General features: G+C 47.4%; 54 protein-coding genes, 1 tRNA gene and 2 riboswitches (1 of these 57 running past the window's edge). Of the genes, 40 read left to right on the top strand and 15 right to left on the bottom strand.

What is annotated here, in order from left to right:
* The 6 genes from pcrA to clpB all read left to right on the top strand — a co-directional run.
* Positions 1-87 carry the 3' end of a DNA helicase PcrA gene (gene pcrA / locus KNO96_RS13390; RefSeq protein ID WP_214704298.1) on the top strand. Its footprint begins 2,130 nt before the window's first position, so only the last 87 of its 2,217 coding nucleotides appear in the window; its start codon lies beyond the left edge, outside the window; its stop codon occupies positions 85-87.
* Positions 88-96: 9 nt separating this feature from the next.
* Entirely contained in the window at positions 97-2,091 is a 1,995-nt protein-coding gene (ligA, locus tag KNO96_RS13385; RefSeq protein WP_214704300.1) for an NAD-dependent DNA ligase LigA, read from the top strand.
* A gap of 243 nt (positions 2,092-2,334) precedes the next feature.
* On the top strand, positions 2,335-3,795 hold the full coding sequence (locus KNO96_RS13380; RefSeq protein ID WP_214704302.1) for an LPXTG cell wall anchor domain-containing protein: 1,461 nt from the start codon (positions 2,335-2,337) through the stop codon (positions 3,793-3,795).
* A gap of 130 nt (positions 3,796-3,925) precedes the next feature.
* The gene (locus KNO96_RS13375; protein ID WP_214704309.1) at positions 3,926-5,098 is read left to right on the top strand and encodes a CamS family sex pheromone protein; all 1,173 of its coding nucleotides are present in this window, start codon (positions 3,926-3,928) and stop codon (positions 5,096-5,098) included.
* Positions 5,099-5,237: 139 nt separating this feature from the next.
* On the top strand, positions 5,238-6,107 hold the full coding sequence (locus KNO96_RS13370; protein WP_026826871.1) for a DnaJ C-terminal domain-containing protein: 870 nt from the start codon (positions 5,238-5,240) through the stop codon (positions 6,105-6,107).
* A gap of 19 nt (positions 6,108-6,126) precedes the next feature.
* Positions 6,127-8,718: an ATP-dependent chaperone ClpB gene (clpB, locus tag KNO96_RS13365; RefSeq protein WP_214701023.1), complete on the top strand. Its 2,592-nt coding sequence runs from the start codon at positions 6,127-6,129 to the stop codon at positions 8,716-8,718.
* A 32-nt stretch (positions 8,719-8,750) separates the two neighbouring features.
* On the opposite strand, the gene KNO96_RS13360 is transcribed toward clpB, so the two are convergent.
* The 3 genes from KNO96_RS13360 to hemG form a co-directional block, all read right to left on the bottom strand.
* Positions 8,751-9,053 carry a hypothetical protein gene (locus KNO96_RS13360; RefSeq protein WP_214704311.1) on the bottom strand — a complete coding sequence of 101 codons (303 nt, stop codon included), beginning with the start codon at positions 9,051-9,053 and terminating at the stop codon, positions 8,751-8,753.
* 72 nt (positions 9,054-9,125) lie between these two features.
* Entirely contained in the window at positions 9,126-10,208 is a 1,083-nt protein-coding gene (locus tag KNO96_RS13355) for a TIGR04053 family radical SAM/SPASM domain-containing protein (RefSeq protein WP_214704314.1), read from the bottom strand.
* The gene (gene hemG / locus KNO96_RS13350; protein ID WP_214704316.1) at positions 10,205-11,569 is read right to left on the bottom strand and encodes a protoporphyrinogen oxidase; all 1,365 of its coding nucleotides are present in this window, start codon (positions 11,567-11,569) and stop codon (positions 10,205-10,207) included. Before hemG ends, KNO96_RS13355 begins: the two co-directional genes overlap by 4 nt.
* 157 nt (positions 11,570-11,726) lie before the next feature.
* Between hemG and KNO96_RS14455 the strand changes: the two genes are divergently transcribed.
* A complete protein-coding gene (locus tag KNO96_RS14455; protein WP_268745955.1) occupies positions 11,727-11,849 on the top strand; it encodes a hypothetical protein in 123 nt (40 codons plus the stop codon).
* Between the two features lie 48 nt (positions 11,850-11,897).
* The gene (glsA, locus tag KNO96_RS13345; RefSeq protein ID WP_214704318.1) at positions 11,898-12,839 is read left to right on the top strand and encodes a glutaminase A; all 942 of its coding nucleotides are present in this window, start codon (positions 11,898-11,900) and stop codon (positions 12,837-12,839) included.
* On the opposite strand, the gene KNO96_RS13340 is transcribed toward glsA, so the two are convergent.
* Entirely contained in the window at positions 12,836-13,609 is a 774-nt protein-coding gene (locus KNO96_RS13340) for a CHAD domain-containing protein (RefSeq protein ID WP_214704320.1), read from the bottom strand. The genes glsA and KNO96_RS13340 overlap by 4 nt on opposite strands.
* 38 nt (positions 13,610-13,647) lie before the next feature.
* Between KNO96_RS13340 and KNO96_RS13335 the strand changes: the two genes are divergently transcribed.
* The 4 genes from KNO96_RS13335 (at position 13,648) to KNO96_RS13320 (ending at position 18,288) form a co-directional block, all read left to right on the top strand.
* Positions 13,648-15,006 (top strand): MATE family efflux transporter, encoded by a 1,359-nt coding sequence (locus KNO96_RS13335; protein ID WP_214704322.1) that lies wholly within the window; start codon positions 13,648-13,650, stop codon positions 15,004-15,006.
* 118 nt (positions 15,007-15,124) lie between these two features.
* Entirely contained in the window at positions 15,125-16,273 is a 1,149-nt protein-coding gene (gene nagA / locus KNO96_RS13330; protein WP_026826863.1) for an N-acetylglucosamine-6-phosphate deacetylase, read from the top strand.
* Entirely contained in the window at positions 16,270-17,034 is a 765-nt protein-coding gene (nagB, locus tag KNO96_RS13325; RefSeq protein WP_026826862.1) for a glucosamine-6-phosphate deaminase, read from the top strand. The genes nagA and nagB overlap by 4 nt, the downstream gene beginning before the upstream one ends.
* Before the next feature lie 150 nt (positions 17,035-17,184).
* The gene (locus tag KNO96_RS13320) at positions 17,185-18,288 is read left to right on the top strand and encodes an LCP family protein (protein WP_026826861.1); all 1,104 of its coding nucleotides are present in this window, start codon (positions 17,185-17,187) and stop codon (positions 18,286-18,288) included.
* Positions 18,289-18,316: 28 nt separating this feature from the next.
* Here KNO96_RS13320 and KNO96_RS13315 read toward each other — a convergent pair whose 3' ends face one another.
* Positions 18,317-19,045 (bottom strand): GntR family transcriptional regulator, encoded by a 729-nt coding sequence (locus KNO96_RS13315; protein WP_214704324.1) that lies wholly within the window; start codon positions 19,043-19,045, stop codon positions 18,317-18,319.
* Between the two features lie 98 nt (positions 19,046-19,143).
* Between KNO96_RS13315 and KNO96_RS13310 the strand changes: the two genes are divergently transcribed.
* The 11 genes from KNO96_RS13310 to KNO96_RS13255 all read left to right on the top strand — a co-directional run bounded on the left by KNO96_RS13310 (position 19,144) and on the right by KNO96_RS13255 (position 29,620).
* Complete coding sequence (locus KNO96_RS13310; protein ID WP_214704326.1) at positions 19,144-20,304, top strand: alanyl-tRNA editing protein; 1,161 nt, start codon at positions 19,144-19,146, stop codon at positions 20,302-20,304.
* Positions 20,298-20,738: a GNAT family N-acetyltransferase gene (locus KNO96_RS13305; protein WP_214704328.1), complete on the top strand. Its 441-nt coding sequence runs from the start codon at positions 20,298-20,300 to the stop codon at positions 20,736-20,738. The genes KNO96_RS13310 and KNO96_RS13305 overlap by 7 nt, the downstream gene beginning before the upstream one ends.
* A 66-nt stretch (positions 20,739-20,804) precedes the next feature.
* A riboswitch (Lysine riboswitch) is annotated at positions 20,805-20,984 on the top strand.
* A gap of 114 nt (positions 20,985-21,098) precedes the next feature.
* A complete protein-coding gene (locus tag KNO96_RS13295) occupies positions 21,099-22,298 on the top strand; it encodes an aspartate kinase (protein WP_034771246.1) in 1,200 nt (399 codons plus the stop codon).
* 12 nt (positions 22,299-22,310) lie between these two features.
* Entirely contained in the window at positions 22,311-23,306 is a 996-nt protein-coding gene (locus KNO96_RS13290) for an aspartate-semialdehyde dehydrogenase (protein ID WP_214704331.1), read from the top strand.
* A 12-nt stretch (positions 23,307-23,318) separates the two neighbouring features.
* Positions 23,319-24,200, top strand: a complete 882-nt coding sequence (dapA, locus tag KNO96_RS13285; protein WP_026826855.1) for a 4-hydroxy-tetrahydrodipicolinate synthase — start codon at positions 23,319-23,321, stop codon at positions 24,198-24,200.
* A complete protein-coding gene (gene dapB / locus KNO96_RS13280) occupies positions 24,197-24,946 on the top strand; it encodes a 4-hydroxy-tetrahydrodipicolinate reductase (RefSeq protein ID WP_214704332.1) in 750 nt (249 codons plus the stop codon). The genes dapA and dapB overlap by 4 nt, the downstream gene beginning before the upstream one ends.
* On the top strand, positions 24,924-25,631 hold the full coding sequence (gene dapD / locus KNO96_RS13275) for a 2,3,4,5-tetrahydropyridine-2,6-dicarboxylate N-acetyltransferase (RefSeq protein WP_214704333.1): 708 nt from the start codon (positions 24,924-24,926) through the stop codon (positions 25,629-25,631). Before dapB ends, dapD begins: the two co-directional genes overlap by 23 nt.
* Positions 25,632-25,680: 49 nt before the next feature.
* Complete coding sequence (locus KNO96_RS13270) at positions 25,681-26,607, top strand: branched-chain amino acid transaminase (protein ID WP_026826852.1); 927 nt, start codon at positions 25,681-25,683, stop codon at positions 26,605-26,607.
* A gap of 14 nt (positions 26,608-26,621) precedes the next feature.
* A complete protein-coding gene (alr, locus tag KNO96_RS13265; RefSeq protein WP_214704335.1) occupies positions 26,622-27,710 on the top strand; it encodes an alanine racemase in 1,089 nt (362 codons plus the stop codon).
* The gene (lysA, locus tag KNO96_RS13260) at positions 27,680-28,972 is read left to right on the top strand and encodes a diaminopimelate decarboxylase (RefSeq protein ID WP_214704337.1); all 1,293 of its coding nucleotides are present in this window, start codon (positions 27,680-27,682) and stop codon (positions 28,970-28,972) included. The genes alr and lysA overlap by 31 nt, the downstream gene beginning before the upstream one ends.
* A gap of 93 nt (positions 28,973-29,065) precedes the next feature.
* On the top strand, positions 29,066-29,620 hold the full coding sequence (locus KNO96_RS13255) for a nitroreductase family protein (RefSeq protein WP_251125208.1): 555 nt from the start codon (positions 29,066-29,068) through the stop codon (positions 29,618-29,620).
* A 102-nt stretch (positions 29,621-29,722) separates the two neighbouring features.
* Here the strand turns inward: KNO96_RS13255 and KNO96_RS13250 are convergent, their stop codons facing one another.
* Both KNO96_RS13250 and KNO96_RS13245 read right to left on the bottom strand, forming a co-directional pair.
* Positions 29,723-29,908, bottom strand: coding sequence for a hypothetical protein (locus KNO96_RS13250; RefSeq protein WP_026826848.1), 186 nt, complete (start codon positions 29,906-29,908; stop codon positions 29,723-29,725).
* A gap of 109 nt (positions 29,909-30,017) precedes the next feature.
* Positions 30,018-30,554 (bottom strand): gamma carbonic anhydrase family protein, encoded by a 537-nt coding sequence (locus KNO96_RS13245; protein ID WP_214704339.1) that lies wholly within the window; start codon positions 30,552-30,554, stop codon positions 30,018-30,020.
* Between the two features lie 119 nt (positions 30,555-30,673).
* Here KNO96_RS13245 and ade point away from each other — a divergent pair, with 119 nt between their 5' ends.
* The 3 genes from ade (at position 30,674) to KNO96_RS13230 (ending at position 34,724) form a co-directional block, all read left to right on the top strand.
* Complete coding sequence (ade, locus tag KNO96_RS13240) at positions 30,674-32,383, top strand: adenine deaminase (protein WP_214704340.1); 1,710 nt, start codon at positions 30,674-30,676, stop codon at positions 32,381-32,383.
* Between the two features lie 118 nt (positions 32,384-32,501).
* Positions 32,502-32,786, top strand: coding sequence for a hypothetical protein (locus tag KNO96_RS13235; protein ID WP_026826845.1), 285 nt, complete (start codon positions 32,502-32,504; stop codon positions 32,784-32,786).
* A gap of 57 nt (positions 32,787-32,843) precedes the next feature.
* Positions 32,844-33,019, top strand: a riboswitch (Lysine riboswitch).
* Positions 33,020-33,131: 112 nt separating this feature from the next.
* On the top strand, positions 33,132-34,724 hold the full coding sequence (locus tag KNO96_RS13230) for a Na+/H+ antiporter NhaC family protein (protein ID WP_026826844.1): 1,593 nt from the start codon (positions 33,132-33,134) through the stop codon (positions 34,722-34,724).
* Between the two features lie 279 nt (positions 34,725-35,003).
* Here KNO96_RS13230 and KNO96_RS13225 read toward each other — a convergent pair whose 3' ends face one another.
* Positions 35,004-36,629 (bottom strand): peptide ABC transporter substrate-binding protein, encoded by a 1,626-nt coding sequence (locus KNO96_RS13225; protein ID WP_026826843.1) that lies wholly within the window; start codon positions 36,627-36,629, stop codon positions 35,004-35,006.
* Between the two features lie 223 nt (positions 36,630-36,852).
* Between KNO96_RS13225 and KNO96_RS13220 the strand changes: the two genes are divergently transcribed.
* Positions 36,853-38,256, top strand: coding sequence for a basic amino acid/polyamine antiporter (locus tag KNO96_RS13220; protein ID WP_214704341.1), 1,404 nt, complete (start codon positions 36,853-36,855; stop codon positions 38,254-38,256).
* A 17-nt stretch (positions 38,257-38,273) separates the two neighbouring features.
* Here KNO96_RS13220 and KNO96_RS13215 read toward each other — a convergent pair whose 3' ends face one another.
* The gene (locus tag KNO96_RS13215; RefSeq protein ID WP_214704342.1) at positions 38,274-40,328 is read right to left on the bottom strand and encodes a sensor domain-containing protein; all 2,055 of its coding nucleotides are present in this window, start codon (positions 40,326-40,328) and stop codon (positions 38,274-38,276) included.
* Between the two features lie 155 nt (positions 40,329-40,483).
* Between KNO96_RS13215 and KNO96_RS13210 the strand changes: the two genes are divergently transcribed.
* From KNO96_RS13210 to KNO96_RS13200, 3 genes are all read left to right on the top strand, one after another.
* The gene (locus tag KNO96_RS13210) at positions 40,484-41,686 is read left to right on the top strand and encodes an ornithine--oxo-acid transaminase (protein ID WP_214704344.1); all 1,203 of its coding nucleotides are present in this window, start codon (positions 40,484-40,486) and stop codon (positions 41,684-41,686) included.
* A 79-nt stretch (positions 41,687-41,765) separates the two neighbouring features.
* Positions 41,766-42,158 carry a fluoride efflux transporter CrcB gene (gene crcB, locus KNO96_RS13205; protein WP_214704346.1) on the top strand — a complete coding sequence of 131 codons (393 nt, stop codon included), beginning with the start codon at positions 41,766-41,768 and terminating at the stop codon, positions 42,156-42,158.
* Complete coding sequence (locus KNO96_RS13200; protein ID WP_214704348.1) at positions 42,155-42,496, top strand: fluoride efflux transporter FluC; 342 nt, start codon at positions 42,155-42,157, stop codon at positions 42,494-42,496. The genes crcB and KNO96_RS13200 overlap by 4 nt, the downstream gene beginning before the upstream one ends.
* A gap of 34 nt (positions 42,497-42,530) precedes the next feature.
* Here KNO96_RS13200 and yhfH read toward each other — a convergent pair whose 3' ends face one another.
* Positions 42,531-42,689, bottom strand: coding sequence for a protein YhfH (gene yhfH / locus KNO96_RS13195; protein ID WP_074032998.1), 159 nt, complete (start codon positions 42,687-42,689; stop codon positions 42,531-42,533).
* A gap of 151 nt (positions 42,690-42,840) precedes the next feature.
* Here yhfH and KNO96_RS13190 point away from each other — a divergent pair, with 151 nt between their 5' ends.
* Together KNO96_RS13190 and KNO96_RS13185 are read left to right on the top strand one after the other, a co-directional pair.
* Positions 42,841-43,203 carry an ArsR/SmtB family transcription factor gene (locus tag KNO96_RS13190; protein ID WP_026826837.1) on the top strand — a complete coding sequence of 121 codons (363 nt, stop codon included), beginning with the start codon at positions 42,841-42,843 and terminating at the stop codon, positions 43,201-43,203.
* 111 nt (positions 43,204-43,314) lie between these two features.
* Positions 43,315-45,357, top strand: coding sequence for a heavy metal translocating P-type ATPase (locus KNO96_RS13185; protein ID WP_214704350.1), 2,043 nt, complete (start codon positions 43,315-43,317; stop codon positions 45,355-45,357).
* Positions 45,358-45,402: 45 nt separating this feature from the next.
* Here KNO96_RS13185 and KNO96_RS13180 read toward each other — a convergent pair whose 3' ends face one another.
* Positions 45,403-46,026 carry a hypothetical protein gene (locus KNO96_RS13180; protein ID WP_214704351.1) on the bottom strand — a complete coding sequence of 208 codons (624 nt, stop codon included), beginning with the start codon at positions 46,024-46,026 and terminating at the stop codon, positions 45,403-45,405.
* A gap of 159 nt (positions 46,027-46,185) precedes the next feature.
* On the opposite strand from KNO96_RS13180, the gene KNO96_RS13175 reads away from it, so the two are divergent.
* Positions 46,186-48,255 carry an alpha-amylase family protein gene (locus KNO96_RS13175; RefSeq protein WP_214704354.1) on the top strand — a complete coding sequence of 690 codons (2,070 nt, stop codon included), beginning with the start codon at positions 46,186-46,188 and terminating at the stop codon, positions 48,253-48,255.
* 87 nt (positions 48,256-48,342) lie between these two features.
* On the opposite strand, the gene KNO96_RS13170 is transcribed toward KNO96_RS13175, so the two are convergent.
* The 3 genes from KNO96_RS13170 to KNO96_RS13160 form a co-directional block, all read right to left on the bottom strand.
* Positions 48,343-50,958: a putative bifunctional diguanylate cyclase/phosphodiesterase gene (locus KNO96_RS13170; protein WP_353047601.1), complete on the bottom strand. Its 2,616-nt coding sequence runs from the start codon at positions 50,956-50,958 to the stop codon at positions 48,343-48,345.
* Positions 50,959-51,063: 105 nt separating this feature from the next.
* Positions 51,064-51,930 carry a YitT family protein gene (locus tag KNO96_RS13165; protein ID WP_214704360.1) on the bottom strand — a complete coding sequence of 289 codons (867 nt, stop codon included), beginning with the start codon at positions 51,928-51,930 and terminating at the stop codon, positions 51,064-51,066.
* A gap of 75 nt (positions 51,931-52,005) precedes the next feature.
* A complete protein-coding gene (locus KNO96_RS13160) occupies positions 52,006-52,413 on the bottom strand; it encodes a YkvA family protein (RefSeq protein ID WP_214701058.1) in 408 nt (135 codons plus the stop codon).
* 113 nt (positions 52,414-52,526) lie between these two features.
* Here KNO96_RS13160 and KNO96_RS13155 point away from each other — a divergent pair, with 113 nt between their 5' ends.
* Positions 52,527-53,765, top strand: a complete 1,239-nt coding sequence (locus KNO96_RS13155; RefSeq protein WP_214704361.1) for an aminopeptidase — start codon at positions 52,527-52,529, stop codon at positions 53,763-53,765.
* Between the two features lie 38 nt (positions 53,766-53,803).
* On the opposite strand, the gene KNO96_RS13150 is transcribed toward KNO96_RS13155, so the two are convergent.
* Positions 53,804-54,586, bottom strand: a complete 783-nt coding sequence (locus KNO96_RS13150; RefSeq protein WP_214704363.1) for an alpha/beta hydrolase — start codon at positions 54,584-54,586, stop codon at positions 53,804-53,806.
* A gap of 115 nt (positions 54,587-54,701) precedes the next feature.
* Between KNO96_RS13150 and KNO96_RS13145 the strand changes: the two genes are divergently transcribed.
* The 6 genes from KNO96_RS13145 to KNO96_RS13120 all read left to right on the top strand — a co-directional run bounded on the left by KNO96_RS13145 (position 54,702) and on the right by KNO96_RS13120 (position 57,562).
* The gene (locus KNO96_RS13145; RefSeq protein ID WP_214704365.1) at positions 54,702-55,283 is read left to right on the top strand and encodes a TetR/AcrR family transcriptional regulator; all 582 of its coding nucleotides are present in this window, start codon (positions 54,702-54,704) and stop codon (positions 55,281-55,283) included.
* Complete coding sequence (locus KNO96_RS13140) at positions 55,276-55,620, top strand: DMT family transporter (RefSeq protein WP_026826827.1); 345 nt, start codon at positions 55,276-55,278, stop codon at positions 55,618-55,620. Before KNO96_RS13145 ends, KNO96_RS13140 begins: the two co-directional genes overlap by 8 nt.
* Positions 55,617-55,931: a DMT family transporter gene (locus KNO96_RS13135; RefSeq protein ID WP_026826826.1), complete on the top strand. Its 315-nt coding sequence runs from the start codon at positions 55,617-55,619 to the stop codon at positions 55,929-55,931. The genes KNO96_RS13140 and KNO96_RS13135 overlap by 4 nt, the downstream gene beginning before the upstream one ends.
* 71 nt (positions 55,932-56,002) lie before the next feature.
* Positions 56,003-56,560 (top strand): GNAT family N-acetyltransferase, encoded by a 558-nt coding sequence (locus KNO96_RS13130; RefSeq protein ID WP_084483617.1) that lies wholly within the window; start codon positions 56,003-56,005, stop codon positions 56,558-56,560.
* A gap of 85 nt (positions 56,561-56,645) precedes the next feature.
* Positions 56,646-56,718 (top strand) — tRNA-Val (locus KNO96_RS13125).
* 148 nt (positions 56,719-56,866) lie between these two features.
* Positions 56,867-57,562 carry a DUF554 domain-containing protein gene (locus KNO96_RS13120; protein WP_026826824.1) on the top strand — a complete coding sequence of 232 codons (696 nt, stop codon included), beginning with the start codon at positions 56,867-56,869 and terminating at the stop codon, positions 57,560-57,562.
* Positions 57,563-57,671: the final 109 nt, after the last annotated feature.

Raw genomic sequence — 57,671 nt, 5'->3', positions numbered from 1 at the left:
GGCGATCAAGTCGAAGTCGACATCGCGTTTCCTGAAGTCGGGATTAAGCGTTTGTTGGCCAAATTTGCCCCGATTGAAAAAGCGTGAGGTGAGAATATGGAGATGGCAGAACGCGTAGAAGAATTGCGTAAAACGTTAAATCAATACGGATACGAGTATTACGTGCTCGACCGTCCGAGCGTCCCGGACTCGGAGTATGATCGTTTGATGAACGAACTGATTCAAATCGAGACAGACTACCCTGAACTACGGACACCGGATTCTCCGACACAACGCGTCGGAGGGGCGCCTCTTGATGCCTTCGTCAAAGTGACCCACGATACACCGATGCTCTCACTAGGCAATGTATTCTCGAAAGAGGAACTCGTGGAATGGGTGGAACGAATCGAGAAGGACCTCGGCTATACACCGACCTTCGTGGCGGAACTGAAGTTTGATGGACTCGCCGTCTCTTTAAAATATGAGAATGGTCGTCTCGTGCGAGGCGCGACGCGAGGGGACGGAACGACAGGTGAAGATATCACACAAAACTTGAAGACGATTCGTTCGATCCCACTTCGTTTGAAAGAGGACGCAACGTTTGAGGTCCGAGGTGAGGCGTATATGCCGAAGCGTTCGTTCGAACAGTTGAATGATGAACGAGAACGGGTCGGTGAGCCATTGTTCGCAAACCCGAGAAACGCAGCGGCCGGTTCACTCCGGCAACTCGATTCGAAAATAGCAGCATCTCGAAACTTGGCATTTTTTGCATACGGTTTGGTGTCGCAAGACGATCTCGTCGCGTCGCATGACGAGTCGCTCGATTATTTGAAACGACTCGGAGTCGCTGTGAGCGGAGACTACACGACGTGCAAAACGGCCGATGAACTATGGGATTATATTGAAACGTACGTGACGAAACGTGGCGAACTCCCTTATGAAATCGATGGGATTGTCATTAAAGTCGCAGGGTACGAAGAACAGGAACAACTCGGCTTCACAGCGAAAAGTCCACGTTGGGCCGTCGCCTATAAGTTCCCGGCAGAAGAAGTCGTGACGACAATCGAAGACGTCGATTTCAGTGTCGGTCGTACGGGGAAAGTCACACCGCGGGCACGTTTTTCTCCAGTATCTGTAGCAGGGTCGACGGTGACGTATGCGACACTTCACAATGAAGATTTTATAAAGGAAAAAGATCTTCATATCGGTGATCGGGTCGTCATTAAAAAAGCGGGAGATGTCATTCCGGCAGTTGTCTCAGCAATTGCGAGTGAACGGAGCGGAGATGAACGAGTGATTGAATTTCCGACCCATTGTCCAGCATGTGAATCCGAACTGATTCGCCTTGAAGGTGAGGCCGATCATCGCTGCGTCAACCCAGAGTGTCCGGCCCAATTGCTCGAAGGACTCATTCATTTCGTCTCACGGCAGGCGATGAATATCGACGGACTCGGTGAGAAAGTGATCACGCAACTCCATGAGGCGGACCTCGTCCATAACGTAGCGGACTTATATCGCCTCAATCGGGATGACCTGCTCAGACTCGAACGCATGGGAGAGACGTCGGTGACGAACCTACTCTCGGCGATTGACCAGTCGAAACAAAATTCGCTCGAACGGGTGCTCTTCGCCCTCGGAATTCGTCTCGTCGGTCAAAAGGCAGCCTCTTTGATTGCAGAACGATTTGAGACGATGGAGGCGATCATCAAGGCGACGGTCGAAGAACTGACGTCGATTGATGGCATCGGGACGAAGATGGCCGAGTCGATTGTCCTCTACTTTGAAAAACCAGAAGCGCGTGAACTCGTCAGTGAATTGGGTGAATCGGATGTGAACCTATCGTTCAAAGGGACGAAACGTCCGACGACCGAAGGTGCTCCTTTATCTGGTAAGACGGTCGTATTGACGGGGAAATTACATGAGATGACACGTGGCGAAGCTGGGAAGCAGCTTGAACTTTTCGGTGCGAGTGTGACAGGAAGTGTGAGCAAAAACACAGATTTACTCGTTGCCGGTGAAAAGGCAGGTTCGAAACTGGCGAAAGCCGAATCCCTCGGAATCGAAGTATGGGATGAGGCTAAGCTGCTCGACTTTATAAACGAACAGGCGTAAGACGTTCGCTTCGGCGAACGTTTTTTGTTTTTTCGGAAATAAATGGGATTGAGCAGGTTCGCACAAGCGTTCGAGGGGTATAGATTAACTAAATCAAAATGTTAATATATTTTTGCGAGAGAACCCTTAGACATCAGGACTTTCACACACATATCCCTCTCATTCCTCTACGTGATGAAAGTCTCCATTCAGGACGAAGTCGATTCGTGCGCCTGTTTTCACCTTAGAGGAGGGACTAACATCATGACACACAACATCCAGCGCTTCGTTGCCGTATTTACTATTCTCATGTTCCTTTCAACATTGATTACCGTCCATGTCGTACATGCTGATACAACAACGTTTCGTTATATTCAAGTGGATTTGACGGACGAGGAAATGGAAACATTATACGAATCAAGTTTAGTTTATGAAGGCATCACGTTTTATGGGGTACGTGAATCAGCTGACATTTGGCGATTCGTGATTGATGCGGAGTCGGTCGATGATTCGTTGATTGACGTCATCACGCTCTATGATGCGGAAGGTGTCCCTTATACGTTTTCTCCGAATATCATTTCAGACTTGTATCCTGTCGAAGTAGAAGAGCCATCTGTAGTCGAAGAACCGGAAGTGACCTCGACCATTGAACCGGAACCAGTAGCAGAAGAACCGGAGCCTGAACCGATGCTCCCGGTGCTTTCAATCGAGGCGGTGAACATTGCTGGGGTCGACCAAGCTGTTGTCGGGGGTGAACTTTCCTATACGTTTATCGTTGAAAATACAGGAGAAACACCGTTGACGGTGACAAATATGTCCCATGAGTATTTCAGTGGGAAATTATCAGTCGAATCGTTCAATCAACGTGTTTTTGACCGTTTGAATGAATTGATGGGGGATGACGGACTCCTTCCTGGTGAACAGGTGGAAGTGACAGAGCTCTTATCGATTCCCGCTGACTATTCGCTCAGTACCGGTCCTGAGATTGGTAGTCTATTTCGCGTGACAGGAGTGGATGAATTCGATCGAATCGTCACATCAGAAAGTCAGCAAATTATCCTCTTGCAACAACCTGATTTTACAGTGAATGCTACGAGTGAGAAGGCGACCGTACAACCGGGAGAACCTGTTCGATACACGTATACAATCACCAACACCTCGAAAATCACTTTGTTCTTATCTGACTCTATGCTTACATGGCCGAACGGTGCTTTGACAGAAGAAGAACGAAACATGGCAAATAGACGGTTCAGGGAGCAAGTCGAAGCGATTCCTACCTTCATAGACGGGTTCGGTCCGGAAGAAGAAGTGACGTTCTCCTTTGAACTCCCGCTCTTCCCATCCTATGATGTGAGAGCCGGGGCTGAGTTGATTCAACGTGCGACGTTCACCTTTCAAGTAAATGAAGATGTAGGAGTCACACGATCCGTCGACGTACCGGTGGGAGTGAAGCAAGCCGTCCCGTCAAAAGAAGAACCGAAACAAGAGTCTAAGAAACAGCAGCAAGAAGTGAAGACAGAGGATGTATCCGTCGTGAAAATCGTCGTTCAGGAGAACGGCGCGCCACCAGTCGAACACGTTGATGAGTCTGACACGTACGCGCAAGATTTACTACCGATGACAGGCGAAGCGGATGACGCGTGGCATGCCATGATCGGTACATTACTTTTTGCCTCCGGACTTCTCTTGTTGATTCGTCGCAAACATCCGTCAACCAAACCATAAATCGAAATCCCTTCTTGTATATGCGAGAAGGGATTTGTTCTGATTCCGCTTCGATACTTTTTTCATGGAACGATTTTGTTATAATGGACAAAGTGAAATAGGAAACGATGTTCAAAGGAGCTACACATAGATGAAATGGAAACAACTCGTCGTCCCGACAATCGCCTCTGCGCTGTTGTTAAGTGGATGTTCAATGAAAATACCGATGGGTGAGGAAGAGGCGACACCGACCGGGGAAGAAACGGCAGCTGAAGGTGTTACGCAAGCGATTGAAGCGCGTGATTCATACTATCAGATGGTGATTCCATTCAAGGCGGCAGCAGCGAGAGGACTTGCCCAGCGTCAAGTCAGTTCGTCATTAGAGCTTGAAGAAGTCGAACTTGGCCTCATGCGCCATTCGACGGATGCGTTCGCCCCAGACAAATTCGCCTATCAAGAAGGCCAACTTCTGAACGCAGAAGACGTTTCGCGTTTGCTTGGACGAAAAGGTGGTAGTAAAGACGGACTAACGCCTTTAAACCCGGCGTATGCAGATGGGAAGGCTGAAGTCGAGGATGACAAATTTGTCGAGGCAAATAAAAAATCACCACTTTATCTGGCTTCAATCGTGGAACAGAATTACATGACGAAAAAGGACAGCGGTTATCAATTAGGCGGTGTGTCGTTCGCACTCATTTTAAATCGTGAGTACGTCTTCCAGGCACCGAACTATGGACCGACATATACGGTCAAGCTCGATCAGAAGAAAGTGGTCACAGAAGGCGAACGGATGGCGAACGAACTCGTCAACCAGTTACGAAAACGGGAAGACTTTAAAGAAATAGACATCAACATTGCACTTTACATGAAGTCGACACAAGGCTCACCGACTCCGGGAAACTACATCAAATCCGCATACATCGGAACGAAAGATGAAGTCACATCAAGTGATTGGAAAGCCATCGATGAGAAATATTACTACTTCCCATCGGCTACAGCGACAAATGAGGTGCGTGAGGATGCCCAAAAGTTTACGCTCTTCAGTGACCGGATCGCCGATCTCTTCCCAGACTACAGTGGGATGATTGGGAAGGGTTTCTATCAGAATGGAGATTTATCACGACTTGAGGTCGATATCCCAATCCAGTTCTATAGCCGTGCCGAACTCGTCGGATTCACGCAACACGTTGTCGGCTTACTTGAGAATCGATGGGAATACAGCCGAAACGTACCGGTCCGAATCAACGTGACCTCACTCGGTGGAGCCCATGAAGTAACGATTGTGTTTGAGGATGGTATGGATAGTCCTAAAGTATACTTCTAAGTGAGAGAGGTTCGTTTTTTGAAACGAATCTCTCTTTTTTTTCGTATGAAAAGTGAAAGGATAACCTTTGACCTTATTTGACCAATTGAGTAGAATAGAGTTAACAGAAACGGGAAAGGGATAGGTGAGGTGAATCCATATGGCTAAAAACTATTATGATGAGCTCGGTGTCTCAAAAGGAGCGTCGGAGCAAGAGATTAAGCGTGCATATCGGAAGTTGGCAAAACAATACCATCCGGACGTCAATAAAGATTCTGGCGCACAAGATCGGTTCAAGTCGATTCAAGAAGCGTTTGACGTGTTGAGCGACCCGGAGAAAAAGGCAAATTATGATCGATATGGGAGTCCGGATGGGCCTTCGTTTGGACAAGGATTCGGCGGTGGCGGAGAAACTTACGGGGAAGGATCGGCCCAGTTCGAAGATTTATTCCGACAATTTGGCGGTGGGTCTCGAACGACTTCCCGCACATTCGGGTTTGAAGATATGTTCGGCAGTTTCTTTGACCAAGCAGTCGAGGAGGATCTAGATGAATCTGTTCGGATCAATATCCCGCTCAGCCAGCTTACAAAAGACTCGAAAATGAGTCTTCGTCTTCAGACAGGTACTGTGAACGTCAAGATTCCACAAGGTGCCTATGAAGGGCAGAAGTTACGGTTGAAAGGAAAAGGAAGTCGGGTAGGACAATCCGGTAACCGAGGAGACGTGTATGTCGAACTACATTTCACAGATGATGATACGTATCGTCGTGAAGGGGAGCATATCGTGACCGTGAAGCGGTTGCGGCCGCTCGAATTTTTAGACGGAGCGAGCGTCATTATTGCGACGCTCGACGGAGGGCGAGTGAAGCTGAAAGTGAAGCCGGGAAGTCGTCCGGGGCAACGGATGAGGATTCCGGGTCGCGGTGTTATGACCGGTTCGAAGGTACGGTCGGATTTGTACGTGCAACTCGAGGTCGATCTGCCGCTTGATGATGCTTACCGTTCTGTTTATGAACAAATTGAACGTTGATGGATAAGGAGGAGTCGTGATGGACTTTAATCGATTTACAGACAAAGCACATGAATGTATAGTCAGTTCACAAGCGTTGGCGAAACAATATCATCATAGTGAAATCAATGAATGGCACGTGTTGGCGTCCATGATTTCACAGACGGATGGGATTGCGCCATTATTGTTTCAAAAAATGGAGATCAATGTGTCTGAGATTGAAGGAGAAGTCGCGCTATCTTTGAAAAATGCGCCAAAACTTCAAAATCCAACGACACCGATGATTTCGGCTTCCTTATTAAATGTCTTGACGACGGCCGAACGGGAAGCGACCGGAATGAATGATGAGTACGTATCGGTCGAACATATTCTTCTTGGTATTTTATTGAACAACAGTCAAGCGCAGGCGATGCTCGAGCGACAAGGCATCACGGAAGAACATCTTCGTGAGGCGCTCGTCGCCGTGCGTGGGAACCGTCGTATCACATCGAAGTCGCCCGAAGCGACGTACGATGTGTTGACGAAATATGGACGCGACCTCATTCAGGAAGTGAAGACAGGAAAAATTGACCCGGTCATCGGACGTGATAGCGAGATTCGTCGTGTCATCCGGATTTTGAGTCGGAAGACGAAAAATAATCCAGTTCTCATCGGGGAACCGGGTGTCGGGAAGACGGCAATCGTCGAAGGACTCGCCCAACGAATCGTTCGAGGCGACGTACCGGAAAGTTTGAAAGATAAGACGATTTTCAGTCTCGATATGAGTTCACTTGTCGCCGGTGCGAAATACCGTGGCGAGTTTGAGGAACGTCTTCAGGCTGTCTTATCCGAAGTGAAGGAAGCAGAAGGTACGATTATTCTCTTCATTGATGAACTGCATACGATTGTCGGTGCAGGAAAGTCGGAAGGTTCGATGGATGCCGGTAACATGTTAAAACCGATGCTCGCTCGAGGTGAACTTCATTGTATCGGTGCGACGACACTAGACGAGTATCGCCAATATATCGAAAAGGACCCGGCGCTCGAGCGTCGCTTCCAACAAGTACTTGTTGCTGAACCGGACGTCGAGGATACGGTCTCCATCTTGCGTGGATTAAAAGAACGCTTTGAGATTCACCACGGTGTACGCATCCACGACAACGCGCTCGTCGCGGCAGCGGTTCTGTCAAACCGTTATATCACCGACCGCTTCATGCCGGACAAGGCCATCGATCTCGTCGACGAGTCATGTGCGATGATTCGGACAGAAATGGAATCGATGCCGGCGGAACTTGACGAGTTGGTTCGTCGTGTCATGCAACTTGAAATTGAAGAGGCTGCGCTCAAAAAAGAGAGCGACGCAGCTTCCATGAAACGACTCGAAGCACTCCAACAAGAGTTAGCTTCGCTTCGGGAACAATCAGATTCGTTACGTCTCCGTTGGGAAAATGAGAAAGAATCGACACACCGCGTGCAACAAATCCGTGGAGACCTTGAGAAGGTACGTCTCGAGTTACAGGAAGCAGAGAGTCGCTATGACTTAAACCGGGCCTCCGAGTTGAAGTATGGACGCATCCCAGAACTCGAGCGAGAACTTGAGGAAGCGGAACAGTTGGCGGGATCCGTGACGCGCGAACTCGTGCGAGAAGAAGTGACGGAAGAAGAAATCGCCGAAGTCGTCTCGAAATGGACCGGTATCCCGGTGACGAAACTAACAGAAGGAGAGCGGGATAAGCTTCTCAACTTAGAAACGGTCTTGCACAAACGTGTCTTCGGTCAAGACGATGCGATTCGACTAGTCAGTGATGCAGTCATTCGTGCCCGTGCAGGAATCAAAGATCCAAACCGTCCAATCGGTTCATTTCTCTTCCTCGGACCGACGGGCGTCGGGAAGACCGAGCTCGGGAAGGCGCTCGCGGAAGCGATGTTTGATTCAGAAGACCATATCGTTCGACTCGACATGAGTGAATATATGGAAAAACACGCCGTGTCTCGTCTTGTCGGTGCCCCTCCTGGATACGTCGGCTATGAGGAAGGCGGTCAGTTGACAGAAGCGGTTCGTCGTAACCCTTACTCGGTGCTCTTACTCGATGAGGTTGAGAAGGCACATCCAGATGTCTTTAACATCTTGCTACAACTGCTCGATGACGGGCGATTGACCGATTCGCACGGTCGAATCGTTGACTTCAAAAACACGATTGTCATCATGACGTCAAATATCGGGGCAGATATTTTGCTCGAGGCAGCGAAAGATGGGGTCATTGACGAGGACGAGGAGCGTCAAGTGATCGAGAAGCTCCGCCGTCACTTCCGTCCAGAGTTCTTGAATCGGGTGGATGAAACGATTCTGTTCCATCCACTAACGAAAGATCAAATCGGTCAAATTGTCGAGAAGGCGGTCGGGCGGATGAGTGAACGGCTTACAACACGCTCGATTCATATCGAGATCACAGATGCGGCGAAAACGTTTGTCGCTGACGAGGCGTATGAGCCTCAATTCGGTGCCCGTCCAATCAACCGTTATGTACAACGGACCATTGAAACGAAACTTGCCCGCAGCATCCTAGCAGGAGATGTCGAAGACGGTCAGACGGTCGTCATCGATGTCGAAAACGGAATGTTGACGTTACGTCCCTCGACGGTGAAGGCATAAGGAAAAGAGGAGTCCAATTTGGATTCCTCTTTTTATGTGTGTCGGCGTTGTCGTTTCAAAATGAGATAGCTGGTGCCTAAAAAGATAAGATAGAGCACAGTCCCGAAGAATAAGTTGAAGACCCACGGCATCGTTCCCATAAAGATGGAGCGTGTCGCTTCCTGGAACCAGAGCAATAACCAAAAAAATAGTCCGAGACTTGAAACGAGTAGAACCATAAACCGTATGAATCCATCTTTCGTCCACTGTTTCACCAAAAATCCAAGAAGAAACGTCGTACCAAAAATCGCTACTAACCCGATATAGAACAATCCGTCAATCGGTAAAGACTGCACGTACACATTCCCCTTCTCGTCGTCAGATTTGTATAATCCAATCTTACACAAAGAGGGGATAAATGGAAATCATTATTGTGACACGAGCGGGCGCTCTGGTTGATAGACGCAATATGGTTCTGCTTCTTTATAGTCGCCTGTGACCGCGTATGCTCGGGCCCGTGATCCCCCGCAAAGATAGCGATATTCACAATACCCGCATTTCCCATGATGGGTATCCGGGTCGCGTAACGCCTTGAACGTCGGATGGTGACGATAAATGTCCGCAAGAGGTGTCGTTCGGACGTTCCCGCAGGGGATTGGTAAAAATCCAGACGGCTGAACGTCTCCTGTGTGCGAGATGAAGACAAAACCGTTCCCGTCATTCGTTCCTTTAGGTGCTTTCGCTAAATCATCATGAGGGTGTCCGATTGGAGGAAGTCCTTTTCTTTTTCGCCGCTGATTTTCTTGACGCGCCACCCGGCGATAGAACTGGGCTTCCGTCGTTGAGATGATAAACGGTGCCGTTTCTTGAAGTGAGAACGCCCACTTCAATACTTCCTCATGCCGCTCGGGTGAAATGGGTTGTAGCAACGAACCTCGTCCTGTCGGTACGAGGAAGAAAAGTGTCCAAACCGACACACCGAGTGACTCTACGAGTTTCGCCATTTCCGGTAATCGATCGACGTTGTATTCGGTCACCGTTGTATTGATTTGAAAGGACATCCCTTCTTCCCGAAAATAGGAAATCCCACGAATGGTACGGTCAAAACTGCCTCTCGTTCCTCTAAAATAGTCGTGAGTCTCTGCATCCGGTCCGTCGAGGGAGAACGCCCAACGAGACAGACCGGCCGCTTTTGCCCGTTTCACGGCATCATGAGTGACGCGAGGTGTGGCAGAAGGCGTCATCGAGACACGCATTCCGAGAGAAGAGGCATACTCGGTCAACTCGAACAAGTCTTCACGCATGAGCGGATCCCCTCCTGTGAAGACGAGAATCGGGTTGTTCATCGCCTGAATCTCTCGAATGAGCGCTTTGCCTTCTTCTGTGTCGAGCTCATTTTCATATCGGTGAAACTGTGCCTCGGCTCGGCAATGAACACAGGAGAGCGCACAGGCACGTGTCACTTCCCAAATCACGATGAATGGGTTTTCGTCATAGTCGGTGTGCTTCATACCATCACCGCCTGCTTGAGATGTAGTTTTTCGACCGCCCGTTTGGCGGAATCAACGCAGTCCGGTAATCCGACGCCGTGGAGGATGGCGCCGCAAGCTTCGACACCGTCCCACTTCGTTAGCGCTTCTTCGAACGCACGGACGTCCTGTTTATGTCCGACCTCATATTGCGGCATCGTTTGAATATGCCGTTCAACTTTCGTAAAGAGAGGTGTCCCGACTTTTTGAATACGGCGAAGTTCGTTCAAAGCAAATGATGCAATGGTGTCATCGTCTTCATGTAATAAAGAAGGTACATGTTCAGAACCGATATACATGCGGAGCAACGCTTTATTCTTAGGTGCCAAGTGCGGCCACTTCTTATGCATCCAGCTGCATGCGGTCAAAGCGCTCCCTTCTGACTTAGCGATGACATAGCCAGTTCCGTCTAAAGCATCAACCTCTGACTCGTCGAAGGCGGCGAGTACGGTCATCGAGGATGTCCGTTTTAATTCAGATAACCGTTCGGCTTCAGGAAAACCGAGCAGCGGACCGAGTGCATGAGGAGATGTAGCGATGATGATGCCGTCAAATTGTTCGACCGTACCGTTAGACAATGTGACTTCATGGGGGCGGACGGACTGAACGACGGTATTTAATATGAGACGGTCAATCGAAGGGCGTAGTGCTTCGACGAGCGCACCAAGTCCTTGATCAATCGACAAAAATTTTCCGGTCTCGGCCGGTTTCACACCAGCCTGGACAGGAGGTGTGAGAGCTTTCATCCCGAGAATCAGACTGCGAGTTTTTTGTTCAATCGTGATAAACTGAGGGAAAGTAGACTCGATGCTCATATCTTCGAGTGTCCCGTTATAAATCCCGGACAGAAGCGGCTCAATCATCGTATCAACGACTTCTGAACCGAGTCTTGTTCGAAAGAAACGGTCGAGCGAGATATCCTCTTCTTTATATACACGTGGAATCACGAGATCGAATCCTGCGCGAAGCTTTCCTCTCCATGTAAAGAGATCTGTTTTGACCATTGGCCAAAATTTAGTTGGGATACCCATGACCGATCCGGCTGGCATCTGTCTCAGCTTTCCGCGCACATAAATATAGGAAGTACCGGTTTTGGAACGGACGAGCTGGTCCTCGAGACCAAGATCGGTGATGAGCGAAGTCAAGGTCGGTTTTCGTGCCATATAGCCATCCGGTCCGGTCTCTAATGTGAAGCCATCTTGATAAATGGTTTTAATTTTTCCACCGAGACGATCTTGCGCCTCGAACATTGTGACGTGGGCACCAGTTTCTTTGGCGTAATATGCCGCGGCGAGTCCGGTGATGCCGCCTCCGATAATTGCGATGTGATTCAATCGATTCACCCATTTCTGTAAAGTTGTTGTCGTATTAACGGTACCGAGAATGTTGACGGAGACATAGGATAAGTGTCACGGAGTTCTAGACAAATTTGTCACGAATTCGAAAGGGGACGATGAAATGGTTTCCTTTATAGTCATTTCGGCTTTTGTGGTGATAAGTGTGGCTGGCTTTATTGTGATGATGAATCGACATGGTGAAAAGCTGACGGGCGACGAGGAAGACCAACCGATGATTTGGGCGGACGAAGACTGGTATAAAGAAGATGGACCGCCTGATGGGTAATGTGATAAGATGACCCGGTTGAAATTTGATGGAACATGAGGTGATTGAATGAATGTACTCGAACAACAGTTGAACCACTTGATCGATGAATGTCGTCCGTACACGGCTCAAGGGAAAGTAGCTGACTACATCCCTGAACTGGCGCATGTGAAAAACGATTTACTAGGGGTGGCGATTTGTTTGCCGGACGGGACGTATATTCATGCGGGGGACGTTCATCACAAGTTTACGATTCAAAGTGTCTCGAAAGCATTGACACTCTGTTATGTTTTAATGGAATTTGGAGAAGACTATGTGTTTTCGAAAGTCGGGATGGAGCCGACGGGAGATGCATTTAATTCGATTGCCAAGCTCGAGGAGACAGTTCCGTCTAAACCGTTGAACCCAATGATTAATGCAGGGGCGCTAGCGGTGACGAGTATGATTTTAGGGGAAACGGCTGACCTGAAAATTTATCAGTTCCGTCAATTTTTAGGGAGGCTGTTAAATCGACCGGTAGAGGATATTACGTACGATGAAAAAGTCGCCCGCTCTGAATACGAGACGACCGATTTGAATCGTGCACTCCTTTATTTCATGCGCCACCATGGAATTGTAGATGGTGAGGTAGATGAGATTATTGATGTCTATACGAAACAATGTGCCATCGAGATTGACTGCTTTGACTTGGCACGAATCGGACGTATCTTTGCGGGGAACGGAGAAGACCCGAATACGGGCGAAGAATTAATTCCACGTCGGGTTGTTCGAATTGTCAAAGCGATTATGACAACATGTGGCATGTATGATGCATCGGGCGAGTTCGCTGTTCGAGTCGGTCTTCCCGGTAAGAGCGGAGTCTCGGGTGCGATTTTAGCAGTCGGTAACCATGAACTGGATTTGAGTAATGTCGGGTTTGGAATCTTTGGTCCGGCGCTTGATTCGAAAGGGAATTCAATCGCAGGTATGAAACTGTTAGAACTATTGATTGAACGGTATACCTCGCGCTAAATCGATAAATGTTCCACTGACGTGTCTAACTCTTCTTGTAACGTTTCGATTTTTGCATCATACACAGACTGCAAATCTTCAGGTGGCTTGAAAGTCCGCCAACGCTTTAACAGTTGGTCATGGTCGTTCATCTCACCGAGCTCAGTTTGCATCCTCTTTAACGTGCGGACGGTATCCATGGAGGCATCTGTTTCATAGTTCAACAAATACTCATGTAAATAACGTTCACGCTTGACGGCTAAACGAACTTTATGGAGTGCTTCAACTTGTTCATTTCTGTCCGGTTGCTCATGATAAATACGGATTCGTTGGTTACGTTCTTCTTTCGCCTTTTCTAACATTGGAGAGGCGTTCATTTTTTTAAACGCACGAAATAACGGCCCACCGATGAAACGGCGAATTTGTTGATCGAGTGAAGGCGTCATTTTTTCACTGACGCGTGTCGAGAGAATGGTTCGTTCGATGGCGCGTTGCTTCTCGACCACTTGAAGAAACAATGCATCGAGTTCATTCTGTGACTCAAAGTTTTCAATCAGTACATCGAGGTCTCGTACATGTCCGAGTACTTCCATCAACTGTTTGAGTTGCCGGAACGTCGCAGGTTTTGTCTCATAGATTTGCATGAACGTGATCAGCTTTCGTAAATGAACGCGGGCGCGATGAATGTCCTCCGAATTGGTGAAAGTGAGGGCCTCGGTCACGTAATGATTAAACGTATTCCACGTTTCTAACAGCTCAAATTTTAATTTTTCTGCATGCCGTTGATTCATGATATTATTTCCTTTCTGAAAAGAGATGAGGGTTGTCCATGTACCAAACACATTCATTAAACGAAAAAACAAAACTGTTCTTTACGATTTTCTTTCCAATCTTAGTCACGCAAGTGTCTTTTTATTTGATTAGCTTTTTTGATACCGTCATGTCTGGACGTGCCGGAGCGGTCGACTTGGCAGGTGTCGGTGTTGGTTCAAGTCTTTGGATGCCGGTCTACACCGGACTCAGTGGCATCCTATTGGCCGTGGCGCCAATCGTATCGCAAGCACTTGGTGCACGGGACCGACAACAGATTCAACGGACGCTGTTCCAAGGCATCTATCTAGCCGTCATACTAAGTGTCATCACGTTGACATTAGGCTCGTTCCTCGTGCCAATTGCAATCGAGGGAATGGGGCTCAGTACGGAAGGGAAGCGGATTGCAACTCAATACTTACTTGCTCTTGGTTTCGGTGTCTTGCCGATGTTTCTGTTCAACGTGCTTCGCACGCTCATGGATGCGCTCGGCAAGACGAGAGTTTCAATGATCCTCATACTATTAGGGTTACCCATTAATGTCGGATTAAATTACATCTTCATTTTCGGGAAACTTGGTGTTCCGGCATATGGCGGCGTCGGAGCGGGAATTGCCTCGAGCATCACCTACTGGTTGCTCTTTTTCATGGCCTTGTTCTTCGTGAGGAATGGAAAACCGTTCCGAGAATACAAATTTTTACGGACGACTGAGCGTATCGTCTGGCTCAGACAAAAAGAGTTATTGCAACTCGGGACACCAATCGGGCTAGCAATCTTCGCCGAGGTCAGCATCTTTGCAGCAGTCACGCTATTGCTCAGCTCATACGGTGACCAAATCGTCGCGGCACACCAAGCCGCCATTAACTTCGCTTCGTTCGTGTACATGCTCCCGTTGTCGGCATCGAGCGCGTTGACGATTGTCGTCGGATACGAACTCGGTGCGAAACGATTAAAGGACGCTGTTCGATATGCGAAAATCGGAATTTCGCTTTGTCTAGGTGTCTCCATCTTCTCTGGTGCCTTGTTGTTTTGGCAAAACGAGCGGGTCGCAGCCATTTATACGAATGATCCGATGGTCGTGGAACTCGCTGCCCACTTCATGATTTTCGCCGTGTTCTTCCAGTTATCAGATGCAGTCGCGGCACCGATTCAAGGGATTTTACGAGGATTCAAGGACGTCAATATCACGCTGCTTCTCTCGCTCGTTGCCTATTGGGTCATCGGCTTACCTCTTGGTTATGTCTTGACGGAACATGCTGGGTTTGGTCCGGATGGGTATTGGATTGGCTTGATTGCCGGGCTCGCAGCCGGAGCGGTCTTATTATTTCTCCGACTCGTATGGATTGTTCGACGCTACGGGACGCTCGAATCGACGTAATGATGCAAAGGTTGTTCGCAATTGTGAACAATCTTTTATTTATTATAAATTGGTCTATACAACTATACTTTTATTAGTTATGATAACATGGAGGAAAACAAAAAGGAGTGGTGAACCGATGGCGACATTGATCAATGCTCGTATCGTGTCAGCGGAGCAAACATGGGAACGTGGATATATCAGATGGAATGGTCAAACGATTGATGAGGTTGGATCGATGGAACAGTTTGAACAACAGGATGAGCACGTGATTGATGTCGCGGGGGCGCTCGTGACACCAGGTTTGATCGATGTTCATATCCACGGGGGGTATGAAGTCGATACGATGGACGCGGATGAATCACGACTTCGTCGATTGAGTGAACACATGCTACAAGAAGGTGTCACTTCTTTTTTCGCGACGACAATCACACAATCAAAAGAGGCGATTGAGCATGCATTGACGGCAGTCCGAAACGTAATTGAAGCGCAGGATACGACACTCATCGGGATTCACTTGGAAGGTCCTTTCGTCAATGTGGAGATGGCTGGGGCACAACCGGCGGAATATATTATCGATCCGGATGCCGAGCAGTTTCGGAAGTGGCAAGAGCTTGCGGGTGGGCATATTCGCCTTGTCACGTATGCACCGGAACGGCCGGGTGCCCGTGCATTTGAAGCGGCACTTCGCGAATCAAGTACAATCGGTTCAGCCGGTCATACGAGCGCGACATTTGAAGAGAACAAACAGGCGGGCATCAAACACGGGACACACCTGTATAACCAAATGCGTGGATTGCATCACCGTGAACCAGGTACGGTCGGATATTGTCTATTAGAGAAAGGTGTCATCGCGGAAATTATTCCGGACGGCATTCACAGCCGTCCAGAGATGGTTGACTTTGCGTTCCGTTTAAAAGGACCAGATGAACTCGTCGTCATCACGGATGCGATGCGAGCGAAGGGACTTCCGGACGGACAGTATGAACTCGGCGGTCAACCGGTCAAAGTCGAGGATGGGGCTGCGCGACTTCAAGCCGGGAATCTTGCGGGCAGTGTGTTGACGATGGATGCTGCATTCCGAAACATTCAGGCATATACGGGATGTACAGTGGAAGAGGCGGTCAAAATGACCGCGACGAATGCAGCTAAGGAATTTGGATTGACGACAAAAGGGGACATCAAATCGGGGTTTGATGCAGACCTAGTCGTATGGAATCGCGCGACACATGTTCAGATGACTTTTGTCAAAGGTAAGATCGTATATGAACGGGAGGAACAAGGATGAACGTACTAGTCGCAAAGACGGCGAACGATGCGGAACGAATCGCCTACACGCTAATTAAAGAACGGATTTCAGGGAAACATGACTTCGTACTCGGTCTCGCAACCGGTAGCACACCAGTCGGGATGTATCAGATGTTTAAGCAGGACGCGCTCGATTGTAGCCACGTGACGAGCGTCAATTTGGATGAATATATCGGACTATCACCCGAACATCCTCAAAGCTACAATCGCTTTATGAAAGATCGCCTCTTTGATGAAGTGCCATTCAAACAAAGTCATCTTCCAAAAGGTGATGCGTCGGACCCAGAAGCGGAGGCGGCGCGCTATGAAGGGCTCGTCCGAACGCTCGGTGTCGACTTACAACTTCTCGGGATTGGCGAGAATGGACACATCGCATTCAATGAACCGGGGACGGCACTCGATGCCAAAACACACGTGACCGAGCTCACGGAATCGACCCGTGAAGCCAATCGTCGCTTTTTTGACCGCCTTGAAGACGTACCGACTCATGCGATCACGATGGGACTCGACACGATTATGAATGCCCGTGAAATCGTCCTTGTGGCTATAGGTGAGCGGAAGGCGGAAGCGGTACAGCACATGATTGAAAGTGTTCCGACAGTCGACTGGCCGGCCACAATCCTTCAAGCGCATCCAGGTGTGACAGTCGTACTCGACGAAGCGGCGGCATCGCGCTGCGCAGATGCTCTTCAAGCCCGTGGACGAGAAGCAGCAACACGATTTTTCACCATTCGGGATTAACGAACCTGCGGAATCATCTCCGCGGGTTTTTCTGTGTTCAACTGTGGGAAAGTGTAAAGAAATGAATTTGTCATCAAAACGTTTTCGACAAATTTGACACTTTCCTCTATAATGAGTGAAGCTCATTATTTTGACTCGAAGGAGACCGCGATGAATTCTAGAACACATACTCGTAGACAGCGAAAAGGTCCGTCTGCGTTTTATAAGATATTTAGTGCCCTTGTGCTGATTGCGATTATTGCTGGATCTAGCATTTACGGTACAGCGTTTTATAAAGCTCACAATATGTTGTCCGGCACCCAAGTCACGCTAGAGGACGACCCGACAGTCGAACCGACTCGTTTTGACAAAGAAGATACGGAGTCGTTCTTGATTTTAGGGACAGACCTTTCGCCACAAAAGAAAGCACGTGGAGAATTCGGACGCTCGGACGTTATGATCGTTGTTATCTTGAACAAGAAAGAAAAACAGACGACGATGCTCAGCGTTCCGCGCGATTCGTATGTCAATATCGACTACACGGGCTACAACATCCCTTATGGAAAGACGGGACTTGACCAAGATAAGATTACACACGCTTATTACTTTGGTTCGATGGATGAAACGAATCCAAATAATGGGATGCGGATGGCGACGAATACGATTGAAGATTTGGTCGGCGTAGAAATCGATCATGTCGTTTCGTTAAACTTCCAAGGGTTTGTCGATTTCATTGATGCCGTAGGTGGCGTTGAAATTGATGTCCCGTTCTCTTCACAACAAAACAGCTATGATGCATCACGTGAAACGGTCCAAATCGAACAGGGACTTCAACAGCTTTCTGGCGAAGAGGCACTTGCCTATGTCCGAAACCGATATGACGATCCCCGTGGAGACATTGGACGTGGACAACGTCAAATGGAAGTAATCAATGCCGTGCTCGAACAATCACTCGGCACTTCACTCCTTAACAACTATGATAAGGTCCTGAAAGCCGTTGGGGACAATATGCAGACAACGCTTGGACCAAATGACTATATGCGTTTGATTGAAGATGTCGGGGCATTGCACGATACGGTACAATATCAACTGACAGGTGAAGGTGCCCGAGCAGATGACGGTCACTTCTACTATTTCTTGAATGAGCCGCTTCTTGAAGAAGTGCGTTATCGCGTGCAACAAGCGGATGCGGGTAACCGTGTCGAGCCGATGTCAGATACAGAACTGGAGTCTTACACGTTAGACCCGAACGGGGTAACGTACGAAGCTCAATAAAAAAAGTTTGCCTTCGGGCAAACTTTTTTTATATGCGATCCATGGCGACGGTCAAAGAGTACGAGTCTCCACGGAAAAGGGAACGACTATATTCAAACATGCCGCCATCATCGAGATACGTTCGCTGGTCAATCAACAGTACCGGAGCGTTCGGAGAGATAGTGAGGAGCTTGGCTTCTTCAGGACCGGCGCTTCGAGCTTCGAGTGTCTGTGTTGCATTTTTCAGGCGTAAGCCATGCTTTTCGGCATACGCATAGATCGATCCCGTCGCGTCATCTTGCGTCAGGTCCGGCAATAAATGGACTGGGATATAGGCTGTCTCGAGCGCAAGCGGATTGTCATCTGCGAGTCGTAGCCGCTTCATTTCATAAACAGGTGTCTGATTCGGGATGCTCAGTTGCTGGGCGATGAGATCCGTTGCCGGAATGACCTCGTACGATAAGAGACGACTGAGCGGTCGCATGCCTCGATGTTTGATTTCTTCAGAAAAACTCGTCAGTCCGGATAATGTCATCGCAATCTTTTGACTCGCGACAAAGGTGCCCCGTCCTTTTTGACGGCTCAAATAACCGGCGTTGACGAGATTCATAATCGCTTGACGAATTGTCATTCGACTGACATGAAATTGCTCGGAAAATTCACGCTCTGAAGGCAGGGTGTCTCCTGGTTTTAACAATCCGTCATCAATTTGTTGCTTTAAGTACGCTTCAATTTGATAATAAATAGGTAACGGAGATTGTTTATCAATTTCTAACATATCATTTCGCTCCTGACTGAGAAGGTGTATGTTTCATTATAGACGAAATTAAACTAGTTGTCTGAACAGATTTTTAAAGAGAAAAGGTGGAGGGGAAGATGAATCAATACACATTGGAGACAGTCGTAACTGCGGTCAAAATAGATCAATCAGGTTATTGGCATACACTTGAGAACAGTCCGTTTTATGCAGAAGGCGGTGGACAGCCAGCCGATCGGGGATGGATTGGATCACATGAAGTATTAGATATACAACTCATTGAAGGCGAGGTTCGGCACCTCTTGCACGAGTCCTTACCGATTGGTACAACGGTAGAGGCTCGAATCGATGAAGATGTGAGACGTGATCATTCGATTCAACATACTGCTCAACATCTTTTAACGGCAATCTTAGAGGACCGTCACGGCATTCGCACGCTCAGCTTTGGAATCGGGTCAGCCGACTCGTCCATTGAGATTGAAACGACAACGATGGACTGGTCACAAATTAACGCACTTGAGCATGAGGTGCAACAACTGGTCTACGAGAACCGTCCGATTCATGTGTATGAGATACCGGAGGAAGAAGTGGATCGAACGCGTTTACGGAAGGCGACCGATCGCATGGGGATGATTCGCATCGTAGAAATCGAAGGGATTGACTACAATGCATGCGGCGGCACCCACGTGGGGACAACCGGACAACTCGGTACGATTCACGTGACGGCAATGAAGAAAGTCAGAGGGAATATTCGCTTGACGTATGTGGCCGGAAATCGGGCGATCGAGGCGATCCAACAAGCGCGAGAAGCGTTACGTTCGATTCACCATACATTCTCGACAACGAATGAATCCGTGGCAGAGCGTGTGATTGAAGAACATACGATTCGTCTAGAACGTGAAAAAGAGATTAAGACGCTAGAAGAACGGATTGCGAAAGCGAAAGTAGAGGCAGTGTTGAAAGAAGATAACTATGTAGCGTTACATGTGGGGCGGACCGAAGCTGAAACGTTGACGACCGCCATCATCGAACGGATTGCCGCGACGGGACGAATTGCGGTTGGAGCCAACTATGGCACGCAGAAATTGTTTGTCATGCATGATGGGACGCATGATATCGCCGTCGGTAAATTCTTGAAAACCGCCCTTCAAGAGATGCAGATTGGTCGTGGCGGCGGAAACCATAAGCAGGCACAAGCACGATTCACATCCGTGTCTGAGCTGGAGCGAGGGATGGAAGAAATCGTGAAACGATTGCAGGAAGGGGTGCTTTCATGTTGACGATTCAAAGTGGGCAAGAAGCTCATTTGATTCAACAGGCGAGACAAGTGAGAGAAGTTGTATTCATTCAGGAACAAGGAATTGATGCGAGTTTAGAATATGACGACTTAGACGATGTGTGTACACATGTGGTCGGTCTCCTTGACTCGGAGCCTGTGACGACGGCACGCCTTCGTCCCATCGATTCGAACATCGGAAAAGTAGAACGGGTGGCGACGATCGAGTCGGCACGGGGACATGGATATGGGAAAGATGTCATGAACGAAGTCGAACGTGTGGCAAAACATCGAGGGTTGGGTGAATTACGATTAGGCGCACAACTGACGGCGCTTCCGTTTTATGAAAAACTCGGGTACGAGGCATTCGGAGACGAGTTTTTGGATGCGGATATTCCGCATCGTATGATGAAGAAAACGTGGCAACTCTTTTTTTGAAATATCCCATTTTTCTAAAAAAAGGTTGGCAAGAAGATTTCGTTTTGTTATAACTAATACTAACAACTGACAGATAGAGGTTGCGAATGACATGAGTAAGCTTGGTTGAAACGGACGCATTCCGGACCGGGCCGAAAGGGGAAATTCGCCGAAGTCGACGTTCACGTGCGTGTGAACGAAGGCTGGGGTAGTCGTGAACAACGCCTACACTGCCATGGTCAACTACCATGGAGCGCTATCTACGGAACGATTCTTTAATCGTTTTTCAACTGCGCGTACAAGCGGCAGACCGTAGGGAGAGTGCTTCCTATCGGTCTGCCGCTTTTTCTGTTGGTGCACATCTTGAAAGTGGGGAACTTGATGACAACCGTACTGAAATTTGGTGGTAGCTCTGTTGCCACAATCGAACAAATACAAGCCATTTCAGATTATTTACAGACACGTGTGGCGACCGGAGAGAAGTTGGTCGTCGTCGTGTCGGCGATGGGCAAGACGACGGACTCACTCCTGTCACTCGCCAAACAAATTACCGACCGTCCGATGATTCGAGAACTCGACCGTCTACTCGCCGTCGGTGAAGAACAGACAATCAGTTTACTCAGTATCGCCTTGAACTCGAGGGGCGTGCCGGCCATCTCTCTCACCGGGCAACAAGCCGGGATCGATACGATGGGTATTCATACGAAGAGCAAAATCAAAGCGATTCGAAAAGAAGTGTTGCACGAGAAGTTGCGTCAATACGATGTCTTGATCGTCGCTGGATTCCAAGGCGTGAATGAAGCGGGTGACGTCACGACGCTCGGACGCGGCGGTTCGGACACGACGGCAGTCGCACTCGCGGCCGTACTCAGTCAACGCTGTGAAATATATACGGACGTGGCTGGTGTATATACGACAGACCCACGGATTCATCCGGCGGCGAAACGTCTAGACACCGTTTCATACGACGAGATGATGGAGATGAGTGCACTCGGCTCCAAAGTGATGGAAATGCGAAGCGTCGAGCTCGCAAAAAAATATGATGTCAATATTTTTGTCGGAAAGACGCTGTCGAGCGAAGGAGGAACATGGATCATGGATACGACGCAAGCAATGGAACAGAAAGCGGTCACGAGTGTGAGTGTCGTTAAGAACGTACTCAGTGTCTCAATCAAACATATCCCCCATACAGCAGCCGGGGTCGCGGACATCTTTGAACGATTGTCAGAACGTCATGTCAATATCGATATGATTTCGCAGACAGCGTTTGACGGGGAAGTGTTCCTATCATTCACATGTCCGCTCGATGAGGAAGCGTTTTTAGAAGAGGCACTCGCAGAGTTGACGGCGACCTTGTCGCAAATCAAAATCGATCGTCACACGGAACATGCAAAAATTTCTGTCGTCGGAATCGGTATGCGAGACGCGACAGGCGTCGCATCAGAGCTCTTTGCGACATTCCGCGAGATGGGGATTCCATTCTATCAAGTCACGACATCTGAAATCAGTATTTCCTATACGATTCAAGATCAAGACGTTGAAGCGGCAGTCGCAGCCATTGCGGCCCGATTCAACTTATAAGGGGGTAGCACGATGTATAATGTAGCGGTCGTCGGTGCAACAGGTGCCGTCGGACAAAAAATGATTGACGTCTTAACAGAATATGAATTTCCAATCAGCGAACTGAGACTCTATGCTTCAGCCCGTTCAGCAGGGAAAACGGTCGAAGTGAACGGGCAACCGGTCGTGATTCGCGAATTGACCGATGCGATTTATGCAGATCCGATCGATATCGCACTCTTCTCTGCTGGTGGGAGCATCAGTGAGCAATATGCCCCGCGATTGAGTGAGCAAGGGGTCATCGTCATCGACAACTCAAGCGCATTTCGAATGCAAGAAGGAATTCCACTCATCGTACCGGAAGTGAATCGGGTCGAACTCAGTCCGGAGAAGACGCTCATTGCAAATCCGAATTGTTCAACGATTCAATCGGTCGTCGCGCTCGCGCCTCTATCGGAAGTATACGGACTGACACGGGTTGCGTACACATCCTATCAAGCGGTATCGGGATCGGGTCAAAAAGGAATCGATGACCTCGAACGCGGTGCGCGTGGAGAGGCGCCGACGAATTATCCGTATCCGATTTATGATAACGTCTTGCCGCACATCGATGTGTTCTTAGAGAATGGTTACACGAAAGAAGAACAAAAAATGATTGAGGAGACGCGCAAAATTTTGAACGCGCCGAACCTCGGCGTGACGGCCACTTGTGTCCGGGTGCCGGTACGAAATAGTCACGCGGTCTCGATCACGGTGTCGCTCGAGCGGGATGCGACAGTCGCAGAAGTAAAAGCCGTCCTCGCCGATGCGCCTGGTGTCGTGTTAATGGACAATCCATCCGAACTGGCCTATCCGACACCACTTGATGCGAATGGGACGGATGAGGTGTATGTCGGACGAATTCGCCGAGACGACTCGCAGTCGAATACGTTCCATCTGTGGTGCGTCGCGGATAACGTTCGAAAAGGGGCGGCGGCGAATGCCGTTCAAATCGCACAATGTATGATTGGTCAAACAGCGACGAAATAAGGAGGAGATGACATGTTCACAGGAGTGGCAACAGCGCTCGCGACCCCATTTCAAGAAAATGGGCAGTTGAATCTAGAGGCATGGGTAGCATTGATTGAAGAGCAAATTCAGGAAGGTGTGAGTGGTCTTGTCATCGGCGGGACGACCGGCGAAGGGATGACGCTCACAGACGCAGAGTTTGAGACGTTGCTCGTTCGAGCGGTCGAGGTCGCGAACGGTCGAGCGTTGATTATCGCAGGGACCGGGTCAAACAATACAGCTGTCAGTATCGAAAAAACAAAACGGGCAGCAGAACTTGGAGCGGAGATGGCGATGGTCGTCACACCGTACTACAACAAGTCGACACAGGCCGGGCTGATTGCACATTTCACCGCGATCGCGGATGCGTCACCCATTCCGCTCATGCTCTATAACGTTCCGTCACGGACTGGCGTCGCGTTGGCGCCTGAAACGGTCGGAGAACTCGCAGAACATCCACGCATCACGGCCTTAAAAGAAGCGAGCGGGGATATCTCGGTCATGGCGCAGATGATGGCTCACATTCCAGAAGGATTCACCGTTTACTGTGGAAATGACGATCAAATTTTGCCATATATGGCTTGGGGCGCACAAGGGGTCGTTTCGGTTTTATCAAACGTTTACCCAGGTGCGACGGTCGCACTAGCTGAAACTCTCTTGGCAGGTGATCTAGAGGCGGCCCGCGCATGGCAACTTCGCTTGCTCCCTGTCATCGATGAGCTGTTCGCAGAAGTGAATCCGATTCCGGTGAAGGCGGCTCTTCAAGCGAGAGGGTTCGCATTTGGTGCTCCACGCCTACCGCTCGTCCCGATGAGCGCGACGGCTGAAGCGAAGTTGCTGTCAGCAATGGAGCAATTCAATGAGGTGAGACAATGAATGTTCTCATCCACGGATTTGGTGCGATGGGGCGGATTGTCGAAGAGGTCGCTCATGCGCAAGGTGTAAACGTCTCGGCAATCGTCTCACCGGGAAGGGAAGAGCATCTGGCATCATTAGACGAGGTAGACGCCCCGGTCGATGTCGTGATCGATTTTTCGAATCCGGCACTTCTCCCTGACTTGCTCACGTTCGGGCGGGCACGCAATATTCCGCTCGTCATCGCGACGACCGGCTTCACACCGGAGGAACTGGCCGACATCGAGACGGCTTCACAAGATATCCCAATCTTTCAGTCGTATAACACGTCTTACGGGATTGCACTCTTGAAACAGTTACTCGACCAACTCGTCCCACTTACGCTCGGTTATGACATCGAAGTGATCGAGGCACACCACCGGAAAAAAGTCGATGCCCCAAGCGGTACGGCAGAATTATTGGCCCGTGCCATCGAAGCGAAGCGTGAGGTGACACCGATTTACGAGCGAACGTCACGGCGTGAAGCGCGTGGAACTGAGGAGTTGGGCATGCATTCCATCCGTGGTGGCACGATTTTCGGTGAGCATGCTGTGCTCTTCGCCGGAGATGATGAAATGATTGAATTGAAACATACCGCGTTATCCAAACGCGTCTTTGCAAACGGAGCCCTTGCCGCTGCGGCAACGATCATCGATCGCCCGGCAGGACTATATAATCTATCGAACTTATACGAGGAGGCTACTCATGTTACTCACAAACGCTTATGAAATCGCACAATATATTAAAGATGCTAAAAAGGAAACACCAGTAAAGCTTTACGTCAACGGTCAATTGGCGGGGCTTGAAATCGAGGAAGCAAAAGCATTTGGAACAGATGAATCGAAACTGTTCTTGACGACGGCAGAACGCGCGGCCACGTTCTTAGAAGCCAATGCGTCGGTCATCACGGATTCACATCTCGAATACGACCGTCGCAACAGTGCCGTACCGATGCTCGATACGACACAGCTCAATGCACGAATCGAACCAGGTTCGTTCATCCGAGACCACGTCCAAATCGGGAACAACGCGGTCGTCATGATGGGAGCTGTCGTCAATATTGGAGCTGTCATTGGAGATGGTTCGATGGTCGACATGAATGCTGTCATCGGGGCACGCGGAACGCTCGGGAAAAACGTTCACCTTGGCGCTGGTGCCGTGGTCGCTGGTGTCCTTGAGCCACCTTCAAAAGATCCGGTCATCATCGAAGATGGCGTCATGATCGGAGCGAACGCGGTCATCTTGGAAGGGGTTCGTGTTGGTGAAAATGCGGTTATCGCGGCAGGCAGTGTCGTCACACAAGACGTCCCTCCAGGTGTCGTCGTTGCGGGAACACCGGCACGAATCATCAAACAGAAAGATGAAAAAACTTCTGAAAAAACGCAACTTGTTGATGACTTACGCTCTCTCTAACGTATAATAGACAGAAAATATAAACAACGAGGAATGGGAGAGTTTTATTATGGAACAGTATGGACAATGGATGTGGAAAGACGGGGCTTGGATTGAGCCGACTGACGCAAACACGAGTATCATGACACACGCGATTCACTACGGAAGTGGGTTCTTTGAAGGGATTCGTGCCTACCATACGGAGGAAGGCCCCGCCATCTTCCGATTGCGTGAGCACTTGGAGCGACTCGTTCGCTCGTGTGCATACTACCACGTCACACTACCGTATACGGTGGATGAGCTCGAACAAGCGACGATGGAATTGATTGAACGAAACGGATTTGAAGCATGTTACATCCGTCCGTTCGTCTTCCTTGGAACACCATGGCAAGCACTTATGCCGACGACGGAGACGAAGGTACATGTTGCCATCTCGTGTTGGCCGCTCGGCGAATATTTCAGCAAGACAGTTGGGATTCGGGCAAAAGTGGCCTCGTATCGCCGTGTGTCTTCTACAATGATGCCGATGCAAGCGAAAGCGGCATCAAACTATATGAACTCACAACTATTAAAAGGAGAGGCGCTTCGTGATGGATTTGATGAAGCGATCGCCCTCGATATGAATGGGAACGTCAGTGAGGCGAGTGTCGCGAACATCTTCCTCGTCAAAGGGAAGACGATCACGACACCATCACTCGACTGTTCTGTATTAGATGGCATCACACGTCAAACGGTCATGCAACTTGCGCGAGAAGCAGGTTATGAAGTCGTGGAGCGCCATATCGGACGCGACGAGCTGTACGTGGTCGATGAAATCTTCTTGACAGGAACAGCGGCCGAGGTGACGAGCGTCATCGAAGTCGACCATATCTCGATCGGTAGCGGCGTCCAGACGGTCGCGACAGAAATGTTGTCACGCTATCGTGAGGCCGTGACAGGACAACTTCCAGAACACCGCGACTGGATTACGTTCGTTAAATCAGCAGTGAAAGAGTAAAGGGGTTTTACAGTATGGGAGTCACAATTGACTTGAGTGCGATTCGCAAAAACAAACGTCGGATTGAAACGCTAGGACGCCCTGTGTTTGCGGTCGTGAAAAACAATGCCTATAACCTAGGAATGGAGCCAGTTGTGACGACTTTGTACGATGAAGGGGTCCGTCATTTCATGGTGACCACGCTCGAAGAAGCGATTGAAGTACGAACGCATGCGGAAAAGGCTCGTGTCCTCGTCATGAACCCGGTATATACGTGGCAACACGTGCATGCCCATGACTTTGATGTTGCTATCGGGTCGTATGAATGGCTCGTCTCACAACGGGAGCATCTCCATGGTGTTCGCCTTCATCTAAAACTAGATGTCGGCATGAATCGATTCGGTGCCAAAACATTTGAAGAAGCGCTACAAATCGTCGCCTTCTGTCAGGATGAAGGGTTGAACCTCGTTGGGTTGTGTACACATTTCCCGCTTGCGGATGCAGACAATGCGGAAGTCGAGCATAGCGTTCAAGTCGAACGTTTTGCCGACTGGTCGACACGTTTGATGGAACGTCATACGTTTGAATTGATTCATGCGGCAAACAGTGCGGCCACGCTTCAAGATGATTCACGTCTGCATCATTGCACACATGTGCGTGTCGGGATCTTCTTATACGGCTATTCTTCGGTCGAGCCGGTCGAATGGTTAGTTCCTGCTTTTCACTGGGAGACGGAAGTGGTCGCGGTCCATGACATTGAAGCGGGGGCTCATGTCGGATATGGGACGGGATACACGGCCGAAACGAAGGAACGAATCGCCGTTCTTCCGGTCGGGTACGGGGATGGGTTGATGCGGGCGAGACGTCATTTACCCGTTCACATTGACGGGAAAGCTTATCCGTTCGTCAGTAACATTTTTATGAGCCATAGCTTCATCAAAGTCGGCGAGGATGTGCACATCGGCGACCAGGTCACGTTGTACGGTATAGAAACAAAAATCGATGATGTGACACGTATTGGCTACGCTAACAACTCAGAACAGCTCTGTGCCCGTTCGTGGCGCATTCCACATCGCTTTGAAGGAGGAATTGTATGTACACCACCAATCAATCAGAATGTTTGATCGAAGGTGTGTCCGTCCGTGAACTTCAAGCGACGTACGGGACACCTTTATACATCATGAGTGAAGGAGAACTAGAGCGTCGCCTCGGGATTGTTCAGGATACGTTTTTAGACAAGTATCCGAATACGTATGCGTTATACGCGTCAAAAGCGTTATCGATTGCGGCCGTGTATGAAAAAGTAATGGCGGCAGGAATGAGCATCGACGTCGTCTCAAGGGGTGAGATGTACGTGGCACTGCATGCCGGTGTACCGGCGGAACGCATTCACGTTCACGGGTCGAACAAAACGATTCTTGACATCACGTATGCTCTCGAACAGGGGATTACACACTTTACCATCGACAATATGCGGGAGATCAGTCTCTTGTCAGGACTTGCGGCTGAATATAATCGTGAAGTCGATGTGCTTCTCCGCATCGTGCCTCAAGTTGTAGGAGGTGCCCATGCGGCGATTCAAACGGGTGGGGTTGATACAAAATTTGGTTTCCCGACGCATGACGACACGTATTTGGACGCTGTTCGTGCGACGTTGGAAGCCGAACATTTACAGTTGAAGGGAATCCATTGTCACGTCGGCTCTCAAATTCAAGATCCGACTCTCTTTACCAACACGGTGAAGACGATGGTCCGGTTCATGGATAACATTCGTCAGGAAACCGGGTATACGACGGACGTCTTGAACATCGGTGGTGGATTCGGCGTCGCTTACTTAGATGAAGACGAATATCTCGATTTTGCCCAGACGATGGAGCAAGTTATGGAGACGTTGGTCGCGGAGGTAGAGGCACGTGAATTGCCACTTCCGAAAGTCGGAATTGAGCCAGGGCGTTGGCTCGTCGCCAATGCAGGTGCCACGCTTTATGAAGTGGGGACCGTCAAAGAAGTGAGCGGTGTTCGTACATTTGTGTCCGTCGATGGCGGGATGACGGATAATATCCGTCCGGCATTGTATGACGCGGAGTACGAAGTCGTGGCAGCGACACGAATGAATGAAGAGAAGACGCTCGAGGCAAAAATTGTCGGAGCGTGCTGCGAATCGGGAGATATCATCTCGAACCGCTCCTTGATTCCTTCTGTCACGCCGGGTGATTTGTTACTCGTCAAAGCAACGGGAGCGTACAATTTCTCGATGGCGAGTAACTATAACCAGATGCTTCGTCCGGCGGTCGTCTTCGTCAAGGATGGGAATCACCGCCTTGTCGTCCGTCGCCAAACGTTTGAAGACTTGGTGGCATGTGAAGTCATTGGTCAATCGACTTAAGGCTACAGAGCAATCTGTAGTCTTTTTTTGATTTTGAAATGAGAACGTTTTTCAATTATGATAGAGAAGAGAAAAAAAGGGGAAGTGACGGTCATGACAAAGACAGCAGCACAAAAGTTAATTGAAGAAAGACGTACAGTCCGTATGTTTAAAGAAGAACCAATCGATACGAAAGTGCTCTATGAAGTGTTGCAATCGGCACATCATGCACCATTTCACAATAAAGTCGAACCATGGAACGTGTATGTGTTCAATGGGGACGGGAAGCAAGTGTTACTCGATGCGCTCGAACCAGCCTTCTCGGAGGCGTCAGAGGGACAACGTGAAAAGGTGACCGGACGGATCTTGAATGCGGCAACCTGTATATATGTGACGGCAAAACATTTTGAGACGGACAAAGGAAATCGTGATGCGTTGCTCGCGACGGCGACGTTTATTCAAAATATCCAACTCTTGTTTAGTGAACGTGAAATCGGGATGGTGTGGCGGACAGGTGGACTATTTGACGATGCACGGTTGAAAGAGATGATTGGAGCGGAAGGGGAAACCTTTATCGGTTTACTTCAAATCGGTAAATATGATGTCGAGGATATCCCTTCACCAAAAGCGCGACAACCGATTGACTCACATCTCATCATGTTCGAATAAAAAAGCGAGCGAGGGGATGGCCCTTCGCTCGCTTGATCTATATATTGGTCATTTATCGCTTCAATTTAGTTGCGAGCCAATCTTGAATCACAGGTGTTGGAATCATCCAGTCGTTCCTCCGTTTTTAGAATCTTCTTCTCTACTATTATCCAAATGCATACGTTCCCAAACCTCACGATGCGTACCGTGAAGAGTGTCATCGAAAGAATCATCAATATGAAGGCCATAACTCGGATCGATGGATGAGGCGTACAGGTCTAGCATGAGTTGATCATGGTTCGGATACATAGAGTGGGCTCCTTTCAATACGTCAGCTTGGCTACAACTTCAGTATACAAAGGAACTATGTAGAAAATTCGAGAGAAACGTTAACATTTTATGAATCTTGTAAACGCTTTCATGAATTAGGTGTCTCACATAGTGGGATACACGACTGTTTATATTGTTCAGCGCGTTTCGCATACTTCTTTACCGTTCTTTCCATAATAGAACGGTCTTCATCGTTCAACGGACGGACGACTTTTGCGGGAACACCCATCACCATCACCCCTTCAGGAATTTGCATGTTCGGCGTGACGAGCGCACCGGCTGCAACAAACGATCCTTTTCCGACCTTCGCTCCGTCGAGTACGGTGGCATGCATACCGATTAGGCAATTTTCTTCGATCTCACAACCGTGAATCATCGCCATATGACCGATTGAGACACGGTCATGGATGATAGTCGGTGAGCCTTCATATTGATGGATCATCGAACCATCCTGGATGTTGACGTAAGAACCGATTTGAATAGGCCCTTCGTCTCCTCGAATGACGGTATTGAACCAGACTCCCGAGTGAGCCCCAATCGTCACGTCCCCAATCACATGTGCTCCCGGTGCAACATAAGCCGTCGGATCGACTTGAGGTATCAGTTTTTCTAATTTATATTGCATCTTTGTAACCCCTTTCAGATAAATATGTTATCATTGTCGCACAACTTGAAAAAGAAATTGCAACGAAAAGAATATTCTTGGTAAGATAGTTAAAATACGTGGAATAAGGAGAACGAGAGATGGAGAAACAACATTTGATTGACATCGCCGCAAAGAAAAAGAAAGCGGCCGTCGTCTTTAAAGACGTCGCTGTGATTGACGTGTACAGTCGTGAAACGATTCGTACAGACGTCGCCATCGATGCAGGGTATATCGTAGCAATTGGGGACGGATATGAGGGAGAAGTCGAATACCACGACCCGGCATGGACACTCGCACCATCCTTTATCGACTCACACGTCCATATCGAGTCATCGATGGTCCCGCCACATGAGTTTGCAAAAGCCGTCTTGCCACTAGGCGTCACGACAGTGATTGCCGACCCGCACGAAATTGCGAACGTGAACGGAGCGCTCGGAATTGAATATATGTTAGCAGATGCGAAAGGTCTTCCACTCGATGTCCGGATGATGCTACCGAGCTGTGTACCGGCGACACCGTTTGAACATGCGGGTGCAAAACTGTATGCTGAAGACTTGGCTCCATTTTTAGGGGACCCAGGGGTGCATGGCTTAGGTGAAGTCATGGACTATCCATCGGTTGAAGCGGGAAGTGAAGACATGCTTCAAAAGATTGCGCAGACGGAGCAAGCGGGTAAAGTGGTCGACGGACATGCTTCAGGTCTAAATCCTGACCAATTGAACGTCTATCGCTCTGCTGGAATCATGACAGACCATGAATGTACAACTGCTGAAGAGGCGATGGAACGGGTACGGCGCGGCTTTTACGTTCAGATTCGTGAGGGCTCAGTTGCTCGAAACGTGGAAAAGGTCAGTCTAGCCGTGACAGAAAGCAACGCCCATCGCTTCCTTTTCTGTACGGACGATAAGCACTTAGATGACTTAGTCGCGGAAGGTGGGATCGACTACAACATCCGTACCGCCATCAAGCAAGGCCTCAAGCCGGAAACGGCTTATGCTATCGCAAGTCTGCATGCTGCAGAGGCCTATGGATTGAAAGAGGTCGGGGCGATCGCACCTGGTAAGAAAGCAAACTTCGTTATCTTGTCAGACGTCGAATCGGTAAAAATTGAACAAGTCTATGTCAACGGTACGCTCGTCGCCGAACAAGGGAATGCAACATTTGATGCTGAAGGGATAGAAGTGCCGAAACCCATGAAAGGTGAACTTGCGTTACCTGAGCTGACAGTCGATTCATTCCGACTCGAGCCAAGTGAGGAAGCGGTCGATGTCATTCAAGTTCTGCCGAACAGCTTGTTGACGAAACGACAACGCCTTTCGTTCCAACCGGATTCTTCAGGAGCGGATTTATCGCAAGATATCGCAACGCTCGCTGTGATCGAACGCCATCACGGAACAGGGCACATGGCGCTTGCTCCGGTCACGGGATTCGGGTTAAAACGAGGAGCGCTTGCGGCTACTGTAGCCCATGACAGTCATAACTTGGTCATTGCTGGAGTCAGCCCGGAAGATATGTTGCTCGCAGCTCAAACGCTTGAAAAAGTAGGTGGTGGAGTCGTGGCTGTATCGGAAGGGAAAGTGCTCGCCGTGCTTCCACTTGAAATCGGAGGCCTCATGACGAAACGTCCATACCGAGAAGTGGCGGACATTTTGGAACAGTTGAATGATGCACTCGATATTGTTGGGGCACACCGCCATTTCAATCCGTATTTGACAATGTCATTCCTCGCTTTACCGGTCATACCTGATTTGAAATTGACCGATATGGGGTTGTTCGACGTGACCACTTTCTCATTTATCAAGTCTTGACTCGGTCTAACGTATGATTTTTGTTAAGAACGGTCGATAACGATTGAATGCCTGACAGGAAGTTGGTATAGTTACGTCAAGTTTCATCGGGTCAACATTGAAAGGGGGGATATTACAGATGGAACAAGTTGCCTATAATCGGTCGTATGATGAACATGAGGAATTGATCAATTCTGTATATCGTGCTTTCAAGGACCGATGTGAAGAATTACCGGAAGAAACGCAAACGAAACGTCGTTTGCGACGACTGATTTTTTCTACGATCAAGGAACAGACGAAGTCTCATCCTGACCGGTTCGTGTTGTATCACTTCTTCAACGACTTCTTTAAAGCAGTAGAGTCAAATGACCAAGAAGCGCTTGCGGTCTTAAAACGAATCATTCGTGATGAAAAAAACTATTGATATGTGACATCAACCTGTGATAATTTAGACGTAACTTTAAATGAATATTCGTGCTATCGATGAGGTAGAGGTGCGATGCTGATGAGTAAGTAGTCGGAGGATGACAACGATGAGGACTACAAAAAGGCAGGATCGCCGAAGTGCAACACCATGTCTGTGTGGTTGTGCTGGGCTGACGGGAAATACCCGTCGGACTGCCATACATATTATACGTATGGAGCGCTCCAAGTCGGCTAAGAAAGACGGAACATCCAGCGAGGGTGTCGGCTTTGTTGCCGATGCCCTCGCTTTGCGTTTTTTTAAGCATAGGGGGGCCTCATCCTAATCAAAAAGGAGGAATTTAGAATGGTAGATTATTCAACTTCGGTACTCTCGCTCGTACCGGCATTACTTGCAATTATTATGGCGATTACAACAAGAAAGGTCATCCCGTCGCTCGGTGCCGGGATTATCGCAGGGATATTACTACTGCACAATTTTAATCTGCTCGACTCGATTCAATACTTGTGGTCGAACATCATTGCTCTATTTTGGTCGGACGGAGCAATCAATGAATGGAACGTCTTGTTGATTGCGTTCTTGCTCCTTCTCGGTATTTTATCGTCGATTATTCAGACATCAGGTGGGGCACGTGCATTCGGTGAATGGGCTGCGGCGAACGTCAAGACAGCGCGCGGTGCACGTCTCGTGTCGTTCGGACTTGGTATTTTGATCTTTATCGATGACTACTTCAACAGCTTAGCGGTTGGTAACATCAGTCGTCCACTTACGGATCGAAAAAACATCTCACGTGCAAAACTGGCCTATACGATTGACTCAACGGCAGCACCTGTCTGTGTCATCAGTCCACTTTCGAGTTGGGGCGCATATATCATCGCCATCATCGCGGGGATTTTAACGAAATACTCGATTGACAGCTACTCATCTTTTTCAGCGTTCATTCAAATCATTCCAATGAACTTCTATGCAATCTTTGCACTTTTGTTGACAGCTTATGTAGCATTTACTGGACTTGCAATCGGACCGATGCGCACGCATGAACTTCGTGCCCTCCAAGGCGAATTGTACGATTCCGCAAAAGGGAAACCAATGGGAATGAGTGAAGACTTACATGAGCACGAAGGTGGAAAAGTACGTGATTTGATCGTTCCGATTATCACGCTCATCATTGCGACGGTATCAGCCATGCTGTACACAGGAGGCCAAGCACTCGCGGCAGACGGGCAAGACTTTTCGTTGATTGGCGCATTCGAATCGACAGACGTGACACGTTCGCTCGTAGCCGGTGTCGTCATTAGTTTAATTGTCGCACTTCTTCTTCTCGTCGGACGTAAAATTCCTGGACGTGACTATGGGAAGGCGGTACGAGAAGGTGTTCGCGCGATGTGGCCAGCTGTCCTTATTCTGTTATTCGCTTGGACAATCATTGCGGTCATCAGTGATATGCAGACAGGTGAATATTTGGCAAGTTTCGTGACGGATACGATTGCCGCTTCTTACTTGCCGCTCCTTCTCTTCTTGATTGCCGGTCTCATGGCGTTCTCGACAGGGACGAGCTGGGGAACGTTTGGTTTGATGCTTCCGATTGGAGCTGACTTGATCATGGCGGTTGAGCCAGAACTTCTCCTTGCGTCCCTTGCTGCTGTGTTGGCCGGTGCGGTGTTCGGCGACCACTGCTCACCAATCTCCGATACAACGATTCTCAGCTCAACAGGCGCTGGATCACACCATATTGATCACGTGTTGACGCAATTGCCATATGCAATTCTCGCAGCGACTGTGTCCGCAATCGGATACTTAGTGCTCGGGATTTCAGGGTCAATCTGGATTGGTTTCTTCGCTGCATTGATTTCGTTCATCGTATTGGTTGGAATCGCACAAGTGATTTCAAAACGCGGGAAAGTACCTGCTGAACTTCGCGCAAAGCGTGAAGCATAATAGCTTGAAAATGACTTCCATCTCACCGATGGAAGTCATTTTTTGTATTACCTTCAACATGCGAATAAGACTGTCGAGCAGTGTACGAACCAAAAAACAACTGTGATGAGGTAAAGAGATGGGTGTCGAAGTGAGGTCAGATAGAAAGAGAACCATGGTATTTCGAGTAACCGGAATGGGGATGTCAAAAAAATACGATGTTCTTATCATCGACTCCAAAAAATATTTAATACAGAAAAACCTCCCTAATCCACGTAGGAATCAGAGAGGTTACACTCATTATTTGACGTCAAGCCATTTGAAACTTGCATCGGCACCGAACGGGTGGCGGTACATGTTTTCGATGTTTGAGCGTTCTAAGTATGCCTCACCTTTTTGATAAATCGGAGCGATGGCATAGTCTTCTTCGAGAAGGATGCGTTCAGCTTCTTGCATTGATTCCCAACGCTTCATCTGATCAGCTTCTTTTTTCGCTGATTGAACCAACTGATCATACTCGTCGTTTGAGTACTCCATACGGTTAAATGGACCATCTGTGACCCACATGTCGAGGTATGTCATCGGATCCTGATAATCAGGGCCCCAACCAGCGGCAGAGACATCATATTCGCCTTTTCCTTCGAGATCAAGGAAGTTTTTAAACGGTTGTTGTTTAATATTGAGTGTCAAACCAGGCAAGTTTTTCTCGAGCTCACCTTTGATGAATTCGTTGACTTTCTTGAACGCTTCCTCATCACGTGAGAGGAATTCGAGTTCAATCGTTTCGACTCCAAGTTCCTGTAATCCTTTCTCCCAAGCCGCTTTTGCTTCATCCACGTTATAGCTGAGGAGATCTGGATGTTTCTCCCGGAAGTCAGCACCGTCTTCTGTGAACGTGAAGTCTTTCGCCACGATAAAGTTCGCTGGTTCTGAACCGTCCGTTAAGATAACATCCGTCACACTCTGCTTGTCGAACCCTTTCGCAAGTGCTTCACGAATGTTGACGTTTTGAAGATACTCATTTTTTTGATTGAAGCGAAGGAAGTTGATTCGAGCATCAGCACGTGTCTTGAATTCGTCGCTATCCTCAAATTGTGGAACGAACTCAGATGAAAGGAGCGTGTAGTCCGCTTCGCCTGACTCGAACAAGTTGACACCTGTTGACACGTCTTTTACGACCTTGACGTTGATGGTATCCATCTTCACATTTTCTGCATCCCAATACTCTGGGTTTTTCTTATAGACCCAACCGGCATTGTCTTGCCACTCACTCAAGACGTAAGGACCGTTATAAAGCGTTTGGTCGACTGTCATCGCGAATTTTTCGCCCTGCTCTTCGACGAACTCTTGTTTTTGCGGCATATACGTAGGGAAGCCGGTCAATCCTAAGAAATACGGAGCTGGCGCTTCCAATTGCACCTCAAGCGTCTTCTCGTCGACTGCTTTCGCACCGAGGTCGTCAAGTGATGCTTCGCCTGCAAGAATTTTGTTCGCATTTTTTAAGTCTTGAAGAATATATGCATACTCGGCACCTGTTTCAGGGTTGAGTGCACGCTTCCAAGAGTAGACAAAATCCTCAGCTGTAATGGGAGAACCGTCTGACCAGTTAGCGTCACGTAGTTTGAACGTGTATGTAAGACCATCCTCTGATACTTCCACATCTTCAGCAATCCCTGGTGTCGGTTGGTTGTTCTCATCTAGACGATACAATCCTTCGAACACGTTGTTTGTCACGATGATCGATGTCGAGTCTGTTGTGAGTGTCGGATCGAGCTGCGGCAAGTCCGTCGCCGATACCATTGTGATTTCTTTTTTCGAATCGCTCGAAGATGACCCTTCTGAACTTGATGAGTCATCTCCTGTGCTACAAGCTGCCGTCGCAAGTAATGCGACCCCCGATAACGCTAACCATTTTTTGTTACGCATTATACAACCTCCCGAAAATTCTGATAATTTAGAATATGTTGTAATTAAACTACATATGAGATAAATATGCAATGGAATTTTGCAAATTATTCGAAAATATAAACTTATTTAGAATGTCTATCCTTCAATCCTTTCAGGAAGTACAATAAACAAAACTCCGAATGATTATACAGTATATATGTATAGTTATTCGAAGGCTTAGAGTGATAGTGGAGGCGTTAACTTGAAACAAAATTCAGCCGGAATCGGCTTTTTCGGTCTCGCGGCAATGGTCGTCGGGACAATGATTGGAGGGGGTGCCTTCAATCTCCCTGGTGCTATGGCACAAGGGGCCGGGGTAGGTCCTGTTTTAATTGGATGGGGAATTACGGGTGTAGGCATGATTATGCTTGCATTTGTCTTTCAGTTTTTAGCGAACACACGACCTGAGTTGGAAGGCGGTATATACGCCTATGCCCGGGAAGGATTCGGAAAGTTTGTCGGATTCAATAGTGGATGGGGTTACTGGATGTCGGCCTGGATCGGGACAGTGGCAAACATCACGTTGATTTTCAGCACATTGGCTTATTTTTTTCCGGTTTTTTCAGCGGAACACCGACTGTTCCGATGGTTCATGAGTGTCGTCCTGATTTGGGGTTTGTTTTGGCTCATCTCACGTGGGATGCGTGAGGCAGCTCTTCTCAATATCGTCACAACGATTGCGAAACTCGTGCCGATTTTCTTGTTTATCGTATTTATTCTGTTCGCGTTTCAGGTTACTACGTTCCAAGTCGATTTTTGGGGAGAGTCGGGTTTTGTATGGACGGATGTCTTCCCTCAAGTAAAATCGACGATGCTCGTGACGCTTTGGGCATTTGTCGGCATTGAAGGTGCAGTCGTCTTATCATCTCGCGCACGTCACAAAAAAGATGTCGGTCGTGCGACGGTGATCGGTTTGATTGGAACGTTGTTGATTTATATGATGATTTCAATCTTCTCCTTTGGCGTCATGACACAAGAGCAACTTGCGGCATTACCAGAGCCTTCAATGGCATACGTGTTAGAGGCCGTTGTCGGACCGTTTGGCGCTACGCTAATCAACATCGGACTACTCGTTTCGTTGACAGGTGCGTTGCTCGGGTGGACGATTTTGGCGACTGAAATTTCTTATGTCGCGAGCAGAGATCGTGTTTTTCCGAAAGTGTTTAATCGATTGAATAAAAATGTTACACCGGTGAACGCATTGTTCATCACCCAAGTATTCACCCAAGTGGTCACAGTCATCGCGTTGTTCTCGGAACAGACGTACCTCGTCTTGTCGAGTATCGCCGGTATCGCGGCGCTTGTCCCATATTTATTTTCAGCACTTTTTGGGTGGATCGAGGCGAAGCGGACGACATCATTGCGGATGATGATGATTTCCGGTATCGCTTCGTTGTATGCGGCTTGGTTACTCTATGCATCAGGTTTGGAATATGTCTTGATTGCGATGATTCTTTATGCGCCTGGCATCTTCGTTTTTCTTTTAGCAGAGCGGGAACAAGGACGACCGTTCTTGACCCGTACCCAGTCGATGATTGCCTTGATTATTCTATTATGTGCGACCTATGGCATTTATGGGCTTTGGACAGCCACAATCGCTCTATAAGAAAACTCACCGACGCCTCAAGCGTTCGGTGAGTTTTTTGATGACCGGAGTAATTGTTCGATTGCACTTGGAGAAGCAGGTCTGGCGTATAGGTAGCCCTGGAAAGAATCACAATCCGTCGACTTTAAGTGCGCCAACATCTCTTTATCTTCGACCCCTTCCGCGACGACATGGAGATTTAAGCTTTTCCCGAGATGAACAATGACGTCGAGGAGATGAGATTTGGACGTCATCCAATCATCAAGAAAGACTTTATCGATTTTGAGTTCATCTACCGGGAAAGATTTCAAGTATTGTAAAGAAGAGAAACCGGTGCCGAAATCATCAATCGACAGTCGATAGTTCAAACGCTTGATTTGCTCCATACGTTCGATGATTTCATCAGTTTGTTGCATGACTAGACTTTCTGTAATTTCTAAGATGACATCTGCCGGGTCGAGTTGGAATTGTTGCTTGATATTTCGAAGCGTATTCAAGAAACTTTCGCTTCGGAACTGGTTTGGCGAAATATTAATCGCCATCGAGAGTGATTGATTGAACTCATCTTTCCACTCCTTCAATTGTTTCGTCGCCTCTAAGATGACCCAGTTGTTGATTGGGACGATGAGTGCCATCTCTTCAGCAAGTGGGATGAACTCAGAAGGTGGGATTTGTCCTAGTTCATCATGATGCCAACGAAGGAGTGCTTCGAACCCAATGAGTCGATCTGTGGCTAATTCGTATTTTGGCTGATATTCGAGATAAAAATGCTTTTCGTCAAGTGCCCGATACATCGCCTTTTCAATATGGATTTGTCGCGAGAATGCGGCATCCATATCCTTTGTCACAAATTGAATCGTACCGACCCCGATTTGTTTTCCTTTGAAAAGGGCACTCTCAGCACGTGTATACAGTTCCTCGAGCGAACTTGTCGAAGATGGATAAAATACACATCCGACTGAAATCGATACCATGATGGAGTGATGGTAAATACGAAACGGTCGTTGCAGTTCGTGTTGCAGATGCCGTAATACTTGGAACACTTCTTCTTTCGACTCCTCGAAGAACATGACACCGAACAGTCCACCTGTTGGATGGAACAATAAAGCAGACTCTGGAATGAGGTGCAGTGCGCGCTCTTTGATTTGGATGAGGAGTTCATTTCCGACACGAGACCCGAATGACTCGTTAATGATTTTGAAACGGTCGATATCGAATAAAGCGATGTGAAGCAGGCCTTCACGCTCATCGGTTTGTTGAAGAATCGAGTCATATCGACGTAAGAAGCCTTTTTTATTATAGAGTCCGGTCAATTCATTTTGATAGGCGAGAAACTCGACTTCTTTTTCAAGACGTTTTTTCTCAGAGACATCAAAACCAAAAGCTGTGTACTGAATCACATCTTTCTTCTCACTGATGATCGGTACGACGGTCAAATTGAGCCAACACGGTTCTTGTTCATGTTCCTTACAGGAAATAGCAAGTTCTCCGTTCCATATTTGATTTGTGGCCAAAGATGTTAAGACATCACGTGAAATCCCATTTCGGTCACTTGAATCATGAATGAGCTCGAACCAGCTATGGCCGATGAGTTGTTGTTCCGTCACATCGAGCAGACGACATAACAAAGGGTTCGCGTCGACGATTTCACCTTTCGCGTTCGTCGCCAAGTAATGGGTGGACTGCTTAATCATTTCTTGAAAGTGATGAAGTAAATTGAATTGTTCGGTGCTGATGAGTGGTCCGAATCCTTTCGGAAGAAAGGCCAAGAAATAGCCGTAAATCTCTTCGAGTGAAAAGGACTGTAAGTATGCGGTCGCATAGATGACCGATCCATCTTTATGTTGAAATGGTGTCATCGCCGTCGTCGAGAACGGATATTGAAGGAGGAGCGGTGTCCATGTTTCCAGCGCATGGTCAAGTTGCTGGACGACCGGCAGTGGCTGATGGAGGACTTCTTCACGTTCCCACCCGAATAACACTTCGGCATGCTCGTTCCATAATAGAACCGTACCATCTTGAGAAATATAACAAAAAGGAACAGAAAAAGCATCGATGAATTGATCAACCGATAAATCACGCAATGAAGCCACATCATTTCCCCCAATCTGTCATGCTAAATGCATATTCTAATGTCAGTGTACCTGATTTTGCCAATTCAAGGAATGCTTAAGTTCGTCATTGTCAAAAGAAAGAGGGGCATCATATACTGAAGGAGTAAGATAGTTTTGAATAAGGGGGAAGCAATATGACAAAGACACATGATGTGATTGAGATGACAGAAAAGTTCGGGGCACACAACTATCATCCACTACCGATTGTTATTTCGGAGGCGAAAGGGATTTGGGTAACCGATCCTGAGGGGAATCGCTACATGGATATGTTAAGTGCATACTCTGCCGTTAACCAAGGTCACTGCCATCCGAAGATCATTCAAGCGCTCAAGGATCAAGCAGATAAGATCACGTTGACGTCACGTGCCTTTTATAACGATCAACTCGGACGTTTTTATGACAAAGTGGTAGCGTTTACAAATAAGCAAATGGTGTTACCGATGAATACGGGAGCAGAAGCGGTCGAAACAGCCGTGAAGACGGCTCGGCGCTGGGCGTACGATGTGAAGGGAATCCCGGGACAAGCTGAAATCATCGTCTGTACAGGAAACTTCCACGGACGGACGATGGCTGCTGTGTCGATGTCGACAGAAGCAGAGTATCAGCGTGGGTTCGGACCGTTACTACCGGGATTCAAAGTCGTACCATACGGTGATATCGAGGCGTTCGAGGCAGCAATCACAGAGAATACGGCGGCGTTTATCGTAGAACCGATTCAAGGTGAAGCCGGAATCATCATTCCGCCGAAAGGGTATTTGAAGCGTGCATCAGAGCTGTGTAAACAACATAACGTTCTCTTCGTCGCAGATGAGATTCAGTCGGGGCTCGGACGTTCCGGGAAATGGTTTGCCATCGAGTGGGAAGGTGTAACACCGGATATGTATATTCTCGGAAAAGCTCTTGGAGGAGGCGTCTTTCCAATCTCGTGTGTGGCGGCTGACAAAGAAGTCCTTTCAGTATTCAATCCAGGCTCACACGGCTCCACATTTGGTGGAAACCCCCTCGCGTCAGCTGTCTCTGTCGCAGCTCTTGAAGTATTGGAAGAAGAAAAACTCCCAGAGCGTTCGTTGGAGTTGGGAACGTATTTCATGGATCGTTTAAAGTCGATCGACAATCCGATGATTCGCGACGTTCGCGGACGCGGACTATTCATCGGTATTGAATTGACAGAGTCAGCTCGTCCTTACTGCGAGGCACTGAAAGAACGTGGTCTTCTCTGTAAAGAAACGCATGAAACAGTGATTCGGTTGGCACCACCTCTCGTCATCACAAAAGAAGAATTGGATCAAGCATTTGAAGCAATCGAAGCCGTACTTGCTCCGGCAGCTATTTCGTAAAAAGCGACAGCTTGGTATAATAGTTTGAGATGAATCGACACCTGCGTTGCGGGTGTCTTTTTCGTGGAGGAGGAATCAGATGCTGTACATATACGTTGGGTTAGCAGGTGCAGTTGGAGCTTTGGCACGGTACGGACTTGGATTATTAGTCGATTCATTCGAAACGAGCCCGTTTCCCGTCGCGACACTGTTCATCAATTTAATTGGAAGCTTTCTATTGGGATGGCTGACGCATCGATTTCTTCAAGCGGGAAAACCTTCTCCTCAAATCGTCACGATTGTCGGAACCGGAATGATCGGGTCATTTACAACGTTTTCCACGTTTAGTGTAGAGACGATTCAATTAGTTGAAAATGATCATGCACTTCTCGCTGTTGCATACGTGTTCCTCAGCATCACACTCGGTTTATGGAGTTCTTGGTTTGGCTATCGCATCGGAACAAAAACGTCGACAAGAGGTGACGTCTTATGACTATTCTCTGGATTGCAAGTGGCGCTTTCATCGGTGCGATTCTCCGCTTCATAATCGGTCAGGTCATGAAAAAGTGGACTGATTCAACTTTTCCGTGGGCGACGTTGTTCGTCAATGTAACAGGTTCGTTTGGTCTCGGATACTTGTACGCGCATACCGCTCAACAATCGCTCATCCTTTTTTTAGGTATCGGATTTTTTGGTTCGTTTACGACTTTCTCGACTTTAAAACTGGAATTGATGCGGTTTGTAACGAGAGATTGGATACGATTCGGACTCTATTTACTCACGACTTATTTGTTTGGATTAGTAGCGGCATATATCGGATGGTCAATATAAAACAACGCCCCTTCCATTTCGAAGGGGCGTTGTTTTATTCTGCGAGTTGAAGCTTCTCTGTACATGAAGCACAAGTCGTTTCGTATGACTCGCACTGTTCGTCCATATGGTTCCCGCATTCCTGGCATGTCTTATCCGGTAATTTTTGATAAAACTCGACAGATGATTCGAGTCGGCTCGCCCATTCATTCATATGAAAATGCCTCCTTCGGTAAATTGTCTGACAGTTTTGGTTGTTGTTACGATTGTATTATAACAGAAGTATATAAGTCAACTATAATATATAACAGATATGTTGCCGAATTTTTGCTACACTATACACATCAATAGACGAGGTGAAAAAAATGAAAGTGCCACAGTGTGAAACGATTGGAATTCAATCAGAGGACGTTCCTACGCTACAATCCGCCTTGGCGCAATTAGACGCGCCACGAGTCAGTCGATTGTTTAAAGCATTCGCCGATCCGACCCGTCTAAAAGTGCTATATGTGTTGACGCTCGAACACGAACTTTGTGTATGCGATGTGGCGGCCGTTATCGGTCATTCAAACGCGACCGCATCTCACCATTTACGGACGTTACTGGAACAAGGATTGGTGAAGTATCGTAAAGAAGGGAAAGTCGTTTATTATTCATTAGATGATGAGCACGTGCGACAGCTTGTTGAAATTGCATTGGCACACAGTGAAGAACAAAAAAACGTTTAAATTCGATGACCGATCCCATATGTATAGGGTCGGTCATTTTGCCTATTGTCATTGAATTCGATTCACGATACGATATATTCAAATGAACGTTTGAATGTTAGGGGGAGAATGATGGGGAAACGAGACGTGTTACCCGTGTCTGGAATCACCTGCACAAATTGTGCAGCCAAAATCGAGCGAGATGTCACGAAGCATGAAGAAGTGGCATCTTGCCAAATTGACTTCGCGACAAGCCGAATGGTGATTGAATGGATAGATCCTTCAGAGCGTGACGTGATGCTCCAGTCGATCGAGCAGACGATGGAGCGGATTGAACCGGGGGCTAAATTTGTAAGAGCAGAGGACGATCAAACTGAAAAACGTGATGTTACGCTCTGGCGCTTCCTCGCAGCTACTTTTATCTTTTCACTTGCTCTTTGGACCGATTCGATTCCGGGGTATATTGTGGCCTATGGATTGGCCGGATATGATGTGGTATACGGTGCATTTCGAAATATATGGCATCGAGAGTGGTTTGACGAAAAATTCCTCATGACGATTGCGACGATTGGGGCATTTGCGATTGCTGAATATCCAGAAGCTGTTGCCGTCATGTTGTTTTATCAACTTGGAGAATATGTGCAAGGACGGGCGGTGCGGGCATCTCGAAAATCGATTCAGTCTTTATTGAACATGAGACCGACCCTTGCCCGTGTGTTAGAAAACGAGGAAGAGGTTGAACGATTGCCAGAGGACGTTTCAGTTGGATCGTATCTTGTCATCCGTGCGGGTGAATTGGTACCGATGGATGGCATTGTTGTAACAGGTGCGAGCTCGATGGATACAGCCTCTCTAACTGGAGAATCTGTACCACGCCAAGTGGATGCAGGAGAAGAAGTATTGGCCGGGATGGTCAATATAGAGGGGCGTCTCATTGTTCAAACGACCAAATTAGCAGCAGAATCAAGTCTTCAAAAGATGATTGCGCTTGTGGAAGAGGCCAATGGGAAGAAAGCGAAAACAGAACAGATGATCACGCGACTGGCGAAAGTATACACACCGTTCGTGGTTGTTATGGCCGCGCTCGTGGCCTTTGTTCCTCCGTTTTTTGTGGGGAACTTGGAAGAATGGGTTTATCGTGCACTCATCTTCCTCGTGATTAGTTGTCCATGCGCACTCGTGATTTCAATTCCACTCGGCTATTTTGGTGGAATCGGAGCCGGTTCCAAACGAGGTATTCTCGTGAAAGGTGGCGAGTATTTAGATACGTTAACAGAAGTGGATACGGTAGTCTTCGATAAAACAGGGACGTTGACGACTGGACGATTTGAAGTAACAGACGTGGTGACGGCAGGCGGTGTCAGTGCGGAAGAACTGTTATATCTTGCTGCCCGTGTCGAAGTAGCGTCCAATCATCCGCTCGCGCAAGCCATCGTTCAGCGTGTCGGAGAGGTTCAAGCTTTCGAATCGATTCAAGAAGAACCTGGATATGGTCTCCATGCCTGTGATGGAGAGGATCACATTTATGTCGGAAGTGCACGGTACATGAAGAGATTAGGACGAGCCATTGATGATTCGTCCGTCAGTACGAGTGTGCATGTTATGAAGAATGATCGGTGGCTTGGACGAGTTGAATTGATGGATACGGTGAAAGAAGATGCGTTCGAGGCAATCCAAGCACTAAAAGAAGCAGGATATCGAACGGTTATGTTGTCAGGAGATCGCCGTGAGGTCGCAAAAAAAATCGGGGATCAACTTGGACTTGATGAAGTGCAAGGTGAATTGCTTCCACATGAGAAAGTTGAAGCGGTAGAGCGGATGACAGCTACCCGTAAAGTTGCATTTGTTGGAGACGGAATGAATGACGCGGCTGCCTTAGCTCGTGCAGATGTCGGTCTTGTCATGGGTGGTGTCGGAAGTGATACGGCGGTAACGGCGGCAGATGTCGTCTTGATGCATGACGCTCCAACCGATGTCGTTCAGGCTATTCAGTTAGGCAAACGGACAAAACGCGTTGTCTGGCAGAACATCTTCTTTGCCTTCGGAACAAAAGCACTTGTATTGCTTTTAGGATTGTTCGGCATCGCGACGATGTGGGAAGCAGTGTTCGCTGACGTTGGGGTAGCTCTTCTTGCCATCGCAAATGCGACAAGGTTACTTCGTATGACGAAATAAATCAAAGAAGTGTCTCAGGTATGATCACCTGGGACACTTCTTTTTTCATTCTATTGTCTCGTGCTGAGGTTTGATACGGAACAATAAGAAGCTGAGGATGGCAATTATAGCGATAAGCAAAAAAGTGATGGTGAAAAGTATTTGGGTCAAGAAAGATATCTGATTCTCTGCAGAAAGAAGTTCTTGATGAATATCTTTGTATTGCATTTGCTTTAACAAACGCAAATCTTCCAAGATAGTCTGTCGTTGCTCGGTCATTGTTTCTGCGACTGCTGTAGCTTTTGTTAGGTCGCCATTTTCATAGATGTCGAGTACACGATCAGCTTCTGTTTCCCAAATGGCATCCCTTTCAAGTAGATCGAGGACGGAACTCGGTGTATTGGGGTCAGCGACGACGGACTGTTTTAGCGTTTTGGCTTGACGGGACATGCTATAGTACATCTCTAAAAAGTGTCGGTCGTCATATGCAAGTAAACCACGGATGGCATTTGCCCGCTCGATGTTATAATACATGATGTCTTCAATCACTTCATACGAGTCGAGTTGTTCACCTTGTATGATTTCTAAACGGTCATTTGTTCCTTTTAATTGAAAAATAAAAATACCAATAATCGAGATGGATAAAATGCATAAGCTAACCCATAATAAAATCCACTTTCGTTGTGACATCGTGACACTCCTTTCTACTCAATCGTACATGATTTTATAAATGTCGACAGAAATTATTCTTTGAAAAAAGGAAAAAACGGGGGAATGTATAATCAATTTAGTGTAGTGTCTTTTAATGAAAAATGAAAGAGGACAATCAGATGTATAAGGAGAGTCAATATGCCAGAGAACTCATCGTTACAAAAGCTGTACCAGGTGTTACAAGACAAGCGTCAGGATCTTACTTATGAGGTTCCAAGTTTATGGAATCGCATGCGTTTCCCTTCTGAACCAGTTCGCGACGGTGTCGAGCGTGTCAATCCATATGATTTTTTGGTTGAAACGATTGAAAAAACGATTTTTCCGTATGCGATTGAAAGCCGGGATTACCAAACGTCCATTGCGCTTGCAGACGGACATTTGCAAACAGGAGGTGATTGGATCAAGCGAGCCTCTGTCTATTCGATGCAAGTTCGTACATCGACCTCCTGGGATCATGATGGATCGGGCTATGTGGAGATGGAGAACTCGTTCGGAATGAAGGACACTGGCACTTTCGTCAAAACGCTTGCGTTGATTCCGCACCTCCTTTATATGGGAATCGATACATTGTTTCTCTTACCGATTTCTCAACATAGTCATAAGAATAAAAAAGGAGAATTTGGTTCTCCTTATGCCGTTCAAAATTTCTTTGCCATCGATGAAGAGTTGAAAGAAACGCTGACTGGAGATGCGATGACGGTCGAAGAAGAATTTGCGGCATTTGTGGAGGCTTGTCACATGGTAGGGATTCGCGTTGTCATCGATGTCATCCCTCGTACATGTGCCCGAGATAACCGTCTCATTCTTGAAAACCCAGAATGGTTTTATTGGATTCCATTGACGGAAGTCGATTATTATCATCCTCCTTATGTGCCCGGGATTGGGGAGAACGTAAAACCGGAATTTGCCTTTTTGCCGATGGTGTATAACTCGGAGGATGTATGGCAACACTTAAGACGATTCTCGATGGCACCGAATTTGATTGATGCTGAGAAATGGGGACGTGTCCGTGGCTTTTTGCTTGAGCACCCGGAAGAAAATGTGTTAGCAACGATTGAGCGAGAGTTCGGTTTGACAACAGCGCCTGCTTTCTCTGACTGTATTAATGATCCACAACCACCATGGTCGGATGTGACATATTTCCGTCTCTTCTTAGATCATCCACTTGCAGCAGCACCTTATGTCAATGAGGCGAATGTTGCTCCTTATATTTTGTTTGATTCAATCAAGTCGAATCAATTCCGAGGAAATGAGATTAACGAGCCCCTCTGGGAGATGCTCGCTGATATTATCCCGCATTATCAGCGTGAATTTGGCATTGATGGGGCGCGTATTGATATGGGGCACGCTCTTCCTGTCGACTTAGCGCAGGCGATTTTGTCAACACCGCGTTCTATCGATTCAAACTTTAGTTTTATCGCCGAAGAGTTGATTGAGTCGGGTGCTTGGACTGCCAAGGATGCCGGTTATAACATGATTATCGGATATGGATTTTATAAAGAACCTAGGTTCCAAACGCACGAAACACATCAATTTCTATACGATTCACGCTTTTTACCGCTTCCAGTATTTGCGGCAGGTGAAACGGCGGATACTCGTCGTCTTGCTACGCGGGAAGGCAGACGACAAGCGAGTAGATTATTGTCGGTATTAAATGGGTTTATGCCGAATGGGGTACCGATGACAAACTCAGGGTTAGAATTATATGAAACACAGCCGATGAACACCGGACTAGATTGTCGTCCTGAAGAAGCGTACCAACTGTTCCCGACGGACCCTTATTTCGGCAAACTCTCCTTTTTTGATGCATATCAGTTCCATTGGGATCACCCAGAACGGGATGAGATGATTGAAGTCATGCACCAAGTTGCTGAAATTCGTCGACGGTGGTTAGACGTACTCGTGGATCCAAACCATTTTGAGCCACTCAATTTGGATGAGCCGTTCGCACCGTTTGTCGGGTTTGCCTGGCTACGTCCGGAGACGAATGATACATTGTTGGTTATAGCGAATACTAACATGAATAACTCATTGCAAGGAACTGTCGCTCTTGATGGAGTACGGCGCCGAAATTGGAACGCGAGTCGTTTTGCGGAGATGATTTATTCACCATACTCATGGCCGTATGCTGAGTATGCGTTTGATGAACAATGGAACCTTTGGATTGACCTGAAGCCAGGTGAGGTCAAAGTGTATGAAATGAAATAAAAAAGCGCCTTGAACCGAATAGTGAACTGAGCCCTGAATGAGCACTTTTTATCAAGTGTCTATCATTCAGGGCTCAGTTCATAGGGTTCAAGGCGTTGTGTGTTTCATATAGTAAATGACAAACTCATCAAGTGGCATCGGTTTTGCATAGCGGTAACCTTGCATGGAATCACATCCGATTTTACGAAGGAAGGTTTCCTGATACTCGGTTTCGACGCCTTCGGCAACAAGCGCCATACCGAGTTGTCGTGCCATTGCGACGATTGTCGTCGTGACCATTTGATATTCGCGGTTCTCTTCGAGTTGCATCGTGAACTCACGAGGGATTTTCAGTTCATCGATTGGATATCGTACGAGATAAGCGAGTGAACTGTAACCTGTTCCGAAATCATCAATGGATAGTTTGATACCGAGCGCTTTTAACTCTAAAATCCGATTTAACACACGATCCGAGTGGTGGGCGGCGACAGTTTCTGTCAATTCAAAATTGAGGCGTGACGGTTCAATCGGGAAACGTTCGAATAGCGTATTCAAGTAATCAATCAAATGTTCATCGAATAACTGTCGAACTGACAAGTTGACCGAGAGCTTCGGTAAATGGATATCACCTTGTTCAAACACATGAATTAACTGGAACGTCTCATGAATCATCCACCGACCTAAATCGTGAATATGTCCTGTTTCTTCGGCAATCGGAATGAATTGACTTGGCGGAATGAATGTTCCGTTATGTTGCCAGCGCATGAGTGCTTCCGCTCCGATGACCGCTTTCGTCGAGGCATCGACTTGAGGTTGAAGGAAGAGAGAAATTTCTCCTTTTTCAAGTGCGGTATCGAGACCTTCCATTAACACTTTCCGTTCTTCTTTGTCTTCTCGTAACTCAGGTTCAAACATGACGGTTTCGTCACGTCCTTTATCCTTCGCACGATACATCGCGAGATCCGCGTTTGAGAGTAAGTGCTTCAATTTTTCCCCATGTTCAGGGAAACGTACGATTCCAATCGAAGCATGTACTTCAACGAGTGTTCCGGCCATGTAATAAGGGGGGCGGTAGACGAGTCGCCGTAAACGTTCCGTCAACATTTCGTGGTCACCGTGTTCTGCGACGACGATGAACTCATCACCTCCGAGGCGTCCGGCGTACTCATTTGGAAGAAGTGCGGTTCGTAACCGCTTCCCGATGTGTTGCAGAAGTTCGTCTCCCATGTGATGACCGAATTGGTCGTTGATTTCTTTAAAGCCATCTAAGTCAGAGAACATGAGCGTGAACGTGCGACCTTCCTCGATCAAACGCTCGATTTGTTCTTGTAGCGCGTAACGATTATGAAGACCCGTCAAACTATCGAACTTGGCTTGATACAGAATTTGCTCTTGCTGCTCGATCATTTGCGTAATATCTTTGGCGATGGCGTAAATCCCTTCTACTTCTCCATCGATAATCATCGGGACGTTGACGAGTTGCCAGACACGTGTCTCGCCTTCGTCGGTCATCACCCGCACATCAATCGTTCGTGGTCGACCATTCGTCAACTCTTGAAGAATGGCTACATATGGGGGCCGATCTGTCGATTCGATGATATCGAGGATGTTCGACCCGAGTAATTTATCTGTCGACAATCCTAAAATCGAGCTACCGGCCTCATTGACAGACAATACTTCTCCGTGTAAATCGAATAAAAAAATTGGTTCAGAGTGGTAGGCAAAGAGCGAACGGTATTGTTGCTCGCGAATCTCGAGTTCATGCGCTTTTGTAGACACGGCGACTTCTAAATCTGTATTGACCGTATGTAGACGATAACTGATCAGTGCGTTTTGTTTTGAGACGACAAATTGGCGAATCAGTAGTAAAAGCACGGCATTTGCAATCATCGAGTCTAGTACAGACGTTCCAAGAAGGCGATCGGATGAGAGTAAAAACATCATCACGACTACGCTGTATAATACATAATCTAAAATTGAATCATACGCGAGTGCATCTTCCGACAGATCATCGACCCAGTAACTGATGGAGATCATGAGTATGCTGCTTATTTGAACTAGGTGAACTAGCTCGTGTGTAATCCCTGAAAACAAAAATAGTGCGTTTGTAATTGAGGCGGTTGTGAAACCTAGAATTCCGACGAGTAAAAGAATTCGGAATTGTTGACCGGTTGAAACGACTCGATTCAAGTAAAGGAATCCGAGCATCATGTAAAGGCTGATGAGTAACATCTGTTCTTCAAAACCACTCAGATGAGAAACGAGCGAGACTTCTCGTGTGGAATAGAACCAAATATGTAGTCCACTAATCACGAGAAAGCTAAACAAGGCAAATAAATCGAACGTTCGTAGTTTCAATGTCCGAACCTCAATCGATTGAGTGATGACGATCAAAGACATAATCAAATAAAAGAAATTCTGTAAAAACAATAACGATTGTGTATTTGCGCTAGGTGAATAGTGGTGCATCAGTAAGTAAAGCACAAAACATACATTTCCGGCACTAATCAGAACATGAATAAAGCGGCGCATCCCTCTATGCTTAAGAATAGCCACTCCACTAAATAGAATCGCTGCTCCTAGGATGACGAGATAATAGATAAGTAACGTGATGTGTAGCAGGTCATGCGGGGTTAAAAATAATAATAAAAGTCCGGTAGAAAAAGTTCCGATGAGAACCGCCGGAACGTATTGGCGCAATGAATAAAATGACAACTCATGCACCTCCTTCTGTTTTGAAATAGGGCTCTTATCTATTATCGGAATAGATGATTGAAAATTACACAAAAAATCGACAACAAAAATAGATTGTTGTCGACTTTTATGAAATTAGAGCGTATATGAATGTTCCTTGAAGTTTCCAACGATCGAATCGATTTCAGATACGGTTACAAACGCCTCAGAATCAATTTCAGAAACGATTTGACGTAGTCGTGGAATTTCATTGTTTTGGACGACGACATACAACATTTTTTTAGAGTCGTTTGAATATCCGCCTGTTGCATCCATAATTGTGACCCCGCGTTTTAAGTTCTGCTTGATGACCAAATTGATTTCTTCTGCTTTTTGGCAAATGATAAAACATTGTTTCTGTGCGGAGAAGAATTTGTGAATCGTGAGCAACGTTCGTGACCTTACAAAACTTAGTACAAGAGCATACATAACGGCTTTTATATCAAAGACAATAAACACGAGAATGTAAACAATCAGGTCTTGTGTCAAAAAGATTTTAGGTAAAGATAAATTTCGATTATTCAGATAGATGACTTTCCCTAAAATATCAAGTCCACCCGTGGAAGCTCCTGCAAAGAGGAGAAGTGCGAGTCCGAGACCTGAGACGATTCCGCTGAACACCGAAGCGACGAGTGGGTCGTCAAGTGGGGTTGGCGGAATAAGGATTGGCAAGCTATCAATCAGAATCGAAGAGAGCACGACCACAATTCCTGTCATTAAAATGAAGCGACGTCCTAAATATTTTAGTCCCAACAGGAAGAGGGGGATATTGAGCACGAGTTGGGTCATTCCAATTGGTGTTCCGAGCAGTTCGTTGAAAATCAATGTGATCCCGACGATTCCTCCCGAACCAATCTCGTTCGGTTTGAGAAGTAAACTGACAAAGATAGACTGAAGAATTGTCCCGGCGATGATGAACAGTACCGTTTCGAGAGCAACCCGTTTTCGAGATTTTGCATACATAAATAATGGCTAGGCCTTACGCCTCCTTTAGCTAAGTCTCATGCTAGCGTACTGCTACTCCCACATCATTTCAAGTCACAATTCGTTATGGAATCGGTCAATATCACTTGCTAATTGTTCATGCACGTAATCAATCACCTGGGCATCATCAAAAAGTCCGAGCGGAACATCGTCTGGAATCGCATCGAACGGAGAGACAAAGTAAAGAATGGCCGCAATCAGTTCTTCCTGTTTGTCTGATTGCATCTCGAATTGATTGTTGTACAGCGCGCGCAACATATTGAGCATTTGTTTCATTTGGAAGTAGAGGGTGAGCTCTTCTTCACGCTCGATATTGCTGATTTCATTTGAGGCAACGTCAATCGTCACTTTCGCGAGTGCGCGTTCACCTTGAACGAGCAAGTCACCGAGTGATTCACGATCGTGGTTGTCTTCCTTTGCTTGTTTTAAAAAGTGTGTGTATGTTGTTTTCCAATCTGCCATAGTGTATTCCTCCTTCATTCTTCATCTATTAATATGCCCGTTTTTGCGCATTGGTTGCAACTTTTCCTGAAATTTAAGAAAATAAAGATAATCGAAAAGGAGGAACGATACATATGTCTATGATTTCAATGCCGACAGAGGCAGATTTTTCTCGCTATGCAGAGCTAGCGGTAAAAAAAGGTGTGAACATTCAACCGGGGCAACAATTAGAAGTACGTGCTGATATTAGCCAAGCACCACTTGTACGCCATGTGGTGAAAGCTGCTTATGCGGCAGGAGCGAAACAAGTATTCGTCAACTGGAGCGATGAGGAGACTTCAAAGATTCGTTATTTTGATGCACCGGCTGATTCATTTAAAGAGTTTCCGGATTGGTTAAAGGCTCGTTTTGAGCAATTGGCTGAAGAAAAAACAGCCTTCTTGTCAATTGTAAGTGATGACCCGGATGCCTTGAACGGTGTCGAGTCGTCACGAATCTCCGACGCGAACCGTGCAGCAGGTCAAGCACTTGCGAAATGGCGTCAATATACGATGAGTGACAATGTTAGTTGGTCAATCGTCGCAGGTGCGTCAGAAGCGTGGGCACAAAAAGTATTTTCAGGACGTGAGGATGCAGTCGCTGCGCTATGGCAGGCCATCTTCGCAGCAACTCGAATGGATCAAGAAGATGTCGTCGCAGCATGGGACACACACGACCAATCTCTTCGAAGTCGCGCGAAGTTGTTGACAGAGAAAAAATATGCGAAACTACATTACACCGCACCGGGGACGGAACTCACAATCGGCCTTCCGAAAAAGCACGTCTTCCTTGGTGGTGGCGGTCCAAACGCCGATGGCATCGACTTTATCGCGAACATGCCGACAGAAGAAGTGTTCACACTCGCAGATAAAGATTCTGTGGAAGGGCATGTGTCGAGTACGAAGCCACTCAGCTACAGCGGAAACTTGATTGACGAATTTACTCTTTGGTTTGAGGGTGGTAAAGTCATCAAGGCGGAAGCGAAAAAAGGGCAAGCGGCCCTTGATGAATTGTTAAATATGGATGAGGGAGCACGTCGCATCGGTGAAGTGGCACTTGTTCCTGATGATTCTCCAATCTCGAACTCGGGTCTCCTATTCTACAACACGTTGTTCGATGAAAATGCATCGTGTCACTTGGCATTAGGTCGTGCATACTCGACATGCCTAGAAGGCGGTCCTTCGATGTCTCAAGATGAACTCGCAGAGAACGGCGCGAATGATTCGATGACACACGTTGACTTTATGATTGGGTCGGCGGAAATGAATATTGATGGTGAGCAAGAAGACGGCACGCGAGAAGCAATCATGCGTGACGGGAACTGGGTCATTTAAATGAACGAGCGAATTCCAATTTCGGAATTCGCTCTTTTTCATGTGATGTCATATAAATAACGAAGAACGTTAGGCAAGCGACGGCGCCAAGCGGATTCGTGGTGAATTGCGTCCGGCTCGACCTCGTATCGGAAGGCGATGCCTTTTTGCGCGATGGCTTCAATCAGTTTCGCATTCGTGAACAGGTAGTCGCTTGGAGTGAATGGCCCGCTCTCTTCGTTCGTACCGATATCCATATACAGTTTACAAGCGAACTTAGCTTGTTTCATTTCGTGAATCAAAGGATCAAGATTTGCCCATGCCGCAGTGGAGAGCGAGCCGACTCTGCGAATGGAAGGATAGGTCGCCATCATATAAAGAGAGATGACACCCCCCATTGAACTCCCCATGACACCGATATCTTCCGGGTTTGTCGCGTACTCTTTATCGATTCGTGGTTTTAACTCGTGCATGAGCCAGTCTGTATAAAGACGTCCTCGACCACCAAGTGTTGGACGTGTTTTCGCGAGTTCTGGACCGATACGACGATATAACATCTCATCCTCAGCGTATGAATACTCATCATAGCGATCTAACCAATTCGGGGCACTCGCGATGGCAACGACCATGAGGGGGAGACGTAGCGTGTCGATACATCGGTCGATTTCCCAACCTTCCCCGTATGTAGCCGCGTTTCCGGAAAATACATTTTGTCCGTCATGCATATACAGGACAGGAAGCGGGGTGCTAGCTTCGACCCAGTCCGGTCGAAACACACGGACAATCCGTTTTTGTACGGTCGCTCTCTCCGTCGGAATCGATACAGTCAAGTGTTCAATCATTATTCGTCACCTCTTTCTATTTCGTATTTTGGGGAAAAACGAGTCAAAAAACAATCATCTCGTTTGACTACCTACCGTTCGTTAGGTAAAGTGTTGTGGAAGGAGAGTGAAAGTCATGAATACAAAAGACAAGATTATGCAATCCGCTCGGAAACGGTTTGCCCGTGAGGGATATGAAGGACTATCGCTCGCAGCGGTTGCAGAAGATGTAGGAATCCGAAAGGCCTCGTTGTATGCCCACATCGATGGGAAAGAGCAACTGTTTAAGCAAGTCGTGACGGATATGGCGAATCGGTACGAAGAGGCGTGGCAAAAAACATGCGATAACACCGTTGAACGACCACCTTTAGAACGGATTGACTCGATTGTTAGTACACTCACGTCATTTTTCAGCGATCACGAGACATGGATGTTGACGAAACGGATGTTGCTCGTACCACCTCCGGAATTTCGGGATTATATCGAGAAAGTCATTGGAAAGGTTGAAACGGAATTAAAACGTTTTGAAAAAGAACAATTCCGTCTAGCGATGGAGCGTGGGGATTTACCGGTCCAACCGCTTGAAGAGCTATATGCTGCCTACTATTGTTTTTTAGATGGCGCCTTGCTGTCTTTATTTATGTTTGAAGATGATCGGGAGATGAGGCAACAAGCCGCGTTCCGGATTTTCAAGAAAGGAGTGGGTTGGAATGAATAAGGAAAGCGTTGCTTGGATGTCACTCTTGTTTGCCGGATTGCTTGAAATCATTTGGGCTACGACGATGAAGTTATCAGAAGGATTCACAGTTCTCACTCCGACGCTATGGACGATTGCCCTCTTGATTGTCAGTTTCGGCTTATTGGCGAAAGCATTTCGAGTTCTTCCTGCAGGTACGGGCTATGCCGTCTTTACTGGAATTGGAGCAGTCGGAACGGTTATTGTCGGCGCCCTTTTATTTGACGAGGCGCTTAGTGGATGGAAACTCTTACTTGTGACGACGTTGATCATCGGAATCATCGGCTTGAAACAAGTGACAGGAGGAGAAGAAGTATGAGTTGGATATTTTTGATTAGTGCAGGGATTGCTGAGATGACGGCCGTCTTCTTTATGGGGAAATCAAAAGGCTATCAAATTTTAAAATGGTCAATCTTGTCGATTTTATCGTTTGCGCTCAGTTTTTATTTGTTGTCGAAGTCACTTGAAGTCATTCCCCTTAGTTTGGCTTATTCCATCTGGGTCGGTATCGGGGCAGCGGGTGGTGTCATTTTAGGAATGCTCTATTTAGATGAATCGACAAGTCGTTGGCGAATCTTTTATTTGACGATGATTATCGGCAGTGTGGTCGGCTTAAAAGTTGTAGCGTAATGGATTAAAACAAGCTGAAAACGGGAATTGAATAGTTCAGATTATGAGATGAAAGAAAGGGGCGGAAAACGATGCATCTTGTTGAGTTGCAATCCGAACGTTTGCGGTTTGAACCGTATACGATCTCCGATTTTTATTTTGTCAAATCGCTTCTCCAAGATCCTCGGGTGATGCGCTTCATCAGTCCGGACGGAAGACCGTATACAGATGAACAGACGATTGAATGGTTCGAACGTCAACTGGCCCGTTATGAAACTGGTCGACAAACAGGTCTATTGAAGCTCATGACGTTTGAAAACGATGAACCGATTGGTCATGCCGGTACGTTATTACATGAATTAGATGGCAAAATCGAATTAGAAGTCGGCTATTGGCTGTCACCTAAGCATTGGCATATGGGGTACGGACGAGAAGCGGCTGCGCGTTTGATGCAGTATGCTTTCACCGAAGGAGAAAAGGAAATCATTTCGCTCATTCATCCAGAAAACGTTCCATCTCAGCGTGTCGCCAAAGCGAATGGTCTTCACTGGGATCGAGACACGTTGTACAAGGACATGCTCGTATCTGTCTATGCTGGTGACTTGGAACGTCTTTGCCGACACATAAACCGACAACACATGTCGCGATAAAAAAATATAAAAAAGATAAAAAAGTAGTTGCCAACTCAATAGTTTCTTGATATATTAATAGTGTCCTTAAGAGAGGACACGACCTGATTCTGTAGCTCAGCTGGGAGAGCGCTACCTTGACAGGGTAGAGGTCGCTGGTTCGAGCCCAGTCAGAATCACTTGGGTGCCAAACCCGATGCGAAACCCATAGGAACGTGGGTTTCCGCGATGCCACTTCTTGCGAGAAGTGGCTTTTTTTTGTGAATTGACAATGAACTAAAGCAATTGGTATATTCCTTTCAATACATAAGAGAGGGGGAATGTAAAATGGTGCTAACGGGAACCCTCGTCAATGCCGGATTAATCATCATCGGTGCATTGTTAGGTCTCTTATTTCACCGCATTCCAGAGCGTATGAAAGAAACAGTGACGACCGCGATCGGACTTGCAGTTATCTTACTTGGCATTCAAATGGGGATGAAAAGTGAAAACTTCTTGATTGTCATCGGGAGTCTTGTCGTCGGGTCTGCGCTCGGGGAATGGTGGAAATTAGATGAATTATTGAACGAAGTCGGTTATCGCCTTGAGCGGCGCCTTGGGAGTCAATCTAGTGTGGCAGAAGGATTCGTAACTGCAACGCTCATCTTTGTTATCGGAGCAATGGCCATCATTGGCGCGCTCGATAGTGGGTTACGCGGTGATCATGACGTCTTATATACAAAAGGATTGATTGATGGATTTACGGCCCTCGTGTTAAGTTCGACGCTCGGGATTGGCGTCATGTTCTCAGCTGTTCCTGTCTTGTTGTACCAAGGCGGAATTGCCCTTCTCGCTATTCAAATCATGAAGTTTATTCCAGAGTCGCTCATGGATAGCTTTATTTTAGAAATGACAGCGACCGGTGGCGTGATGATTGTGGCAATCGGCTTGAACTTGGTAGGTATCACTAAAATTCGCGTGGCCAACTTATTGCCAGGAATTTTGGTGGTCGCGATGATTGTCTCCGTCATACATATACTGTAATCAAAAAAAGACTGAATCGGTGAACTGAACCGAAAAAGTTAGACACTAAATAGTTTCGTTAGGCGACCTTTAGAACCTGCGTCCGGTATTCCACCGGGCTCAGGTTTTT

Source organism: Exiguobacterium sp. s89 (assembly GCF_018617735.1).
Classification (GTDB): domain Bacteria; phylum Bacillota; class Bacilli; order Exiguobacteriales; family Exiguobacteriaceae; genus Exiguobacterium; species Exiguobacterium marinum.
The sequence above is the reverse complement of the archived record's forward strand: the minus strand, read 5'-3'. Positions and strand labels throughout refer to the sequence as shown.

What these genes read in the sequence shown, in the direction of transcription:
- ligA (WP_214704300.1), top strand. Translation starts at nt 97, where the DNA reads ATGGAGATGGCAGAACGCGTAGAAGAATTGCGTAAAACGTTAAATCAA.
- KNO96_RS13380 (WP_214704302.1), top strand. Translation starts at nt 2,335, where the DNA reads ATGACACACAACATCCAGCGCTTCGTTGCCGTATTTACTATTCTCATG.
- KNO96_RS13375 (WP_214704309.1), top strand. Translation starts at nt 3,926, where the DNA reads ATGAAATGGAAACAACTCGTCGTCCCGACAATCGCCTCTGCGCTGTTG.
- KNO96_RS13370 (WP_026826871.1), top strand. Translation starts at nt 5,238, where the DNA reads ATGGCTAAAAACTATTATGATGAGCTCGGTGTCTCAAAAGGAGCGTCG.
- clpB (WP_214701023.1), top strand. Translation starts at nt 6,127, where the DNA reads ATGGACTTTAATCGATTTACAGACAAAGCACATGAATGTATAGTCAGT.
- KNO96_RS13355 (WP_214704314.1), bottom strand. Translation starts at nt 10,208, where the DNA reads ATGAAGCACACCGACTATGACGAAAACCCATTCATCGTGATTTGGGAA.
- glsA (WP_214704318.1), top strand. Translation starts at nt 11,898, where the DNA reads ATGAATGTACTCGAACAACAGTTGAACCACTTGATCGATGAATGTCGT.
- KNO96_RS13340 (WP_214704320.1), bottom strand. Translation starts at nt 13,609, where the DNA reads ATGAATCAACGGCATGCAGAAAAATTAAAATTTGAGCTGTTAGAAACG.
- KNO96_RS13335 (WP_214704322.1), top strand. Translation starts at nt 13,648, where the DNA reads ATGTACCAAACACATTCATTAAACGAAAAAACAAAACTGTTCTTTACG.
- nagA (WP_026826863.1), top strand. Translation starts at nt 15,125, where the DNA reads ATGGCGACATTGATCAATGCTCGTATCGTGTCAGCGGAGCAAACATGG.
- nagB (WP_026826862.1), top strand. Translation starts at nt 16,270, where the DNA reads ATGAACGTACTAGTCGCAAAGACGGCGAACGATGCGGAACGAATCGCC.
- KNO96_RS13320 (WP_026826861.1), top strand. Translation starts at nt 17,185, where the DNA reads ATGAATTCTAGAACACATACTCGTAGACAGCGAAAAGGTCCGTCTGCG.
- KNO96_RS13315 (WP_214704324.1), bottom strand. Translation starts at nt 19,045, where the DNA reads ATGTTAGAAATTGATAAACAATCTCCGTTACCTATTTATTATCAAATT.
- KNO96_RS13310 (WP_214704326.1), top strand. Translation starts at nt 19,144, where the DNA reads ATGAATCAATACACATTGGAGACAGTCGTAACTGCGGTCAAAATAGAT.
- KNO96_RS13305 (WP_214704328.1), top strand. Translation starts at nt 20,298, where the DNA reads ATGTTGACGATTCAAAGTGGGCAAGAAGCTCATTTGATTCAACAGGCG.
- KNO96_RS13295 (WP_034771246.1), top strand. Translation starts at nt 21,099, where the DNA reads ATGACAACCGTACTGAAATTTGGTGGTAGCTCTGTTGCCACAATCGAA.
- KNO96_RS13290 (WP_214704331.1), top strand. Translation starts at nt 22,311, where the DNA reads ATGTATAATGTAGCGGTCGTCGGTGCAACAGGTGCCGTCGGACAAAAA.
- dapA (WP_026826855.1), top strand. Translation starts at nt 23,319, where the DNA reads ATGTTCACAGGAGTGGCAACAGCGCTCGCGACCCCATTTCAAGAAAAT.
- dapB (WP_214704332.1), top strand. Translation starts at nt 24,197, where the DNA reads ATGAATGTTCTCATCCACGGATTTGGTGCGATGGGGCGGATTGTCGAA.
- dapD (WP_214704333.1), top strand. Translation starts at nt 24,924, where the DNA reads ATGTTACTCACAAACGCTTATGAAATCGCACAATATATTAAAGATGCT.
- KNO96_RS13270 (WP_026826852.1), top strand. Translation starts at nt 25,681, where the DNA reads ATGGAACAGTATGGACAATGGATGTGGAAAGACGGGGCTTGGATTGAG.
- alr (WP_214704335.1), top strand. Translation starts at nt 26,622, where the DNA reads ATGGGAGTCACAATTGACTTGAGTGCGATTCGCAAAAACAAACGTCGG.
- lysA (WP_214704337.1), top strand. Translation starts at nt 27,680, where the DNA reads ATGTACACCACCAATCAATCAGAATGTTTGATCGAAGGTGTGTCCGTC.
- KNO96_RS13255 (WP_251125208.1), top strand. Translation starts at nt 29,066, where the DNA reads ATGACAAAGACAGCAGCACAAAAGTTAATTGAAGAAAGACGTACAGTC.
- KNO96_RS13250 (WP_026826848.1), bottom strand. Translation starts at nt 29,908, where the DNA reads ATGTATCCGAACCATGATCAACTCATGCTAGACCTGTACGCCTCATCC.
- KNO96_RS13245 (WP_214704339.1), bottom strand. Translation starts at nt 30,554, where the DNA reads ATGCAATATAAATTAGAAAAACTGATACCTCAAGTCGATCCGACGGCT.
- ade (WP_214704340.1), top strand. Translation starts at nt 30,674, where the DNA reads ATGGAGAAACAACATTTGATTGACATCGCCGCAAAGAAAAAGAAAGCG.
- KNO96_RS13235 (WP_026826845.1), top strand. Translation starts at nt 32,502, where the DNA reads ATGGAACAAGTTGCCTATAATCGGTCGTATGATGAACATGAGGAATTG.
- KNO96_RS13230 (WP_026826844.1), top strand. Translation starts at nt 33,132, where the DNA reads ATGGTAGATTATTCAACTTCGGTACTCTCGCTCGTACCGGCATTACTT.
- KNO96_RS13225 (WP_026826843.1), bottom strand. Translation starts at nt 36,629, where the DNA reads ATGCGTAACAAAAAATGGTTAGCGTTATCGGGGGTCGCATTACTTGCG.
- KNO96_RS13210 (WP_214704344.1), top strand. Translation starts at nt 40,484, where the DNA reads ATGACAAAGACACATGATGTGATTGAGATGACAGAAAAGTTCGGGGCA.
- crcB (WP_214704346.1), top strand. Translation starts at nt 41,766, where the DNA reads ATGCTGTACATATACGTTGGGTTAGCAGGTGCAGTTGGAGCTTTGGCA.
- KNO96_RS13200 (WP_214704348.1), top strand. Translation starts at nt 42,155, where the DNA reads ATGACTATTCTCTGGATTGCAAGTGGCGCTTTCATCGGTGCGATTCTC.
- yhfH (WP_074032998.1), bottom strand. Translation starts at nt 42,689, where the DNA reads ATGAATGAATGGGCGAGCCGACTCGAATCATCTGTCGAGTTTTATCAA.
- KNO96_RS13190 (WP_026826837.1), top strand. Translation starts at nt 42,841, where the DNA reads ATGAAAGTGCCACAGTGTGAAACGATTGGAATTCAATCAGAGGACGTT.
- KNO96_RS13185 (WP_214704350.1), top strand. Translation starts at nt 43,315, where the DNA reads ATGGGGAAACGAGACGTGTTACCCGTGTCTGGAATCACCTGCACAAAT.
- KNO96_RS13180 (WP_214704351.1), bottom strand. Translation starts at nt 46,026, where the DNA reads ATGTCACAACGAAAGTGGATTTTATTATGGGTTAGCTTATGCATTTTA.
- KNO96_RS13175 (WP_214704354.1), top strand. Translation starts at nt 46,186, where the DNA reads ATGCCAGAGAACTCATCGTTACAAAAGCTGTACCAGGTGTTACAAGAC.
- KNO96_RS13165 (WP_214704360.1), bottom strand. Translation starts at nt 51,930, where the DNA reads ATGTATGCAAAATCTCGAAAACGGGTTGCTCTCGAAACGGTACTGTTC.
- KNO96_RS13160 (WP_214701058.1), bottom strand. Translation starts at nt 52,413, where the DNA reads ATGGCAGATTGGAAAACAACATACACACACTTTTTAAAACAAGCAAAG.
- KNO96_RS13155 (WP_214704361.1), top strand. Translation starts at nt 52,527, where the DNA reads ATGTCTATGATTTCAATGCCGACAGAGGCAGATTTTTCTCGCTATGCA.
- KNO96_RS13150 (WP_214704363.1), bottom strand. Translation starts at nt 54,586, where the DNA reads ATGATTGAACACTTGACTGTATCGATTCCGACGGAGAGAGCGACCGTA.
- KNO96_RS13145 (WP_214704365.1), top strand. Translation starts at nt 54,702, where the DNA reads ATGAATACAAAAGACAAGATTATGCAATCCGCTCGGAAACGGTTTGCC.
- KNO96_RS13140 (WP_026826827.1), top strand. Translation starts at nt 55,276, where the DNA reads ATGAATAAGGAAAGCGTTGCTTGGATGTCACTCTTGTTTGCCGGATTG.
- KNO96_RS13135 (WP_026826826.1), top strand. Translation starts at nt 55,617, where the DNA reads ATGAGTTGGATATTTTTGATTAGTGCAGGGATTGCTGAGATGACGGCC.
- KNO96_RS13130 (WP_084483617.1), top strand. Translation starts at nt 56,003, where the DNA reads ATGCATCTTGTTGAGTTGCAATCCGAACGTTTGCGGTTTGAACCGTAT.
- KNO96_RS13120 (WP_026826824.1), top strand. Translation starts at nt 56,867, where the DNA reads ATGGTGCTAACGGGAACCCTCGTCAATGCCGGATTAATCATCATCGGT.